This is a genomic window from Corallococcus sp. Z5C101001 (assembly GCF_007352635.1).
Taxonomy (GTDB): Bacteria; Myxococcota; Myxococcia; order Myxococcales; family Myxococcaceae; genus Corallococcus; species Corallococcus silvisoli.
In genome coordinates, this window is sequence record NZ_VKLU01000015.1 from 1 (window position 1) to 57,671 (window position 57,671).

A 57,671-nucleotide genomic window follows, 5' to 3' on the forward strand; every position below is an offset into this window, starting at 1 on the left:
CGCTCCTCGCGGTGCTCGCCGAGCACGGTCCGCGTCTGTCATCAAGCCTCCCGGCACGACGTCCACCGGACGGTTACCCCTCCTCGAAGAAGTGAAGGCAAAGCACTACGCGGCAAACGCGGCATTGCCCATACCTCCCAAAGGGGATTGACGGCATGCCTCACGTATGGGCGGTGCTCCGTCGAATCCATAAGCCGCCCCTCGCAGAACTCGCCCCCATTGAATAGGGGTGAGTCCAGCCCCCGAAACACCGGAGTCCCACGCCGTTGAAGACGGCGTCCTCCGCCACCTGTCCGTCTCGCAGTTGCGGCGGTTCGCCCTCTGCGAGCGCGCGTGGTTCTTCTCCAAGGTGCTCCGACTTCCCGAGCGGCCCTCCAAGGCTCGGGAAGTCGGCACCGCCACGCACGCGCAACTGGAGCACTACCTGCGCACGGGCGCGGACGTGCTGGGGCCCATCGCGGCGGCGGGCAAGCACCTGTTGCCCGCGCCAGGGGCGGACCTGCTGGTGGAGGAGCACTTCGGCGAACCCTCGCCCCTCTTCGCGGATGGCGTCCCGCTCACCGGATTCATCGACCTCGTCAACCCACGGCAGCTCGCCGAGGGCGTGCTGCGCGTCACGGACCACAAGACGACGTCGTCCATCACCCGCTACGCCGCGACGCCCGAGCAGCTCGCCTCAGCTGGGCATGACGCCGGCATCCAGATGGTCGGCTACGGGTACTGGGCCGTGCTCGCCGCCGAGCGCTTCCCGGGGCTGAAGTGGCTGGAGCTGGAGCACCTCTACTTCCAGACGCGCGGCACACGGGAGGCCCGCTCCGTCGTCACCACGGTCAGCGCCGAGCACGTCCGCGACGAGTGGCGCGCCCGAATCGACCCGATGGCGCGCCGCATGCGCGACGTCGCGCGGGCCACGTCCCCCAACCAGGTGAAGCCCAGTTGGAGCGCCTGCCAGAAGTACGGCGGGTGCCCCTTCCAGACGCAGTGTCTCAACGCGCAGTCCCAAGGAAAGCCGCCCATGTCCCTCGTCAACCGCATTACGAAGTCCGCCACGTCCACCATGGCGCCCACGCCGGCCCCGGCCGCCCCCGAGCAAGAGCTGGCCGCCGTGCTGCCGCCCGATGCGCCCCAGAGCGACCCGGCGCTCGCGTCCGCGCCGGCCAGCGACGAGGCCCCGCGCCGCAAGCGCCGGACGAAGGCGGAGATGGAGGCTGCGCACGGCCTGTCCCTGTTCGTGGACTGCGTGCCCAACTGCCCCGCCGAGCCGCTGGCGGGCTACGTCGGCCGCATGGTGGCGAAGATTGAGCAGGAGTGCGGCGTCGTGGACATCCGCGTCGCCCCCAACGACTCGCCCCTGGCCTACGGGAAGTGGAAGGGCGTCCTGGCCGCCACCATCCGCGCCGAGCCTCCCGAGCCCGGCACCTACGCCGCGCTGGGCGTGGCGGGCAGCGAGTTGATGCAGGTGGCCGTGGAAGCCCTGGAGCCTCTCTGCGGCGCGGGACACTTCGTCCGGGGCGTGCGGTAGCCGTGGGCCTCCTCCAGCGCTTCGGCGTCACGCCACGTCCGTCCACGCCCCAGGACGGCGCATCCGTCGCGGTGGACTTCTCGCGCACTGGCCGCTCGCCCGTGGGTTGGTCGTCGGACCTCTCGCGCATTCTAGCGCTGCCGCGCCGCGACCTCGCCACGTCCTACGCGGCGGCGGACCTCGAAGCGCTGGAGTCCCAGTTGCGCGCGCCCCCGGGGCCGTGCAACTGCGCGCCGCGTCCGTGCCCCTCGCGGCTCCGGCGCGTCCAGGCCCTGGCCCTGCTGGAGGCTTCGCGAGTGGGCGGGCTGCTGGGCCCCATCGGCACCGACCACGGAAAGGAGCTGACCACCTTCCTCATGCCCATGGTGGTGCCGGCCTGCCGCGTGGCCTGCCTCTTCATCCCCGCCAGCCTCCTGCCGCAGTTCAACGCGGAATGGGACTACTACGGCGCGCACTGGCGCCTTCCCAACCTCGCGGGCGGGCGGTGGTTTAGGCCCGGCCTGCCGGTGCTGCACGTCATCACCTACAACAAGCTCTCCAGCCAGGAAGCCACGAACCTCCTGGAGCGCATCCGCCCGGACCTCGTCATTCTCAACGAGGCGCACAACCTCAAAGCCGTGAAGGCCTCGCGCACCGGCCGCTTCCTCCGCTACTTCGAGAAGCGCCCGGAGACGCGGCTCGTGGCCCTGTCCGGCACGTTCGCGTCCAAGAGCATCAAGGACTACGCGCACCTGTCGCGGCTGGCGCTGCGCGAGGGCTCGCCCCTACCGCTCGCGCACCACGTCGTGGAGGAGTGGGGCACGGCGCTGGACCCGGCCAAGGTGGTAGCCCCACCCGGCGCGCTGGAGCGACTGTGCGAGCCTGGGGAGCACGTCCGCGAGGGCTTCGGACGCCGCCGCAACGATACGCGCGGTGTGGTGGCGACGGAGGAGAGCGCCCTGGACAAGCCCCTCGTCATCCGCCCCCGCTACCCGGGCCCAGTGCCGGCCGAGGTGCTGGCCTTCATCGAGTTGGCGCACGCGGGCGAGCGTCCGGACGGCGAGCAATTCCAGGAGCAGCTCCAGGCCATGGCGTGCGCGCGGCAACTGTCGGCCGGCTTCTTCCACCGCTGGCGCTACCCGAGGGGCGAGCCACCGGAACTGGTGGAGAAGTGGTTCGCGCGGCGGAAGGCGTGGAACAAGGAAGTGTGGGAGGAGCTGAAGGGCAAGCGGCGCGAGCACCTGGACTCACCGGGGTTGCTCACGAAGGCTGCCATCCGTGCGCACCTATCCCCGCCCTACGAGGGAGACAAGCCCGTCTGGGAAGCGGAGACATGGCGGAACTGGGCGGAGATTCACGATGCGGTCCAGCCCGAGCCCGAGGCCGTCTGGGTGTCAGACTTCCTGGTGCAGGACGCGGGGGAGTGGGCGCGCTCGCGGGTGGGCATCGTCTGGGTGGAGTTCCCGGAACTGGGGGAGCGCATTGCCCGCGCTGCTGGAGTGCCGTACTACGGCGGAGGCCGGGCCGCGTCCGAGGCCATTCTCATGGAGAGCGGCCGGCGCTCCATCGTCGCCAGCATCAAGGCGCATGCGACAGGGAAGAACCTCCAGCAGTTCTCCCGAAACCTCGTGGTGACGCCGCCTTCGGATGGCGCCCTCTGGGAACAACTCCTCGCGCGCACGCATCGCCCTGGGCAGCAGGCGGGGTGCGTCGAAGTGGAGGTGTGCCTCCACACGGAGGACTACGCGGAGGCCTTCGCCACCGCTCGGGAGCGAGCGCTGTTCATCCAGCAGACGGATGGGCAGCCACAGAAGCTGATCGTATCGCCCGAGATGGCAGGAGAAAGACCGCTTCCCTAATCCATGACAGCTGTCAATAGCACTACAGGGCCCCATCTATTGAACACCAAGTTCGAATAGGCTGTAAGGGTCAGTGTTCATCCGGGAGGGGTCAGCCATGCATTTCAAACCGAGAGGTATTCTTATCCTCGCTGCATGCGCCATCTTCACAGTAAATTGCGCCAGCAAAAAAGAAAATGTAGTCATCACGGATCCAGACAAAATAGCCATCGCCGTCGATCCGCAACTGGCATGCATTCAGCAAATGAGTGCATTCCGATGTCCAGTCGGATCAGACCCCACCCTTGGCGCGGACGATGGTTTCAACTGCGCGGGAGAGCTGGGCGCATCCGTGAAAGATGAGGAAGGAAAAATCAAAGGCGCTTGCGGAACCAAAAACAACTGCAAGTACACATGTGCCGCCCGCTCAGACTACTGTAAATGCGGAATCCAGAGAGCAACGCTCGCGGAAATAACCTGCATGGCATGCCCTGAGACACCCAAGTCCGCCAGCACAACCATCAATGTCGACGCAGGCATGAATTACTCCGCCGTGGTGGGCGAAAATAGCGGCACAATTGTCAACAATAACAACGGAACAGTGGTCAACAACAATAGCGGAACCATAAACAACGCAAGCTACTATCCGCCATCTTGCCCGCCATGCCAACGGACTGTCGGTGGAAGCTGCGTTCAACCAGAGGCTTGCCAAGTCGGAACCAAGCGAAACACGGACAGCTGTGAGTGCGATCCCATCGTCTGTCCTCAAGGAGAAAGACTCAAAATCGAAACAAACCAAGCCACCTGTGTCCCACTGCCTTCCGTCACACTCAAGTCGGCTGTAATTAAATTTCAACAAACATCTAACGACAAAGACTGGAACACCCAGGTTTTCGCCTATCTGAAGTGCCCCAATACTGTCGCGAGTCTTGAGTGTTGCAGTTCTGATAAGCGCGGCGATTACTGGCCCGACCCTGGCGTTCAGACAAAAATGATGACTGTCTCCGAAGGCGCCATCCGAAAGGAGTCGATTGGAGCATGCACTCTTTCAGTTGGCTCCCGCGCAAGCGGCAATGACAAGTGGGAGTTTATCCCATCCCTTCATCTTGAGTTCTCTGACAACAGCACGCGCGACTTCACCTTCGGCCAAATGTCCCTCAATTCCCGTGGTGGCAATTACGCAGGAGGCGACCACAAACTCTAGCAGGGTGTTGAAAAAGGCCCGAGACCTCTCTGGACCTGCGACCTATGGGGCGGTCGCCCAAGGCCATATCCATCCGGTAGTGGGGCGCTGGAGCCGCTGAAGAATTTTTCAACAGCCTGCTAGGCCAAGCGTCTCCGCCTTTTGCTCCGCGCGTAGTCTACTCCTCAATGTTTTAGACGACCGCACCCAGAAATTGCCCCCATTGAAGCAGGTGAGGACGTCCTTCAGACGTCCCACCCCAATGGGAGCAACGGAACATGAACAACGCAGCCCTCGCACGCATCGTCAGCGCCCAGGCGCAGCTCGGCGCGCAATACCTCAAGGCCGGCCGCTACCGCCTGGAGGTGCAGTCCATCCGCACCAAGGACGGCTTCAAGGGCCTGTCCGCCATCGCCGAGCTGAAGGTGGTGTCCGCCGAGCGGACGCAGCCCGACACCGAGCCCAACCGCGTCGGGGCCGTCGTCTCCTACGTGGAGAACCTCTCCGACGTGAAGAAGAACGGTGGAGGGCGCTTCAAGGCCTTCGTCATGGCCCTGGCTGGCGCCGAGGAGGCGGAGCTTTCCTTGGAGCAGCTCGCCAAGTTCACGGGCGACTTGCAGGCCGGCGCCTTCCTGCCCATCGACTGCGAAGTCTTCCCCAAGGTGCTGCCCGAGAAGGACGGCAAGCCCGGGAAGGTCATCGAGGGCTACCGCTGGAGCACCGTCACGCCCACCGACGCGGAGCTGTCCGCCCTCGATGGCAAGCGCGCCGCCGCGAAGCTGCCGCCCCTCGCGAACGCCCTGGCGTAGTCCGCCGCTTTCCCTCCATCGCTGACACGTTTGGCGCGTCCCCCAACGCGCCACGGCTGGCCCACGACACGGGCCTTTCGGTGTTGTGCCCACCCTCCTCAGCTTCGACACCGAGACGCACCTGATTCAACCCGGCCTCCTCGCCCCGCCGCTCGTCTGCGCCTCCGTCGCGGACGCGGCCCCTGGGAGCGAGCGTCTCCTCTCCGCTGCCCAGGCTCGCGAGTGGTTCCGCGAGGCCATCGCCACGCCGGGCGTCCACCTCACGGGCGCGAACCTCGCCTACGACCTGGGCGTCATGTGCGCGGACGACGCGCGGCTCGTGGACGCCGTCTTCGACGCGGCCGACACCGGGCGCCTGCATGACGTCGCCATTCGCGAGGCCCTCATGGACATTGCCCGAGGCCTCCACGGCGTTGACCCCGAGACAGGCCGCCCCCTGGACGACGAAGAGGGAGCCCGCTACCCGCTGGCCCTCCTGGTGAAGCGCCACCTGGGCCTGGACATCAGCGCGGAGAAGAAGGCCCCGGACGCATGGCGCTTGCGGTACGCGCAGCTCGACGGCGTCCCCTTGGAGGAGTGGCCCACCGCCGCCGTGGACTACCCGAAGCGCGACGCCCGCTTCACGCTCGACGTCCACCACGCCCAGGAGCGCGCCGCCGCCAACGTGCCCAATGGCGGCAACCTCCACGCCGAGGGGCACCAGGTCCGCGCAGCCCTGGCGCTGCACTTCGCCTCCCTCTGGGGCCTGCGCACCCACGGTGGGCGCGTCGCCCAGCTGCGCCAGCGCGTGGAGGCGGAGTGGAGTGCCAACCGCGTCCGCTTCCTCGCGGCGGGCATCTTCCGGCCCGACGGCACCAAGGACTCGAAGCGCCTCTCCGCGCTCGTCTCCGCCGCCTACAACGGCCTGCCGCCCGTCACCTCGCCCACGGAGCGCTTCCCGGACGGGCAGGTGGCCACCGACAGGGACACGCTCATCGACTCGGGGGATCCGCTGCTGGAGGAGCTGGGCAAGGCAGGCAAGGTGGACAAGTACCGCTCCACCTACCTGGGCAAGCTTGAGGCCGGCGTCACGCGCCCCCTCAACCCGCGCTTCAACGTGCTGGTGTCCACGACGCGCGTCTCCAGCGACTACCAGCAGCTGCCCCAGCGCGGCGGCGTCCGGGAGTGCCACGAGGCCCGCCCTGGCTTCGTCTTCTGCTCCGTGGACTACGCCGGCCTGGAGCTGCGCACCATGGCCCAGCGCGCCCTCTGGGAGGTGGGGTGGTCGCGCATGGCCGAGGCACTGCTGGCGAAGGAGGACGTCCACACGTCTGCCGCCGCGACGTTCCTCGGGGAGAGCTACGCGGCCCTGCTGCCTCGCGTGAAGGCGAAGGAGGCCACGGCCACGTCCTTCCGCTCCCTCGCGAAAATCTTCAACTTCGGCAAGGGCGGCGGGCTGGGCGCGGGCGGCATGGCGTACCACGCGCGGGCGAAGGACGGCGTCCGCTTCTGCCAGTTGGCGAAGGCTGCGGAGGCATGCGGAGTCGAGCGCGTGCCCGTGCGAGTCCAGGGCAAGGTGAAGGTGGTCTGCGCCGCGTGCGTGAACGTCTCCCGGTACTACGGCGATAGGTGGATGCAGGCATGGCCCGAGCAGCGGGAGCTATTCTCCCGCGCCAGTCGTCTCACCCACGGCGGGCGGCTCGTGGACGTGGTGATTCCCGGGGCCAACATCCTCCGGGGCGGGTGTGGCTACACGCAGTGGCTCAACACCCCCTTCCAGGGCTTGGGCGCCGTGGGCGCGAAGCTGGCGACGTGGCGCGTGTCCCGGGAGATGTACACGGACAGGCGCTCGCCCCTCTGGGGCTCGCGACTCGTCCTCATGGTGCATGACGAGCTGGTGGCGGAGCTGCGCGCGGACTGCCCCAACCGCCTCCACGACGCGGCCGAGCGCATGGCGGAACTCATGCGGCAGGCCATGAGGGAGACAACACCGGACCTCTCGGACGCCATCGAGGCCGAGCCCGCCCTCTCGCGCGTGCTGTCGAAGGACGCGGCCACGGTGCGCGACACCTCGGGGCGCCTTCAGGTGTGGGAGCCGGCGGAGAAGGCAGCCGCGTAAGCCACGCCCGGAAAGTGCCCCCATTGGAAGGGAGTGAACCCAGCATCCGCCCCTACCAGCGGCGAGCCCTGCACGCGGCTCGTCTCCATCGACCCGGGGCTACGCCACTGCGGTGTGGCCCTCTTCGACGTCCCCTCTGGCGCGCTTCTCTGCGCCGGGCTGCCGAGGAACCCCGCGCCCGCCCACGGCGAGCTGTCCCTGTCCTCCTGGGCCTCAATGGCCAGCGCCGTCCAGGAGTGGCTCCGGCCCCGTGTCGGCGACATGGCCTTCCACCTCGTCATCGAGCTGCCGCGCGTCTACGCCGCCGCGCACCAGAAGGGCGATCAGAACGACCTCATCCAGCTTGCCGGCGTCGTCGGCACGCTGGGCGGGGCCCTGGCGCCCGTCGCGAGCCGCCGCAGCGTTTACCCGCGAGACTGGAAGGGCACCCTCGACGCGGACGCCTTCATCGAGCGCATCAAACAGCGCCTCGACGCGGGCGAGCACTTGCGCGTGGAACTGCCCGCCGCGCGTGACCTCCACCACAACGTCTGGGACGCCATCGGCATCGGACTGCACGCCCTTGGCCGGCTCGCCCCCCGTCGCGTCCTCCCGAGGTAATCATGTCCGAGCCCACTTCTTGTGCCCCGGAAGCCATGCCCGTCTTCCTCACGGTGGACGAGGCCGCAACGCTGCTGCGCGTGAACCGGAAGACGCTCTACGAGGCTATCCGCCTCGGGCAGGTGCCCGGCGTCGTTCGGCTCGGAAAGGCCCTCCGCATCCGCCGTGACGTCCTGGTAGGGTCGTCCGTGGGTAAGGGCCGTGATTCTGCGCTTGGGAGTCGACGATGAGCGTCAGGTTGCGGCAGTGGAAGAACAAGGCAGGGAAGGTCGAGGAGGCTTGGCAAGTGGACTTCGTGTTCCAGCACTCTGACGGGAGACGACAGCGAGTCGTGAAGTTCTCGCCCGTCCAGACCCGTCGCGGCGCTGAGCAATACGAACGCGAGCTGCGCAACGCCCTCCTGAATGGGACCTTCGGAAAGGAGAAGAAGAGCGAGGAACAAGCCCACACGCTGGCGAAGTTTGCCGAGCGATTCCTCACCTACAGCGAGAACAACAACAAACACTCTAGCGTCGACAGCAAGCGGCAGATTCTCAGGGACCATCTACTCCCATTCTTCGGGACGATGGCTCTTGCGAACATTTCCCCGGCTGAGATTGAGGACTTCAAGGCGCTCATGCGCAAGAAGAAGTCGGCAGCTCACAAGCGGAAGGAGTCTGCGTCAAGGCGCGCCATCCGGAAGAGGCAGAACAGCGAGCCCAAGCCCCTGAGCTTGAAGACCATCAACAACGTTCTGACCGTGCTTCAAAAGCTGCTGGCGCTCGCGGAAGAGCAAGGGGTCATCTCGCAGGCGACGCGCGTGAAGATCTTCAGGAAGCTACCGAAGCCTCCCTTCGACTTCCTGTCGTTTGAGGAAGCCGAACTTCTTCTAGCTGTCGCTGAGCCGGAATGGCGCGCCCTGCTGTTCGTCGCAATCAAGGCAGGGCTTCGGCAGGGAGAGCTGATTGGGCTCCAGTGGAACGACCTGGACTTGCCGCGCAGCACACTCCACGTCCGCCGAACCATCTGGCGAGGAGTGGAGGACTTGCCAAAGGGCGGGCGCGAGCGGTCGGTCGAGCTGCCTGCATCCGTGGTGGATGCGCTCAAGGCCCACCGGCACCTTCGGGGTCGATTCGTCTTCTGCCAAGAGGACGGACAACCACTCACCAAAGGCAAGATGTCAGCACCGCTTAGTCGTGCCCTCCGAGCGGCGGGGATCACTCGCGACGTGGGAATCATCGGCTGGCATGACCTGCGACACACCTACGGAAGCCACCTCGCGATGCGGGGTATTCCGTTGAAGGTCATCCAAGAACTGATGGGACACGCCACCATCGAAATGACGGAGCGGTATGCCCATCTCAGCCCCGACACCAGGAGGAATGCGGTCAACGTCCTCGACCGTCCTCTTGCTCCGACGTGCGACATACATGCAACACGGATGGAGGCCGATGCTAACCACGCGTAACGACTAAGCAGTTTTGTGCACGAGCCGGGGATCGAACCCGGACGACCCTTGCGAGTCAGCGGATTTTAAGTCCGCTGCGTCTGCCAGTTCCGCCACTCGTGCGCCTGCGAGGTGTGGACCTTAGTTCACCCGCGCAGGCTTTGCACTCATCGAGAGGCGGGGGGCCACCGCACGCGCTCCCAGCGAAGAAAGCGCTGTCAGAAGCAACAGCGCGTGAACCGAGGCCGACAGGTCCCGGCTGAAGGCAGACAGCACCCCGGAGGCCACGGCCCGCCCGCCGTCCGACATGGCTTGACTCGGCACGTCCTTCACAGGAGTCCGGTCTCCCGGGCATCTTCGCCTTCGCGTCAGGCCCCCGGAACGTGGCGGAGAGGGGGCCGACGGGGATGCCCCCCCGCCGAGCGCCCGGACCAAGGGGTGGCACGGTCGCGGCCGGCCTCCATGAAGGCGAACAACACATGATGGCGCCACTCCAGGGATTCGTCGTGTTGACCCTCCCGGCGCTCGCGCTGCTGTTGGCGCGATACTTCAAGCCGGTGGCCTGGGTGGGACCGGTGGTCGTGTGCTACCTGGCCGGCATCCTCCTGGGCAACCTGCCGGGGCTGGGACTCCAGCCAGCCGTGAGCCTGTCGGTGGGCGAGGCCGCCGTGCCCCTGGCGATCCCGCTGCTCCTCTTCGCCACGGACATGCCCCGGTGGATGCGTCTGGCGCGCTCCACCTTGCTCTCCTTCGTCCTGGCCTGCGTGGCTGCCATGGTGAGCGCCGCGCTGGTGGGGCTCGCCTTCGCGAGCCGTTCAGACGAGTGGTGGAAGATGGCTGGCATGCTGGTGGGCGTGTACACGGGCGGCACCGCCAACATGAATGCCGTGGGGCTTGCGCTCCAGGTGCGGGAGGAGACCTTCGTGCTCCTCAACACGGCGGACATCGTCGTCGGGACCGCGTATTTCCTCTTCCTCGTGACCGTGGCGCAGCGGCTGGTGCTCCTCTTCCTGCCGCGCTTCACGAACCCCACTCCGTGGAGTGAGCCGCAAGAGGGAGACGCGGTGCAGGCGGCCTTCTTCACCCGGGCCCGCGTGCGCGGCATGGGGCTGTCGCTCCTGCTGGCCGTCGCCATCTGCGCCCTCTCCGCCGGAGCGGCGTACGGGGTGCTGGGCCGGCTGGACGTGGCCGCGGCGCTGCTGCTCATCACCACGCTGTCGCTGGCCGCATCCCTCATCCGGGCCGTGCGCACGCTGCCAGGCAGCGCCGAGCTGGGAGACTACGCGCTGCTCGTCTTCTGCGTGGCCTTTGGCACGCTGGCGGATGTCCGTCAGCTCCAGCAGGCAGGCATCTCCGTCTTCGCCTTCTGCTTCTGCGTGCAGATGCTGGCGGTGGTCCTCCACTTCGGCCTCGCGGCCCTGTTCCGCATCGACGCGGACACCGTCCTCATCACCTCCACCGCCACCATCTTCGGCCCGGCCTTCATCGGCCCGGTGGCTCGCGCGCTGCGCAACCGTGAGCTGTTGGTCTCTGGCATGACCACCGGCCTCATGGGGATCGCGCTGGGGACCTACCTGGGGCTGGCCGTTTCCTGGCTCCTGCGCCCCTGACACCCGGAGAGACAAGCCCAGGGACTCGTGGAGGACTCCCCGCGCGACGGGCGGCGAGGGTTAAGGTGGAGGCGTGCGGCAGCGGACGCTTCTCATCGACAACCACGACTCGTTCACGTTCAACCTCTTCCATCTGCTAGCGAGGGTCAGCGGCACGGAGCCCCTCGTCGTGCGCAACGACGCGCTGGGCTGGCGGGAGCTGCGAGGGCTCGGGTTCGACAACATCGTCATCTCCCCCGGCCCCGGCCGGCCGGACCGTCCCGCGGACTTCGGCGTCTGCCACGACGCACTGCGGGAAGCGGAGGTCCCCATCCTGGGCGTGTGCCTGGGCCACCAGGGCCTGGGGTACTTCCACGGCGCCCGGCTCCAGCACGCCCCGGAGGTCATGCACGGGCGGATGGTTCGCGCGCACCACACGGAAACGGACCTCTTCCTGGGCATCCCGAACGACGTCCAGGTGATGCGCTACCACTCCCTCTGCCTCGCCCGGCCGCTACCGGAGGACTTGGAGGAGACGGCCTGGGCGCCCGACGGCGTCCTGATGGCGCTGCGTCACCGCCGCCTCCCACGGTGGGGCGTCCAGTTCCATCCGGAATCCATCGGCACGATGCACGGCGGCAGGCTGCTCACCAACTTCGTGCGGCTGAGCCAGGAACACCACGCCCGCGCGCCCCACTCACGCCCGGTTCCGCTCTCGGAGGCGCCGCGTCCAAGCCCCGCCCCTCCGCGCGCCGAGTTCCGTGTCCACCACCGGAAGCTGGCGCTCGACATCGACGCGGAGCAGGCCTTCATCGCGCTCCATGGAGGAAAGGACCACGCCTTCTGGCTGGACAGCAGCCGCGTCGAGCCCCGCCTGTCGCGCTTCTCTTTCATGGGGGACGCCACCGGTCCGCACAGCGCCGTCATCCGCTACCGCGTGAATCCAAGCCGCCTCTCCGTGACCCGGCAGGGCGTCACGGAGGAGCACTCCACGGAGCTGTTCGCGTTCCTCCAGTCCGAGCTGGCACGGCTGCGTCCAGCGCCCTCGGGACTGCCCTTCGACTTCCAGGGAGGGTTCGTGGGCTATCTCGGCTACGAGCTGAAGCATGACTGCGGCGCGAGCGCCCCCCACGCCTCACCGGCTCCGGACGCCGGACTGGTATTGGCGGACCGGCTGCTGGCATGGGACCACCTCGAGCACGCGGTGTACCTGGTGGCGCTCGCCCCCGAGCATGAAGCCGCGCAGGTCCAGGCGTGGTTCGACACCACCGAATCCACCCTGCGCACCCTGCCCCCGCTGGCGCCGCCCAGGACCGAGGCGAGAGGCCCCTTCCCGGTCCGCCTCGCGAGGGACCGCGCCACGTACCTGTCGGACATCGCCCACTGCATGGAGCAGCTCCACGAAGGCGAGACGTACGAGGTCTGCCTCACCAACAAGGTGGTGGCCCGGACCCAGGTGGATGCCCTGGAGCTGTACCGGGTCCTCCGGCGGCTGAACCCGGCTCCCCATGCGGCCTACCTCCGGATGGGAGCGCTGGGCATCGCGTGCTCGTCCCCCGAGCGCTTCCTCCGAGTGGACGCCAAGGGCCTGGCGGAATCCAAGCCCATCAAGGGCACCGTGCGGCGGGGCGCCACCCCCGAAGAGGACGACCGGCTGAGAGAGGAGCTGCGGTCAGGGGAGAAGGACCGCGCGGAGAACCTGATGATCGTGGACCTGGTGCGAAACGATCTCGGGAGGGTGTGTGACGTGGGCTCGGTCCACGTCCACCGGCTCATGGACGTGGAGACGTATGCCACGGTGCACCAACTGGTGAGCACCATCCGGGGCCAGCTGCGCGAGGGCTACACCGCCGTGGACGCGGTGCGCGCCGCCTTCCCGGGGGGCTCCATGACGGGAGCGCCCAAGGAGCGCACGATGGAGCTCATCGACCGGCTGGAGGGGGAGGCCCGCGGCGTCTATTCGGGGGCAATCGGCTTCTTCTCCACCACCGGCGCGGCGGACCTGAACGTCGTCATCCGGACCGCGGTGGTCCGCCCTGGAGAGGTGAGCATCGGCGCGGGAGGGGCCATCGTGGCCCTGTCGGACCCGGCGGCGGAGCTGGACGAGATGCGCCTCAAGTCACGGGTGCTCCTGGAGGCGCTGTGCACGGCGCTCGGGCGCCCGGGCGCGCTTCCGGACGTCGACGGTGCGGAGGGGGCCTCCTTGGGGCCGCCTCCAGCCATGGCGGACTGAGCCAGGAGGGGGGGAGGGCCTTCCGGGGTGGGGTCCCTGGGGCGGCGGCGTCCCGGGTGGCGAGCAAAGACCCTCGATTCCTCCACTGCTGGACGGCCAGGGCTTCCGAGGGCGTCGCATCCGGCGAGCCCCTGTTATAAAGCGCCCCCCATGCTTGAGACCGTCACCAAGGGCTTCCGAGCCGCCAAGAACCGCCTCGCCGGCAAGAGCGAACTCACCCCCGAGCTGGTGGACGAGTCGCTGCGAGACATTCGCGTTTCCCTGCTGGAGGCGGACGTCGCCTTCGACGTGGTGAAGAAGTTCGTCGCCCGCGTCCGCGAGAAGGCGGTGGGCGAGGTGGTGCAGACGACCGTCACGGACGCGGGGGGCCAGAAGCGCCGCGTGAGCGCGATGGACCACTTCATCAAGATCTGCCACGACGAGCTGGAGGCCCTGATGGGTCCGGTGGACACGAGCCTCCACCTGAAGCCCAAGGGCCAGCTGTCGGGCATCATGATGGTGGGCCTCCAGGGCTCCGGTAAGACGACGACCACGGGCAAGCTCGCCAGCCGGCTGCTCCAGGAGGGGCGCAAGCCGCTGCTGGTCGCGGCGGACATCTACCGTCCGGCCGCCGTGGATCAGCTCAAGGTGCTGGGGGAGCGGCTGAAGGTCCCCGTCTACCACGAGCCCGGCGTGCAGCCGCCGGAGCTGGCGAAGCGGGGCTACGCCGCCGCGCGCGAGCAGAAGTGCGACGTGGTGCTCATCGACACGGCGGGCCGGCTCGCCATCGACGAGACGCTGATGACGGAGCTGGAGTCCATCAAGGCCAACGTGCAGCCGGACACCATCCTCCTGGTGTGCGACGCGATGATTGGCCAGGACTCGGTGCGCACGGCGGCCGAGTTCGACCGGCGCCTGACGCTGGACGGCTTCATCCTGACGAAGCTGGACGGTGACGCGAGAGGTGGCGCGGCGCTGTCCATCAAGGAAGTGACGGGCAAGCCCATCAAGTTCCTCGGCATGGGCGAGTCGATGGACAAGCTGGAGGAGTTCCGTCCGGACGGCCTCGCGGGCCGCATCCTGGGCTTCGGCGACATCGTCGGCCTGATGAAGGACTTCGAGAAGGTCGTCGACGAGAAGAAGGCCGAGGACGACGCGCGCAAGCTGCTCTCCGGCCAGTTCTCGATGAAGGACTTCGTCGAGCAGATCCGCATGGTCCGCAAGATGGGGCCGCTGAAGGACCTGCTGGAGAAGTTCCCGCTCTTCGGCGACCTCACCGAGCACCTGAACCCGGACGAGAAGGAGCTCACGAAGATCGAGGCGATGTACGACTCGATGACGCAGAAGGAGCGCCTGCGTCCGGACATCATCAACGGCAGCCGCATCAACCGCATCTCGAAGGGCAGCGGACGCAAGCCGGAGGAGGTGCGGGAGCTGCTGCAGAAGTTCGGGATGATGCAGCAGGTGATGGGGACCATCGGCCAGAACCCGGGCCTGCTGGGGCGCATCCCGGGCTTCAAGCAGTTGGGGCAGCTGGGCCAGATGAAGAACATGGACCTGGGCAGCATGTTCGGGAAGGACCCGAAGGCGCTGGAGAAGGCCATGGCGGGGATGGGCGGAGGCATGGGGGGGATGCCCATGCAGCTGCCGCAGATCGCCCCGGGCTACACGCCGCCCATGGGCCAGGCCGCGATGGCCAAGGCCCGCCTGATGGGCTACGCGCCGCCGTCCGTGAGCAAGCCGGACGACCGCGACGCCATCAAGGAGCGGCGCAAGAAGGAGAAGGAGAACAAGAAGAAGAACCGCAAGAAGAAGTAGCCCCTCACCGCGTCACGCGGTGTCCAAGGCACCCTCCCCTGCCCGCGCGTCCCTCCTGAAGAAGGGGGGCGGCGGGCAGGCGTGTTTCAGGAGCCTCGATGTCCGGACGCAGGTCCCGTCTCGCGGACGCCCATGGCAATGTTCTTCCTCGGGACCGAACGGACCTGTCCTTGCAGAACGCGCCCCCATGACCAAGCTGAGACTCTTGCTGCTGTTGAGCTGCGTAGGCCTGAGCCCCGCATGCATCGAAGTTCCGCCTCTGGAGGGCCCGCCCGTGGAGAAGCCTCCGGCGGATCCCGACGCGGACTTCACCTTCACGGTGGTGCCCGCGCAGGAGCAGGTCCTTCCGGGGGGAAGTCTGGACTGCGGCGTCCGGCTCGCCTGGACCCAGGCCACAGGGGGCGACGTGACCTGGAACCTCGTGTCGCCACCCGCGGGAATCGAACTCCAGCCATTCACCCTGTCCGCCGGAGAGACACGCGGGACGCTGCGCATCCGGATCGGGGGAGGCACGGCCCCCGGGAGCTACTCGCTGACGCTGCAGGGCCGGAGCGGATCCGTCACGAAGCAGGTGACGCTGGCGGTGACGGTCGGGAAGCCGGGGGACCTGGTGGTGAACTGGGTCGTGCCGACGCCCGGCAAGGCCTACACCCGAGGTCCGCTCCTCCTCCAGTTCACGGTGGAAGGAGGCGCCGCGGACGCGGTGGAGATCCTGAAGGGCTCGAGTGTCCTGGTGAAGCCCACGGGCTCCCCGTACTCGTTCACCTGGGACACGACCCAAGAAGCGGAGGGCAGCTACGAGTTGTCCATTCGTGCGACCCGGGGTGGCGTGCTCTTCGCGAGTGCCCCCCGCACCGTCATTGTCGACAGGACGGCGCCCATCGTGACGACCTATCTCCCGGCCAGCAACGCCGCGACGGTCGGGGTCCACGACGCCATCCAGGTGACGTTCAGCGAGCCGATGAATCCGCACTCGGTGACAGAGGCGGCCGTGGGGCTCAAGACTGGCGCGGGTATCGCCATCTCCAAGTCAGTTGCGCTCTCCGTGGATGGGAAGACCCTCACGGTCACTCCGCGCAATCCGCTGGTGGCGCCTGACACCGTCTCCGTGGATCTCGCGGCCCTGGTGGGCACCCTCACGGACCTGGCCGGTAATGGAGTGCCTACCGCACCGGCATGGACATTCACGGTCCCTACCTGGCTACCGCTCGGAGGCGCCATCAGCGCCGTGGAAGGAAAGACGTCCGCGGAGGATGTTGTGCTGAAGATGGACCGCAATGACCAGCCAGTGATTGCCTGGACGGAATCGGATGGCGTGGCCAAGAACATCTATGTGGCGCGCTGGACGGGAACAACTTGGGTCATGCTTGGCGGAGGACTGAGTGGATCTTCCGGCTTGGGAACGGACGCCGCGAACCCCAGCATTGCCATCAACTCCAACAACCAGCCACTCGTCGCATGGGACGAAGCTACTGGCAACGGCATGGGGCGAATCATTTTCACCAGACAATGGACCGGGAGCACATGGGATACGCTACCTGCCCTTCCACTCGTCTCATCTCAAGAACAATATTCACAGCAGCCCCAAATCACCTTCGATCAAGAAAACAACATAATCATTCACGCCCTCGACAGCGACCCCAACAATTCGACTGTTCGCGGATTCAAATTTTCCCCACCCAACTCAACCTGGATTGACCTTCACCCGGCTCAACCGTCCAGTCACTTTCATGCTGGAAGTATCGCCACTGCGCGCTCGGGCCCCAGTATCTTCACTGCATACACAGCCTACGACGACGCTACCTCAAAGAGGTCTGTCGCAGTTCTCCCCAATGACGCCGCCCCACTTGGAGGAACGACTTTCGGAGTGTTCGCCGGCGCATTGTCAATGGATGTGGATGCAACACTCCGTCCATGGGTCTCATGGGTTCAATCTGAATCAATTGATGCCAACACCGATGGAGCGGTCTATTGGTCGCACTGGGAAGGGAGCAAGTGGACGTCACCAGCTATTATCAGTCCAACATCCACAGGAAACAACACACCCAGCATTGCCCTTGGGACTGGCACACCGCATATCCTCGCATGGAGTGGGGTGACAGGAACTGAGCGCAGCATTCTCATCAGCCAATGGCTGGGCTCTTCCTGGACGCCCTTGGGCTCCCCTCTGAGCGCACTGTCATCCGCAGGGACCCCCGCATACGGTCCTTCTGTTTCAATGGATGCCCATGGCCAACCTCTTGTTGCCTGGACGGAAGCAGACTCGACATCGGCAAGCGTCTATGTGTTCCACTTCAATTATTGACGCTTGACCAGTCTGCGGACGCCGGGAGACGTCAACCCTGCTTCTTGGGAACAACGAGCCCACGGCTCAACCGGTTGAGAACCCGTCGCTTCTGACGGCGCTTGTAGCTCTCGTGAGCATTGTCCCCAAGTTCGTTGCGCCGAGCTGTTTCTTCATCCGCGATCTGGAACTCAACAAGAGCAAAGGTAACCCGCCCCTTTCGAGGGCGGGTATCACTCTCAGGCGGAGGTAGATACGGGTCCATTCGCAAGGGGAGATCTACAACAAAGTTGAGGACCCGGTAGGAGCTGCCAGAAAAGGAATTTCCTGTCCGATCTTCGCGGGCTTCAAAATCCCGATCCAGATGGAGCTGCGGGATGAACTGTTCGAAGTGCGGGTTCTCCTCAAGGAGTCCCTTGAACGGCAGAAGTGTATTCTCCGTCTGCCCCGGAACGACGAAGTTGAACGGAAACAAGCGCTGAGCGAGGAAATAGAGGACGGGTAGCAAGTCTTCCCGCGTGCGAGTAATCACCCGAAACCGAGTTCGGTCATACACTTGGGCCGCGACGGTCTCTTTCTTCGCGATGAGCTTCGTCACCAGGGAATCGCGCGTCTTGATGGAGTGGGCGAATTCGACGATGGGCAGGCCCATCTCCTTCATTTCACGGGCAACCCCCAGCACCTTCTCCGTGACCATCTCCGCCAATTCAGCCTCAGATGCAGCCAAGCGGAAGAGCAGGTCTCGGCCCTCGATGTGCTGGATGACGTGCATCACCTTGAGCACGATGCAGGCAATGCGACGATAGCGGGCCAGCCCCTTCGCTCCAGAAGCGAAGAGAAACAGATCGTGGAGTTCCTCCGGCTCAGCCACCGCCTCCGCGACGCGGTAGTCGAAGGTCTTCCGTAGGTACTCCACTGCATCCGCCAGGACCGTGCGTCCCCACGCATCGTCGTAGGGCCGGGACACATCAAGCTGACACAGCCGCAGGAAACGGTCCACTTCGTCCCGCGTCTGAAAATGCATGCGGCGCCAATCAATGACGGACCCGCCACGCAGGATGAGCCGGATGCGTTCAAGCTCTCGGAGCCCCATCTGAGCAACGGTGCAGATGGGAACGAAGGGCAGTACGGGTGCGAGAGAAGGTGCCTTCACAGGCATCGTTCCTAGTCGGCCCAGGCGCGGAGGGAAAGAGCCTCATTGACCCTCAAGGCTCTCCCCATCTAGCCGCTGCTCGAGGCCACAGTCGGCAACCGCGTACCTGCAAGCCAAGCAGGCTGCTTGCCGGACGGAAGCTATCGCGAGGCGACTTCGTGCCCGTCCGTGAACTGCGCCTGGCGGACCACTTGCCCGTCCTCGCTCAGTTCCTGGACCGTGCCATTCCGGAATCCCTTCTGGTACTGCTCGATCATCTTCGGCTTACCGTTGGCGAAGAACTGTACGCGGGTACCGTGATAATCGCCTGAGGCGAATTCGGTTTCACCGGTCTTCACTCCATTGGCGTCCCAGAACGTCCAATGACCCGTGCGGAAGCCGTTCAGATACTGCCCTTCCGACTGCTTCTGCCCATTGGGCCAGTAGTCCACGTAGGTGCCGTGGATCACCGGCTCGCCCACCTTCTGGTTCGCCTTGACGCAGTAGACGGCCTCATCCTTGCCCGCCTTGCCCTTCAAAGAGGTACCTGCGGGGCAGGACAGTTGCACTTCCGCAGCGAGGCTCGTCGCGGAAAAGACCAGTACAGACGCGACGAGGAGTTGGGGAGCCTGCTTCAGAAACATGGATGCTTCCTTTCCTTGCGAGACAGCCAGAGGGCCCACTCAGGGCCACCACCGTCAAGAACGCACGAGCGCTCGGCAAATTCATCCACGGCTATCGGCGAGCGCCATCCTATTCAAACAGAAAGCCCCGTCCCAATCTGCTGGGACGAGGCCTGACAGCTCGAACGAGGCCTATACAGCGAGGCTCGCTAGGCCCTACTTCGACAGCTGGCTGCAGATCTCGTTGCCACCCGTGAAGTACAGGCCCAGCGAGATGGTGGAGATGCTGCCCGGGCAGAAGTTCATCGTGAACGTCGCGCTCTTGCCGTCCGCCGAAGCAGAGTAGCCAGAAGGACGAATCAGGGTCACGCCGTCCTGCTGGTTACCATTCACCGTCACATAGAAGAGGCCCTGGAGCGCGGACTTCTGCGGGGGGAAGGTCCCCGCCGTCTTCGCATAGGCCTTGACCTCGGCCCGAAGCGTGTCGCCGGTGCAGAAAGCCGGAGAAACGACATCCGCGCCCCAAGACAGCTTGGTGATGCTGTAGATGACCGGGCCCGTTGAGGACGACGCGCTCCACACCGGCGTCTTGCCACCCTTGGAAGGATTGAAGTTGTCGCACGAAGGGGCCGGCACGGCAGTGCAGGTGCTGGCGCTGCAGAAGCTGCCGTACGCGCAGGTCGCCTGGCCCTCACCCGTGCAGGTGGTCGCGGCCGGGCTGCACACGCCCGTGGAGATGTTGCAGGTGTTGCCGGTGGCGCAGTCCGTGTCCTTGGTGCAACCCGTGGTGGAGCCGGGCTCCTCGCAGATCTTGGACACGGTGCCGCAGACGAGGCTCGTGGAGCTGTCCTTGTTGCACAGCTGGTTCGTCTGGCACTGGCAGACCTTCTGCGGGCTCGTGGACCCGGCCAGCACGGCGCAGTTCTTCTCCGTGTCGGGGCAGTCCGACCCGCTGTCGCACGTGGTCATACAGACGCTCGCGGCCGTGTTGCAGTAGCCGGTGGAGCAGTCGGTGTCCGCCTTACAGGACTCGACGCCCGGCGTCGTGTCGTCGCCACAGGCCGTCAGCGCCAGGCTCATCGTGCTCAGTGCGGCGAGCATCACCATCATCTTGCGAAGCTGCATTCGGGACTTCCTCCTGGATGGGTTACGTCGCCCGGTGTCTCCGGCCACCTGACTCCAGACACCGGGGTTCAAGTCGAGCGGGCTTTAGTCCTCTCGCTCCAGACGTGTCAACGAGTGTCGACCCTCGTTCCAACGCCTCAAGCCCTGGGAAATTCACTGTTCACGAAAGCACACAGTCCAGACGCACGGCACAACGACATCGCCGTCATACGTGACGGCGATGTCGCTCCTGGCTCTCAGAACGTGAAAGGGAAATCGATGGGGTCGCCCTGCTTCTGGTGCTTCGGGAAGGCCCATCCCTTGATGAGGCCCGTGATGCACGTGGCCATGTAGCTCGTGCGGAACTCGTCCGTGCGGCACGACACGCCCGTCGTCTTGCCGCTCGTCTGGACCGTCCAGCGCATCACCAGCTTGCCGCTGAGCGACGGATCCTTCTGCTTCTGCTCGTTCACACACTTCACGATGGCGGGCTTGTTGTTCAGCACCACCTGCATGATGTCCGACTGCTGCAAGCGCTCCGGCGTGCCGCCTCCAGGCTCGGGCGGGATGTACGCCGTCGCCGTCGGCTTGCCCGCCGGCTTCGCGCTGGACGCGGCCTTCTTCGTGCCGAACAGCTCGTCGAAGTCATCGTCCCCGCCCCCCGAGTTCGACGCGGACGACGACGATGACGAACTCGAAGGCTTCGACACCGTGATCGCGTCGCCATCGTCCTCATCACGCTGGGAGCCACGGCTGCTGCCGGAACCCGTCTTGCGATGGTTGCGCGAGTCCACCCGCGCGACCGCCGTGCCCATGTTCGGCGCCACCGCGGGCTGCACCGCCGCGACGGGCGGAGGCGGAGTCGCGGCCGGAGCCACCGCCACGGCCGGTGCGGTCGCGGGAGGTGTGGCCGCGGCGACAGGGACGGTGCCAGCGGTAGCGGCAGCAGGTGTCACCGCCGCGGTCGCCGGAGCACCCTCGCCAGGCGCCGGGGCCGGAGGGGTCGCCTGCGCCGTGGGCTGCACCGCCGCGGGCGGAGGCTGTACGGCCGCGGGAGGAGGCGGCATGGGAGGCAGCTCCACCTTGGGAGTCGGTGCGGTCGCCACCTGGGCCGGCGGCTCCACGGGGCGCTCGGACGAGTTGCCGCGCGCCACGACGACGACCGCGGCACCGGCCATCACCAGCACCCCGGCGGTCACCGCGATCAGCATGACCGTGCGACCCTTACCACCCGTAGGTGCCGCCGCGGGCGGAGGATAGGCCGCGGGATACCCCTGAGGTGGGTAGCCCTGCGGCTGCTGTCCGTAGGGCATCTGCGCCTGCTGCGGGGGATAGGCCACCGGCTGCGGCTGCGCGTACGGCTGCACCGGCTGCGGTGCATACCCCTGCGGCGGCTGCGGTGCGTAGGCCGAGGGAGCGGCCATTCCCGGCGAGCCTCCCATCATGGCCCCGGCCATCGCGGGCGACGACACCGGCTCCGGCGGCGGCATGGGCACATCCAGCAGACGCGCCTGCGACACCGGCTCGCGCTCCAGCGAGGGCGCCGGACGCGGCGGCGGCTTGGTGAGGGCGTCGTTCTCCTCCTTCACCAGCGAGGCCAGCACGCTCGCGGCTGAGGGCTTCCAGCCGACCGGCTCCTCGGCCACGGCCGAACTGCCACCCAGGCCCGGACGGGAGCTGCCCGCGCTGAAGGCGGACTCCACCGGCCCCGCGGGAATCACCGGCGACGACGTGGAGACCGGCGCGGGCGCGACGATGACCGGCTTGGCCGGCCGCGGCGCCAGCACCGACGCCAGCTCCGCCGTCTCCGACAGCGGAATCCAGTCACTGAAGCCCGAACGCCAGCAGAGGTTGTCCGGGCCCACTTCGCCTCGGTCCCAGGCGTCCTTCACCTTCTCCACCGACCAGGGGCCCACCTGCTTCTCGTCGATGGCGACGTACCACTCATGCGACGAGGCGGCCTTCGCGTCCTCGGGCGACGGCTCCGCGGACTCGGCTTCGGCGAGCTTGCGCACCGCCTCCGCCTTCGCGGCCTTGGCCTCCGCCTCCGCTTCCGCGGCCTTGATCTTCTGCGAGCCGGTGCTCAGCACCTGGTCGAAGACCGCTCCAATCTCGTCCTCTTCCACGTCGGTGAAGAGGCCGCCCTCCGGCGGCGTGCCCAGCGTGGCGGGCAGCCCCGTGCCGGACGACTCCACGATGCGCGGAGCATTCGCATCCGCCCCGCCGCTCTTGGCCTCCGGCGACGCGGCAGCCTCCGCCCCTCCCTCCTTCGCCGCCGATGCTCCTGCGGGCCTCACCAGGATGGTGTGACCACACTTCTTGCAACGAAGCTTGACCCCCTTGGGGCCAACCTTGTCGTCGCTGATCATGTACTGGGCGCGGCAGCTGTCGCAGACGAAACGCATCGTTCCCGTAAGCCTCAGAAATGACGGGCGAAATCCCGTCGGAATCGTAGAAGTGGCCACCGGGTGAGATCAAGGACGCCGGCCTCGAACGCCCGCCTGCTTTCAACGCGTGAACCCTCGCCCCGGTCTGAGGGCCCTACTTTCGCACCTGGACTTCCACGTGTGTGCCAACGGCCACACGCAGCTCGTGGAGGTCCTCGGAGGTGGCGAACACCAGCAACTCCCGCAGCTTGGTGCGCGGGACGACCCGGAACGACGAGCCCGTCTCACCCTGCACCATGCGGCGCACGGGCTCCAGTTCGCCCGCGGCGAAGAGGCCCGCGCGCGACGCGGTGAGCTCCGCGCCCTCCAGCCACGTGCGCACATCCTGCGGCGTCGCCGTGGGCAGGTAGGCCCGCGCGACCTTCGCCAGGGCGGCCCGGTCCGGCTCGCTCAGGCTCTTCTGGAGCAGCTGCCGTTCGGCGTCCACCAGGCGCGGATCCACCGTGAAGCGCACGTTGCCCACCACCAGGCTGAGCGCCGCCTGCACCACGGCCTCCAGCCGCTCGGGCGCGACGCGCTGGCTGAACGCCAGCTCCGGACGGGCCAGGGCCAGCGTACGACCCAGGAGGTAGTACACCTCCTTCTGCCCCTGTTCCGCGAAGTACTTGCCGCCCACACGCACGCACGCGGGATGCGTCTGGAGCAAGTCCACGTTGACGAGCGGTTCGGGCGCCGGTTCGTTGGAGCGCTTCGCCAACCGCTCGCGCGTGGCCACGAGGAAGGGCGAGTACAGCTCCACCGCCTCCATGCCGAAGAGCCGCGCGACGTAGCGGTAGTGGTTGACGTGGTACTCCTGCGCCGTCGCCACGTCGATGCGGTGGCGCTTGGGGACCAGCTGGTACTGCGGGAAGGGCACCGCGTACAGGTGCCCCGCCTTCTCGAAGAGCAGGCCCAGGAGCTCCGACAGCGGCCCGCGCACCTTCGGGTGGAAGAGCGCGGTCTGCCACAGCCGGTCCGTCAGCGGGCGCTGCGCCAGTTCCTTCTTCTTCGCGTAGGGCCCCAGCTTGGTGAGGATCTCCTGCTCGTCCTCGCCTGCCTCGCCCAGCAGGCCTGACACCGCCTGCGCTGCGAGCCACGCGGCGTCGTAGTCCTTGCGCACCGCGGACAGCCGCACCAGGTGCCCCACCACCTTGCGAGCGTTCTCCGTGTGCGGCAGCGCGCGGCGCAGCGCCACGATGGCCTCTTCTTCACGGCCCGGCATCTGCCCCGCGACTTCCGCGAACAACTCCTGGATGGACGCGTCGTCCGGCAGCCCCTTCGCCGCGACGCCATAGGCGGCCACCGCGCCTTCCGGGTGCTTGAGCACCTGGAGGTACAGGTCGCCCAGCGCGCGCCACAGCGTCATGCGCGCCGGGTGCGTATCCGGCGTCTTGGGCAGGCGCGCGAGCATGCGCGTGTAGTTCTCCTCCAGCACCTTCCACTGGCGCGCGCCGCCGAGCATCGCCTCCAGCGCGCTGAAGGCCTCCACGAAGCGGTGGTCCAGGTCGAGCGCGGCGTTGAAGGCCTGCGTCGCGCCCTCCACGTCCTTCAGCTCGTCGCGGCGGATCTCACCGAGCGCGAACCACACGCGCTTGGCCTTGTGCGGTTCGGAGGTGAGTGCGGACAGGGACAGCATGCGGCCCAGCACGTCCGCGGCCTTCTGGCCCTGACGCGTCTCGCGCAGCAGGCGGTAGAGCGCGTCCATCACCTCCGGCGCTTCCGGCTGCACCTTGAGGGCGCCCGTGAACGCGTCGATGGCCATGTACGGGTCGTGCAGCTCGTCGCGCGCGATGCGGCCCAGCTCCAGGTAGACCTTGACCTTGGCCTCGCCCTCCAGGCTTTTGACGAGATCCTGGCGCAGCTCCGCGGACTTCTCGTAGCGGCCCGCCTTGTCCATCAGCGTCACCAACGCGCGCAGCGTCGGTTCGTGCTGCGGGTCGATGGCGAGCGCCTTCTCGAAGTGGTTCTGCGCGCGGTCCGTCTGGCCGAGCGCGGCGTGCACGTCCCCCAGCTGCCAGTAGACCTCCACCACCTCCAGGTCGGTCAGCTCCTCGCGGTGGTGGATGAGGATGGTCTGGAAGACCTTGAGCGCGTCCTCGTACCGCTTCGCCTGCACCAGCAGGTTGCCGTAGCCCTCCAGCGAGGGGAGGTAGGTGGCATCCAGGCCATAGGCCTTCTCATACGAGGCCAGGGCCTTGTCGCGCCGGCCCAGCTTCTCCGTCACGTAGCCCAGCCGGTAGAGCTGGCGGCAGAGGTCCTGCGCGATGGCGGCGTCCTTCTCCGCCATGGCCTTCTCCGCCATCTTGCGCGTGACGATGTCGAGCATCCGCTCCGCGGACGACCAGTCCTCGCGCGCGATGTAGACGTCCGCCAGCGGGCGCGCGGCCTCCAGGCTGTCCGGGACGTGCTTGAGCGTCTCCTCCCAGTAGGGCGTGGCCGTCTCGCGGTCCTCACGCGTCTCCGCGTGGTAGCGCGCGACATCCAGCAGCGCGCGCGCCTTGGCCGCCGGATCATCCGTCTGCTGCGCCTCCTGCAAGAGCGTCTGCTCGTAACCGCCCCAGTCCTTCTCCTGCTCCTGGATGCCCTTGAGGGCGCGGATGGTGGGCAGGTGGCCCGGGTCGATGGCGAGCGCCTGCTGGTACGCGTTCCGCGCGCTCGACATGTCCGACAGCATGTCCTCGTTGATCTTCCCCAGCCGGTGCCACAGCTCCACCGCCGCGGGGTTGCTGCCCACGACCTCCGCTTCCTTCTGGAGCATCTCCAGCGCGAAGGGCCAGTTGCCGCTGCGCTCGTAGAGGTTGCCCAGGGCGTGCAGCGCCTGACGGGACTCCGGGTCCGTGGCGAGCGCCGCGTGGTAGCTGTTCACCGCGCGGTCCACCACCTTGAGCTGCTGGTACTGGACGTTGCCGATCTCCACGTACAGCTCCGCCTGCTCCTGCGGGCTGGTGGCGAGCGCGAGCTGCCGCTCGTACGCGAGGATGAGGTCCTCCCACCGGGCCTGCGCGCGGCGCAGCCGGATGAGGGACTTGATGGCCGGCACGTTCTGCGGGTCGATGGAGAGCACGCCCTCCACGCATGCGTCCGCGTTGGCCGGGTTCTGGTACGTGTCCTCCCAGATGGTCGCGCTGCGGAAGAGGACGCGGACCTTCTCGCGGTAGTCCTGGCTCAGCTCCAGCATCCGCTCGTAGATGGCGAGCAGGTCCGCCGGCTGATCCAACCGCGTGTGCAGCCGCTCCAGTGACTCCAGCGCCTCACGGTTGACGGGGTCGAACTCCAAGGCCATGCGGAACGCGGAGACTGCGGACTCATCATCCTTGAGGTCGCGCTCGTAGACGGTCGCCACCTCCACCTGGATGCGCGCACGCTCTTCGTTGGAGGCCGCGAGATCGCGGGCCCGGAGCAGCGTGGTGGTCACGTCGCGGAACGCGTTTCCACGCCGGTACAGGCGCGTCAGGACGCCCAGCGTCTCCAGGTCCGGCTCCAGCTCCAGCGCGCGAAGCAGGGCGCTGGCCGCCTCGGTGGGATCCTCCAACGTCTCGTCCCAGACCCGGGCGATCTCCTTGAGGATGCCCTTGCGCGCCTCGATGGAGCCCGCGGCCTCCAGCTTCTGCTCCAGCGCGACGACGTACTCCCGGTCCCGCCCACGCCGCTGGAACACCGCGGCCAGACCATCCAGCGCGGTGGCGTTGGTGGGGTCGAACTCGAGGATCTTGCGGAACGCGGCCTCCGCGGCCTGCGGATCATCCAGGCGCGTGTCATGGATGCGCGCGAGCGTGGCGTACAGACGCTCCGCGAGCGGGCCCCTCGGCAGTTCGTCCGCGACCTCCTCGTAGACCGCCGCCAGCTCCTCGTGGCTGCCCGTCTCATCCGCGAGGCGCTCCACCTCTTCGCGAAGCGCGTCCTCCGTCGCGTCCAGCTGCAGCGCACGGCACAGCGCCAGGAAGGCCACGTCCTTCTGGCCCAGACGCTCCTCCTGCACCCGCGCGATTTCGCGCAGGGCCGCCAGCTTCTCCTCGTCGGTGACGAGGTTGGGCATGTAGCGGTCCATCACCGTGGCGTACGCGCGCCAGTCGTTGTGCGTCCGGTACAGCGTGCACACGCGCTCGTAGGCGGTGCGGTTGGCCGGGTCGAGCTCCAGCACCTTCTCCAGCGCGCCCGCGGACAGCTCGGGCTTGCCGCCCTGCCCTTCCCACAGCTCCGCGACGGTGAAGTACGCGGCGATGGCGGGGTCGCGCTCCTCTGTCGCCAGGTGCACCTGGACCTTGAGCTCCAGGGCCCGCACGGCGTCGTTCCACGCGCGCAGCGACACGGACAGCGCGTACACGCGCTCCAGGTCGGAGACGACGTGCGGCTCCACTTCCAGCGCGCGGCGGGCCGCGTCCAGCGACTCCTCGCGCCGGCCCATGCCCGCGAGCACCTCCGCCATCCGCAGGCGCAGCGCCTTCACCCCGTCGCTGTTCTCCTGCAGCGGGATGAGGCGACGCAGCACGCCCACCAACTCCTCGCGCTGGCCCGTCTCGTCGTACAGCTCGCGCAGCGTGTCCAGCACGCCGCGGTGTCGCGCGTCGCGGTCCAGCGCCGCCTTGAAGTACGGCACCGCCGCGTCCGGCTGCTTGAGCAGGCGGTACACCACGCGGCCCAGCCGCTCGTTGAGCCGCACCACCTCGCGCGGGTCCAACGTGTGGGCCAGACGGCCCTCGAGCAGTTCGCGCAATTCCTGCGGACGGTCGGCGCGCTCGTACAGCGACTCCAGCGCGGAGAAGACCTGCTCGTTGCGCGGGTTCTTCGCCAGCAGCTCGCGGTACAGCTCGATGGAGCGGCCCAGGTCGGACAGCCCCTCGGCGGACACCTGCGCCATCTTCCCGAGCACGCGGTCGCGCTCGCTGCCGGACACCTTGTCCGCCTGGAGCTTCAGGATGCCGTACAGCTTCTCAGAGGCACCCGCGCCCTCGTAGATGCCCTCCAGGAGCCGCGCCGAGGCGAGGTGCCCCGGATCCAGCGCGAGGATGGCCTCGTAGGCCCCCGCCGCGCGATCCGGGCTGTCCATCCGCTCCTGGTAGAGCTGCCCCAGGCGGAAGAGGAAGCCAATCTTGTCCACCGGGTTGGCCGCGCCGGTCGCCAGCGCCTCCATCACGCCGGCCAGCTCCGGCCACGCCTCCAGGTGCAGGTAGAGGCGATCCAACGCGACGAGCGACCGCTCCTGCACCGACGCGTGCAACGTGCGCGCACGCTCGAAGTAGGACACCGCGCGGTCCGGATCGCGGAGGCGCGTCTCCAGGACCTGCCCCAGCTTGAGGCACACCTGGGCCGCGTCGGCGGCCTCGGCGATGCGCGGGAGGGCTTCTTCGTAGAGCACCACCAGTTCGTCGTAGCTGCCCGCGACGTCGGTGGCGTTCTCCAGGCGGCGGCGGACCTCGCTGTCGTTCGGGTCCTCCTTGAAGCCGCGGTAGAGCGCGAGGAAGGCCAGCTCCCCCTCGCCCTGCGTCTCGCGCAGCGTGGCCAGCTCGCCGAGCAGCTGCTTGCGCTCGATGGCGTCCGGCGACACGCCCACGCGCGTTTCAATCAGCTGCGCCAGCCGCATGACGTCGCCGCTCGCGCGGAAGGCGCGCAGCAGCGTCTCCACCGCGAGCAGGTTCTGGGGCTCGCGCGCCACCAGCGCTTCCATGCGACCCACCGCGCCCGGGTGGTTGGGCTGCACGGCCAGCACCTCGCCGTACAGCGACAGCGCGCCCGTCTTGTCGAGCAGCTTGGACTCGCGCACCGTCGCGAGGCGGAACTTCAGCTCCAGGCCCTCCTCCGGCGGCATCAGCGCGATGCGCCGAGCGAGGACGTCCGCGAGCTCGGGCCAACGCTCCTGCTTCTGGCAGAGCCCGTCCATCCGCGACAGCGCCACCGCGTCGTCCGGCTGAAGCTCCAGCAGCCGCCGGAAGGTGGCCAGCGCGCCCAGCGGATCCTTGAGCTGCTCCTCCTGCAACGCGCCGATCTGGTGCAGCACCGCCGCGCGCCGCGACGGATCCTCCGACAGCGCGAGCTGACGGCGCAGCACCTCCAGCAGCTCCGACGGACGGCCCTGCGAGGCCACCAGCCGCGCGGTGCCATCCAGCGCCTCGTTGTCCGTGGGCTTGAGCTCCAGCACGCGCTTCCACGACTGCAGCGCCTCCGCCGGCTCGCCCAGGTCCACCTGCAGCCGCGCGAGCGCGCGGTACAGCTCCGCGCGGGCCGCGTCGCTGGCCTTGGGGGCCACCTCCGCCAGCACCGCGCACAGCTCCTCGGGCGCTTCCGCCTTGTCCACCAGCGACACGCAGAGCTCCAGCGAGCGCGGATCCTCCGGCAGCTCGCGCAGCGCGCGCGTGGCGGAGAGGAACGCCATCTCCGCGTTCTCCAGCGCGGAGGCGTAGATCTCCGCGATGCGGCGCAGGAGCGCGGCCCGCTCCTGGGGCACGGCCTCCGCGGAGGCGCGCGACTCCAGCATCTCCACCTGCTTCAGGTGGTTGCCCACCGACGCGAAGATCGGCTCCAGGGCGCTCGCCGCGGCGCCACGCAGCGGGCTGTCCGAGCGCGCCAGCTCCTCCAACGCCCCCACCGCGCCCGGGTGGCCCGCGCGCCGCGCGAGCACCGCCTGATACAGCTCCAGGGCGCCACGCGGATCATCCAGGCGAGACACCTTCAGGCGCCCCAGGCGCACCCGCAGGTCGGAGGCCTCTTCCTGCGCGTCGCGCGCATCCGCCATCTGGATTTCGCGCTCGACGTGCTGCGCGAGCTCCGCCCAGCGCTCCATGTCCGCGAGCACGCGGCCCAGCAGCTTCAGCGCGTTGGCGTTCTCCGGGCGGCGCTCCAGGACCTCACGGTACGCCTGCGCCGCGAGCGACTTGTCCGCCAGCGTCTCCTCGGCCAGATGCGCCAGCTCGAAGAGCAGGTTGATCTGCGAGGAGGGGTTCACTTCCGCGGCCACCTGCCGGCGCATGACGAGCGCCAGCTCCCGGTGCGCGCCCGTGCGACGGTGCACGCGGGCGATGGCCTCCAACACCGGCTTGTTCATCGGGTCGCGCCGGCTCACCTGCTCCAGCGCGCGCACGGCCAGGTCATAGCGCTTCAGGCGGTTGTCATAGATGGCCGCCAGACGCCGCCACAGGTCGCCCGCCAGGGGCTCCGCGGGGTCGCGCTCCAGCTGATCCTCGTAGGCCGCCGCCACTTCCTCGAAGGAGCCCGAGTCCGCAGCGAGCCGCTCCAGTTCGTCACGAACCCCCGCCTCCGACGGCTGCTCGTTGAACGCTCGCAGGCGCGCGACGAAGGCCAGCGACGTCTGGCCCAGTCCCTCGCGCAGGATGGCGATCTCCTGCAGCCGCTCCAGGCGCTTCTCCGGCGGGACACCCGGCAGGAGCACTTCCAGCACGTCCACCAGCTTCCGCGTGTCGTTGAGGCCGCGGTAGACGGGCTCCAGCAGCCGCGCCGCCTCCAGCCGGGGACTGTCGTGCGCGAGCAGGCGCTCCAGGCCCGCCACCACCTGATTGTCGCCCGGCGACAGCTCCAGCAGCCGGCGGTACACCGGCAGCGCTTCGGAGGGACCGACTTCCTTCTCCAGCAGCTGCGCGCGGCGAAGCAGGTACGCGCGCCGGCCGGGTTCATCCGGCGCGAGCTCCGCGAGCTGATCCAACACGTCCGCCTGCTCCACGAAGCGGCGCGTCTTCGCGTACAGCTTGTCGAGCGCCAGCAGCCCTTCCGGCACCTTGCTGAGAGCCAGCGCGGAGCGAAGGACTTCGATGGCCTTCGCGTCCTCCCCCGCGCTCGCGTAGGCCTCGCCCGCCTTGAGCAGCAGGCCCAGCCGTGTCTCCGGATCCGTGGCGAGCTGCGACTGGCGGGCGTACACCTCCGACAGGCTCTTCGCGTTCTGGCCCTTCTCGTACAGCCGGGACAGCGCCTCCAGCGCCTGACGGTCCTGCGGCGCGTCCGCCAACAGGTTCTTCCAGAGGCGCGTGGCCTCCTCGGGCTGATCCAGTCCCTCGCGCAGCTCCGCCGCGCGGCGCAGCAGATCCAACGCCACCGGGTCACCGGAGGTGAGGTCCACCGCGGCGCTCTCGTAGATCTCCGCCAGCACCTCGTGGCTGCCCGTCTCGCGCGCCAGCCGCTCCAGGTCCGGACGCACGCCCTCGCGGTCCAGGCCGTTGGCGAACGCCTTCACCGACGCCATGAACGCGAGCGACGGCTGCTGCATGTCGCGCTCGTAGATGCGGCGAATCTCCCCGGCGAGGATGATCTTCTCCACCGTGAGCGCGGACTCCATCCGCGTCTCGCGCAGCGCCACCCGGCGGGCATGGTCGCCCACCTGCGCCAGCACCTTGTCCAGCACCTCCAGCGCCGCGCCGCTGGTCGGCACCGCCGCCTTCACCCAAGCCTCCAGCGCGGCCCTCGCGCCCGGGTGGCCGGGGTCCTCGGTCAGGATGCGCTTGTAGAGCCCCAGCGCCGCGTTGGCGTCGTCCAGCACCGTGCGCAACAGCTCCGCCAGGCGGAAGGACACCTCACGCCCCTGCGGGCTCTGGCCCTCCTGGTTGCGCCGCAGCGCGAGCGTCCACGCCAGGTCCTTGGGACGGTTGAGGTCCGTGTAGAGACGGTCCAGCGCCGTCGCGGCCTCGCGCTGCGCGGGGTCGCGCTCCGCGATGGCACGCCACGCGGAAGCGGCGCTCTCCTTGTCGGTGAGCTTCGCCTCGTGCAGGAGCGCGGCCTCGCGCAGGCACACCAGCTGATCCGCAGGCTCTTGCGTGGCAGCGGCCAGCTTCTCCAGCACCTCCGCCAGCGCCGCCCACTCCTCACCCGCGCGGTGCAGCCGCTGCAGTGCCCGCAGGCTGTCGAGGTTGCCCGGCTCCAGCTCCAGCAACGCGCGCAGGGCCTTCACCGCCCCGGGCCGGTCATCGAGCTTCTTCTCCTGCACCTCCGCCAGCTCGCGCAGCAGCGCCGCGCGCGACTGACCGATGTCGCCCTCCTCCGTCAGCTCGACGAGGATCTCCGCGAAGCTGTCGACCGAATCCGCGTCCTCCGCGGCCTGTCGCGCGGCGGCCCGCAGGCCCGCGTCCGCCGGGGCCAGACGCATCGCCCGCGCGAGCGACGCGAAGGCCAGCTCCGGCTGCCGCAGGTGCGCCAGGTGCACCTGGGCCGCGTAGCGCAGCGCCTGCACCCGCCCCGCGTCATCGCGCGCCACTTCGGAGAGCACGTCCAGCGTCGCCACCAGCTTGCGGTGCTCCTTGGTGCGCTCGTACGCGGGAATCAGCGCGCGCGCCGCCGCCTCGCGCGACGGGCCCGAGGCCAGCATCGCCTCAAGCGCCGCGAGCGCGTCCGGATCCGACGGACGCTGCCGCAGCAGGTCCGCGTAGCTCTGCACCGCCTCCGCGCTGCCGTCCTGCGACCCCTGCAACAGCTGCGCGCGGCGCAGCTTCAGCCGCGACACGTGGTCCGCGTCCCCCGCCGTCTCCGCCAGGCCAATCATCCGCGCCAGGGTGTCCCCCAGCTCGCGGCTCATGCCCGCCTTCTCGTAGAGCTCCGCCAGGCGCGACAGGTGCCGGCCCTCCTCGCCACCGTGGGTGATGGCGGACTGGAGCGCTTCCGCGGCCTGCTGCGGCCGGCCCAGCTCGACGTTGAGGTCCACGAGGCGCAGGAGCAGCTCCAACCGCTCCGGGCCCCGCGTGGCGTGGATGCGCTTGCGCAGCAGCGTCTCCGCGTCCGCCGACCGGCCCGCGCGCCCATACAGCCGCACGAGGCGCTGGAGCACCTGCGGCGACTCGGGCGAGCGCGACAGCGCGGCCTCCAGCGCGGTGATGGCCTCCGCCGCCATCCCGCCCTCCTCCGCCAGCACCGACGCCTCGGAGAGCAGCTGCACGGCCAGGACCGGATCCTCGGACTCCGTGGCGAGCGTGCGCAGCACCCGGCCCAGCTCGGCGTGCGCGGACAGGTCGCGCGCGAGGCGCGCCGTCTCCGCGCGGCCCGACTCATCCTTGGGCTCCTCGCGCACCATGCGCAGCCGCGTATCGAACGCGGCGCGGCTGTCCGCGAGCTGCTTCTCGTGGATGCCGGCCAGCACGGTCAGCAAGCGCTTGCGCGTCGGCGCGTCCGTCGTGGAGTCCAGCTGCTGCTGGAGCGCGGCCACCTGCCGCTGATGATCACCCGTGCGACCGTAGTGGTTCGCCAGCGCCTCGGTCAGCTCGGGCGTGCGCACGCCGCCAGCCGCGAGCCGCTCCAGCCCCCCCACCACCACGCCGGTGGACACGTTCTCCGCCAGCAGCGCCAGGAACAGGTCCGCCGCGTCCTCCTGGCGGTTCAGGCGCTCCGCGTACAGCTTCGCCTGCCGCGCGGTCCACTCGTTGCGCTCCAGCTGCGACTCGGACAGCGTCGACAGCTTGCCCGCCAGGGTCGCCGCCTCGTCGAACTTCGACAGCGCCACGCACAGCGCCTGCAACCGCTGCAAGGCCTGGGTGTCCTCGGGGGCCAGCTGCACCCACTGGCGCACCAGCGGCTCCAGCTCCACGGGCGACGCACCGGACGCTTCACGCCGCGCGATGTCCGTCTCCAGCCGCGTCTTCGGATCATCCGCGAGCGCGGCGACCGCCTGCAGCGACTTCACCGCTTCGCTCGCCGCGGAGTCTCCCGGCACGCGCGAGAGCACCTCGCGCCACGCGGCCTCCGCGCGCACGGGATCCGCCAGCGGCCCCTGGAGCAGCTGCGCCAGGTGCCGCCACAGCGCCACCGCCACGGCCGGGGGCGTCGCCCCCTGCGCGGCACGCAGCAGCGCGTGCGCCAGCGCTGGCTGGGCGTTGGCCTTCTCCGCGTGCTCCACCACCGTGTTGAGCAGCAGCGGCCGTCCCGGCTCCAGCTCCAGCGCGCGCGCCAGCACCTCGAAGGCACCGCGCGCGTTCTCCTGCTCCTCGAACATCAGCGCCAGCGCCTCACAGAACGCCACGCGCTCGGCGCGCGGACGCGGCGCGAGCATGGCCAGCTCCAGGAGCGGCAGCACTTCGTCCAACTTCTCGTCCTCCGCCAGCAGGCGCGACAGTTGGAAGGCCGCGAGCGCGTTGGTGGGCTCCAGCTTCAGCGCCGCCTCCAGGTGCGCGCGCGACGCGTCCGCGTCCTGCAGCTGCTGCATGCACAGGTCCGCCAACCGCAGGCGCAGGCTCGCCTGCTGCGAGCGGTCCTTCACCGTTCCCAGGTAGCGCTCCAGCGTGGCCACCGCGTCCGCGTAGCGCTCCTGGCCCAGCATCAGCTCCGCGGCGAGGCTGGCCGCGTCCGCACGCGACGCGTCCGCCGCCACGGCCCTCTCGAAGGCGGCCAGCGCCCCGGCGGAGTCGTTCATCCGCCCCAGCTTCAGCGTGCCCACGCGCAGCCACAGGTCCACCTGCGCCGTGCGGTCCTTCGCCTCGCCCGCCATCGCCTCCAGCTGCGCGATGGCCGGCCCGTGGTCACCCGCGCGCGCCGCCATCCGCTCGATGAGCGTGAGCGCTTCGGGCATGCCCGGCCACAACAGGAAGCAGCGGTCCAACGCCTCCTTCACCTTCGCGGTGGACCCCGGGTCGTACCAGGCGAACAGCTTCGCCACGAGCAGCGACAGGCGCGCGGCGCTCTTGCGGTCGCGCTCCTCCAGCGACATGCCGCGCAGCATGCGCACCTTGTCGCGCCACACCTGCTCGAAGCGCTGCATCGCCCGCGTGGCCTTCTCCGCGCGCGCGTTCTGCGGGTCCAGCTCGCGCGCCACGTCCAGCACCTGCTGCGCCAGCGCGTGCTCGGTGGGGTCATCCACCAGCCGCTCCGCGAGCGCGGCGTACTCCTCCGCCATCCCCGCGTCGCCCAGCGCCGCGCGCTCGCGCTGCAGCGCCTCGAAGGCCGGCTGGAAGCGCTCCTCGGACAACAACAGCTGGCGCACCCGCCGGAACGTCGCGCGGTCCGGCTTCACCCGCGCCGCGCGCTGCAGGCACAGCACCGCGCGATCTCGACGGAAGAGCTTCTGCTCGTACAGGTCCGCGGCCTTCAGGTAGTGGCCCGCGCTCTCCTCCCCCTGCGTGGCGGCGCCCAGCCGCTCCAGCACGTCCACCAGCGACGACGAGTCCTGGCGGATCTCATGCAGTCGCTTGAGACCTCGCAACGCGGGCATCGGGTCCCTGGCCACCAGCAGCGCCCGCTTGAGCAGATCCTCCGCGCGCGGCGCGTTGCGCTGCCGCTCGTGAGCGAGCTCCGCCGCGCGGCAGAGCAGGCGAGTCGCCTCGTCCGTGGGCACGTCCCGCGAGCGCCCCTCGTACAGACGGATCAGCTCCTCGACCCGGCCCGTCTTCTCCAGGGCCGCTTCGGTCTCGACGAAGGAACGGTCATCGGTCACACGCAGCGTGGGACGCGCAGGGGTGGAAGGCTGTTCCATGATGCTCGTTGGCCAAGGGGGGGAATGAAACGAGGGCGCCAGCGGCCGGAGTGTACCGGCCGCGGGCGCCCCCGGGCAATCAAGCAAAACCCGTCAAACGGCGGGAATTATTGGCTTTCTTGCTCGCCAGCCGAGGAGGCATTTTCCGTCGGCGTCGCCGCGGAGTCCGCGTCGTCACCGGCGTCCGACTTGCTGTCCGCGGGGGGCGTGGCGGGGGCTTCCGGAAGGGCCTTGGCCCGCTCCAGGCCCGCGCTGTCGTTGAGCTGCGTGTACAGGGCGACGGCCTTGTCCCGCTGCTGCAGCTCCTCCGCGAGCTGCGCGGCGCGGGGCAGGTCCCCGAGCTTCTCGTACAGGGGAAGCGCCTTGTCCTTGCGGCCCGCCTGCGTCCACGTCTCCGCGGCGGCGGCGGTGTCGCCCAGCAGCTCCAGCCAGCGGGCGCGGCCAGCCGGCTTCTGCTCCTGTTCGGCGCGGGCCAGCTCGCGCTGCGCGAGCTCCTTGGCCTCGTCCTCCAGCGTGAGCCGCTGCATGAAGTGGAACGCCTTGGGCGGCGGCAGGGGGCTTAGCACCTCCACGGCCTCGCGCCGCTGGCCCACGGCCACCAGCAGGGTCGCCGCGCCCAGCCGGTCGCCACGCTCCACCAGGGCCTTCACCTCCATGCCCCGGATGCGGTTGGCGCTGGCCATGTCCCGGGCACGCTCGTACGCCTTGCGCGCCAGGGTCAGCTTGTTCGCGCGCTCGTACGCGAGCGCCGCCTGGTCGAACTGACGCGCGCGCTCGTACAGGCGGGCGACGTTCTCGAAGTCGGCCTTGGCGACGTAGTGCTCCATGAGCAGCTCGTACGCACCGGCCTTCTCCAGCGTGGGGCCGATCTGCTCCGCGGGCAGCGTGCCCACGAGCCGGCGGGCCGCGTCGTTGTCCTGGCCGGACAGCGCCGTGCGCAGCGCGCTCTTCAGGTCCCCGCCCGCCTCGAACAGGCGGGTGGCGTCGGCGAAGCCGTTGTTGCGCTCGTGCAGCCGCGCCGCGTCGCGCGTGCGGCCCATGGCCTCCAGCTGCGTCGCCTGCTCCTTCCAGTCGCCCGTCAGCTCCGGCATCGGCGCGCGCTCGGGGCGCTCACCGCGAGGAGGACGCTCGCCACGCTCCGGACGGTCGCCCCGGGGCGGACGCTCGCGCCGCTCACCGGCCGCGCCCGCTTCCGAGCGCTCGCCGCGAGGAGGACGCTCCCCGCGGGGAGGACGCTCGCCACGCTCCCGGCGCTCGCCAGGACCGCCGCGCTCCGGACGGTCGGAGCGCTCGCGGCGCTCCTCGCTCCGGGCAGGCGCCTCGGGCTCCGGCGACGGCTCGCGACCGCTCAGGGCGAAGGCCGACTGGGAACGCTCGGAGTCGCCAGCGGCGCGCCAGACGCGGCCCACCAGCGCCATCACGTCCACCCAGGCCGCGTGCTTCTCCTTCGCGGGATCCACGGCCGGAGCCGCGGGGGCGGCCTCGGCGGGCGCACCCCCTTCGGCCGGCGCGGCGCCCTCGCCAGCACCTTCCGCGGCCGGAGCCTCGGAGGGAGCGGCGGCTTCCGTCGATGCGGCGGCTTCCGGAGCCGCGGCCTCGGCGCCCGCTTCCGGCAGGGCCGGCTTCGGCTGGCGCTGCACGCGAAGGAGCGTGGTGATGAGGCGACCGCGCGTGTTGAGGTCCAGGTCGTCCAGCGACTTGAGGTTCATGGGCCGCAGCGAGCGGACGATGGCCTCCAGCGGACCCTTTTCGGCGGGGAAGTCGTTCTTGGAGAGCGCCTTCTCCAGCACGCTCAACTCGGCGATGACGCGCTGGCCGGGCCCCACCGGGCCCGCGTCGCGATCACGGCCACGGCCTTCTCCCCGGCCGCGTCCTTCACCCCGGCCACCGCCAGGGCCACCCCGGCCACCGAAGCCGCCCGGTCCATCACGGCGAGGCCCCTGGCCCGGCGCGCCCCCATTCGGACCGCGTCCACCCGGACGCGATCCACCGCTTCCATTCTCCTGAGCCACGTGAATCTCCCGCTAGAACGCGTAGCGAATGTTGGGCGCCACCGCGAACCCGAAGGCGCCCTTGGAGGCGAGGTAGTTCCCCGTGACCTCCAGCCCCACCGAGAAGTGGCGCAGCCGCGTGTAGTACTCCACTCCGGGCCCGGCAAACACAAGAATGTCGGAATCCGGAAGGAGCTTCTTGGGAGAGAACATCGCGTACCCCGCACCCACGCGGGCGTAGATCCAGGTGCGCTTGACCTCCTGGCTGTCGGCGAAGCCCACCAGGCGGGCGCGCAGCACGGCGCCAGGCACCAGCATGGAGAAGTCACCGGAGGCCGCACCCTGCGAATAACCGACATAGTCGGACCCCGCGCGGTTCACGGCCCCCATGAAGAAGACGCCCAGCGACAGGCGCTCCCCCAGGTCGACGCCCAGCTCCACCTGGGCCATCTGTCCGGAGGAGAAGGGCCGAGGCCCCTGGGAAGCAGGCGGGTTGGCGATCCACGACGGGCCGCCGTACACGCCGAAGTACACACCGCGCTCGACCTCGTTGAAGGTCACCGCGGGCCGGTCCTGTGTCGCATTGGAACCGGCACTGGGGGTGTCCTGCGCGCCCGCCATCGCGGGAAGGAGGAACGCGGCGCACAGGGCGAGAGGAGCAAGGACTTTCTGCATGGAAGGCGGCCTGGGGGATGGCGGGAATCCCGCGGGGACGGGAGGCTGAAGTGAAGAAGCGGGCAGCCCTGTCGCCAGGACCGCCCGCGAGAAACTCGGATGTGTTGATTCTAGGTCAGTCACCGGCCTGCTTGAAGATGAACGGATAGGTGACGATCACGGAGCCGCCACCCTTGGGCTCCGGGAACTTCCAGGTGCGCACGCGGCCCGCGACGCAGGTCTCCAGGTCCGAGTTGCCCGCCGTGGACTGCGCGACGTTGGACGTGGCCACCGAGCCGTTGGCGCTGATGATGAACTTCACGGACACCTTGCCGCCCAGCTTGGGGAAGCGGTTGAGCAGGCTCTCGTAGCAGTAGCGGATCTGCCCGCGGTTGCGCTGGATGACCTGGCGGATGAGCTCCTTGTCCAGCGAGCCCATGACCTCCGGATCCGAGGACGTGATGCCCACGTCCACGCTCTGCTTGCCGCCCAGCGTGCCCACGCCGGTGCCGTAGCTGCCGCTGCCGCCACCGCGGCCCTTGGTGCCGATGCCGCCGATGCCAATGCTGTCACCGGTGCCGCCACCGCCGCCGCCGCTGCCGCGCAGCCCCAGGCCGCCGAAGCCGCCCGCGTCGCCCGTCTTGGCGCCGAACATGTTGCCCATGGCGCTCTTGAGCTCGCCGCCCAGGCCCGCCTTGCCGAAGATGGTGGAGATGCCTCCCTTGCCGCCGCCGAAGATCTTGGCGGTCAGGGCGCGCGCCTCGTCCTTCTTGTTCGGGTCGCCCTTGGTCACGGTGCGGGTGTTCGCCTTGGCCGCGTCCTTCTTGCCCATCTGGCCTTCGTCGTTGCGCGACTTCTGGGCGATCTCGCCGGACTTCTTCTCCTTCTGCTGGTTCAGCTTCTCCAGGAACTTGTTCTTCTGGGTCTCGGGGGGCTTGATGATCAGCTTCGCGATGCGCGCGTCATTGCCCGCGAGTTCGTCCGCGTACTCGTCCCCTTCCCCGCTCCGGTTCATGGAGTGGATGACGAACGCGGTGGCGATGAAGAACATCACCAGGAAGATGTTGAGCGCCGTGTAGTCGATGTTCTCGCCCACCGGCACGACGACGCGCTTGGGCACCGGCTGGAACTGCGCCTCCAGCGTGAGGCCGCCCAGGTCCACCCAGAAGAAGTCGTCCGCCTCGAGCGTCAGCGCGTAGGCGTCCCCATCCTGCGAAGCCTTGCCGGACTCCATGACGGCTTCCAGGTCCAGCGTCTCGCCCTTGCGGGTGAGCTCGCCCTTCATCTTGCGCGCGAAGCGCACGCTGAAGCCCTGGCCGTCGGTGCGCAGCACTTCGAACGCGGGGCCGCCCAGCTTGGCGTCGCCCATCACGAAGTCCACGCCCTTGGCGCTGCCCACCGTGAAGCCCTTCTTCGCGCCGGGGGGCACGAAGAACTCGCCCACGCGCTGGTCGCCCCAGAGCAGGCGCAGCGACACGCCCTGCGGGCCGCTGGACTTGGTGCGGCGCACGGTGCGCACGCGCGGCGAGGCCTCCGCTTCCTCCGCGGGGGCCTCCGGCGCACGGGCGGTGGGCGCCACGGCGTTCTTCTGCGTGGGCGCGACGGACGCATCCATCGCCGCGGCGGGCGCGGGCGGCGCGGCGACGGGCGCCGTCACGGCGGGCGCGACCGGAGCGGCCACGGCCTGCGCGATGGCGGCGGCGGGGACCACGGGCGCGACGGTGGGGTTCTTGTCCGTGGGCGCGTCCGCCTGCGCGACGGCGGCGGCCAGGTTCACCGCGGCCACGGCGGCCGGGTTCTCCAGGCGGATGGTGGTGCCGCCCACGCGGATCTCGTCACCGAAGGAGACCTGCCCCTTGTTGACGCGCTTGCCGTTGACGTAGGTGCCTTCGACGCTGCCCATGTCGATGATGGACATGGAGCCGTCGGCCGCGACCTCGATGACGGAGTGGATGCGGCTGACCTTCTCATCCTCCAGGCACAGGTGCGCGGAGGACAGACGGCCAATCTTGATGATGTCGCGCTCGTAGTCCTTGGAGGCGACCAGCGTGTCGCCCTTGAAGACCTTGAGTGTCAGGGGTACGGCCATGGACGGCTCCCGGTAGGCTTTGGCGCTCTTGGACAACGGTGCCGGCGGGAGGTTCCCACCGTCAGTGCGTGGTGGCGGATTACAGCTCGCCCACGGACTGCATCACCTTGTCCTCGAAGTCTTCGCGGATGCGGATGAGGTTGGAGTGCTTCACGGTCTTGCGCGCCTCGACGTACTCGCCATCCGGCTTCGTGAGGTCACCCTCGATGGTGTCGTCCTCGAAGTCGACGTTGGTCGTCTTCTGCATCTTGGCGCCACCACCCGCACCACCGCCCTGCGCCTTGCCGCCCTCGTCCTGGGCGAAAGCCGGGGCCACCGACAGCGTCACGCACAGCATCAGCCACTTCCGCATCCTGCCTCCACGTGGGGCCACGTCCCGGGCCCACTGGTGTTTCCGCATGGCGGCCCCCGCATGACGCGCGAGGGGACCGCAAGGTTCGCATCTTCCCGAGCCGCACCGCCAGCGTGAAGCCACTGGCGGGCGTCTCCCACATCACAGCAGGTCGTCCGAAGGTTCCTCGGAGTCCGCCGGCGCTGCATTCTTCTGGGCAGGCGCCGTCTGGGTGCCGCCCGCGGGGGTGGCCTGCGGCTGCTTGCCGGTGGCGGCCGCCGGGGTGGCCTGCGGAGCGGTGCCGGTCCCCGTGCCGGAAGCGGGCGTCGCGGCGTTGGGCGCGGGCGCGCCCTTCTGCTTCGCCTCCTCGGCCTTCATCGCGGCCTGCTGCTGGGCCTGAAGCGCCTCCATCTGCTTGGCCTGGTCCTCCGCGGCCTTCGCCTCGCGCTTGGCCTGCACGATGCTGTCCGCCTCGCGCATCAGGCCAAAGACAGGGGCCTCCGCGTGGAGCGCGACCTCGCCGCCCGCCAGGGCGATGTACTTCTTGTACAGCTCCACCGCGCGCTCGGGGGCGTCCTTCACCTTGTGCAGGATGATGCCGCGGTTGAGGTACGTGGCGCCCAGGTCCGGGTTGAGCTTCTCCGCCTCGTCGTACTCCTGCATGGCCTTGTCGAACTGGCCCTGGCCCTTGAGCGCGATGCCCAGGTCCACGTGCGCGGCGGCGTTCTTGCCATCCGCCTGGAGGATGCGGCGCAGGTGCTCCTCCGCGCCGGGGAAGTCCTCCGCGTTGAGCGCCAGCTGGGCCAGCTCCACGTGCGACGGCACGTAGTCCGCCTTCGCCTCCAGCGCGCTCTTGAACTGCAGGCGCGCGCCCTCGGTGTCGCCCTCCTTCAGCAGGATGAGGCCCACGGCGTGGTGCAGCTCCGGATCCGCGCCGTCCAGCTTCACCGCGCGCAGCGCGACCAGCTTCGCCATCGCCAGCTGCTTGCGCTCCAGGTAGCTGCGGATCATCACCTTCAAGGCGTTGGTGTTCATCGGGTCGCGCATGAGCGCGGCGCGAGACAGCTCCATCGCCTTGTCGTGGTCGTTGTTCTGCCGGTAGATCTCCGCCAGGCGCGCGCGCGAGCCGGCGTCGTCCGGGTAGCGGGTGAGCACGTCCTGGTAGAGCGCCACCGCGCCGGCCACGTCGCCGCCGTTCTGGCGCATGATGGCCAGGTTGTCCGACGCCTGCCGCAGGGACGGCTTCTTGGTGAGCGCGGACGCGTAGCGCGCCTTCGCCTCGTCGGGCTTGCCCATGCGCTCGGCGATGACGCCCAGGTTGTACTCGGCCTCCGCGAGGTTCTGGTCCGCCTCCAGGGCGGCCTTGAACTTGCGCTCCAGCGACGGGTAGTCGAACGCCTTGGCCTTCTTCTGCGCGTCGAAGGACTTCACCGCGTCATCGAACAGCAGCATGGCGCGGTTGGAGATGGACACCGGGCCCGTGGGGGCGGCGACGGGCTTCGCCACCGGCGGCGGGGCCGCGGTCTGGGTGGTGGAGCAGCCGACGGCGGTCAGCGCCAACGTGGCCAGCAGGAGGGGGCGGAACGAGTGCGTGCGGTTCATTAGAGGAAGTCCTCCGGCTCCTGATCATCAACGGTCTTCTTGGGGGCGTTGCCGTCCTTGGCCGCGGCGGCGGGCTTGGCCAGCTCGGACTCGGTCTGCTGGCGCAGCTGATTGGTGAGCGCCGACAGGTCCTCGTTGAGCGCCTCGCTCTTGGCCAGCTTCTCCGGTTCGGCCTTGGCGACCGGGGGCGGGATGTCCTGCACGGCGGCCAGCACGTCCCCCCCCAGCACCAGCTGCTTGTTCTTCAGCGCCACCTTCTCCTCCAGCACCTCCGGGTACCGGTCCGGCGCGTAGGTGTTGCGGAGGATCTTCAGGCTCGCCGCGGCGCAGTCGTTGAACACGCCCAGCTCACGGCTCTTGGCCACCGCGCCGGAGAAGGCCTCCGTGGCCTTGTCCTTGAGCGGCTGCGCCTGGTTGCTGAACTCGTCGCGCAGCGCCTGCTGCGACTCCTCGTCCAGGCCGCGCGGCATGGGCGCGTTCACCACCAGGTCGGCCATGTGGTCGTACGCGAGGCCAATGCGCTGCAGCGCGCAGATGGCCGGATCCGGGGCGCCCAGGGCCACCGTCTGCACGTACTTCTTCTGCACGACCTCCAGCGCGCGGCCCTTGTCGGCCAGCGAGCCCTTGAAGCGCTCCGGCGACGGCGGCACGCCCCAGTACAGCTTCAGGCGCTTGAACTCGTTCCAGTCCGGCTCGATGGCCAGCAGGTTCGCCTGCGCGGCGGCGGCCAGCGCGGGCTTCTCCAGCGTGGTCTGCTGCCGGCGGGGCAGCTGGTCGAAGTAGTCGAAGATGCGCTTGTTCATGCGCCGCACGTCGTTCGTCTTCTTCATCTTCGCGTAGATGTCGACGATGCGGCCCTCCGCCATCAGGAACTTGCTGGAGGAGCGCATGTTGTCGCGCTCGTACTCCTCCAGCAGCTTGATGGCCTTCATGTAGACGCCCTGCTTCACGTGCAGGTCCACGATGGAGAGGAACACGTCCTCGGCGTCCTTCGACTTGGGCCACAGCTCCAGGTAGTGCTCGCGGTTCTTGAGCGCGGCCTTCAGCTGGCCCAGGCCCTCGCGGTAGGTGGCCGCGTTGAACAGGGCGATCTGCGCCTTGGACTCGTCCCACTTCTGCACCACGCCGGGCTTCGCGGGCGCGTCGTCGTTGGCGGCCTGCTTCGCCTTGGCGTGCTTGCCGCCCTTCGCCTTGGACTTCGCCGCGGGGGCGCCGCCCTTCTCGCTCAGGTTGCGCTCATAGCCGCGCACGTAGAGTTCGTAGGTGCCCGCCGCGTCCTCGAAGTCACCGATGGCCTCCAGCGCCTCCGCGTTCGCGTAGATGGAGTCCGGCACGTACTTGGACCGGGGGTACTCCGCGAACAGGCGCTTGCGGACCTCGATGGCCTTGTCCAGGCTCTTCGCCTTGTAATAGTCGACGGACGCGTTGTAGAGCGCCAGGTCCGCGATCTCCGTCTGCGGGAAGTCATGGACGAAGTTCAGGTATGCCTCGGCCGCCTTGGAGAACTCCTTCTTCTCCTCCAGTTGGCTGACCAGCTTGAACGACGACTGCTCGATGAGCTTCGCCAGGTCGTCGCGGAACTTGCCGGTGGCCAGCTTGTCGTTGGCGTAGAAGCGGCGGGCCCACTCGTTCACCTTCGCGAAGTCGCCCAGCAGGTTGTACGAGTCCAGGATGAGGTTGGCGGCGATCTCCCCGGCGCGCTGGCCGTCCTCGAACTTGTACTCGGGGTAGCCGAGCGCGATCTCGCTGAAGCGCAGCACCGCTTCGTCGAAGTGGTTGTGGCGGTAGTAGATGTTGGCCGCCTTGAAGGCGATCTCCACGCGCTTGTCGCCCTTGGGGACGTACTTGAGGTAGCGCTCGCACGCGTCGAGCAGCGACTTCTTCAGCGTGGGGATGGCGATCTTCTTGGTGATGTCCGTGCCCGCCGACTCGCTCTTGGCCTCGCCGCGCGCCTCGGCCGCCTTGACGACTTCGTCATAGGCGAGGACGGCGTTGTAGGAGGCGTTGGTCAGCCACTTGCCCGGCTTGCCCGGCTTGGGCTTGCCCTTGTCGTCCTTGGCCTCCAGCACCTTGGCGTCCTGGAGGACGACGAGCGTGTAGTTGGCGGCCGCCTTGTCGAAGTTCTGGAGGCTGTCGTTGAGGAGCTCCGCCCAGAAGAAGCGCAGGTCGTACGCCTTGGGGTTCTCCGGGAAGAGCGTGAGGTAGTCGCTGTACACGGCGTCCGCGTACTTGAACGTCTCCTCGTTGCGCGTCTTCTTGCCCTCGTTGTGCCAGGTGACGGCGAGGTTGGAGAGCGTGCGCTCGGACAGCTCCTTCGCCTCGTCGAGCGCCTTCTTGTCCTTGTCGTCCTTGATGACGCCAGAGGACTCCACGTCCTTCATGATCTTCACGAGCCGGCGCACCTGGGCCACGGTGCGCTCCTTGTTGCCCATGCGCAGGATGCAGTCGACGATCTTCCCCTGGAAGCCCGGGGCCTCCGGCGACAGCGGCTTCTCCTTGATCAGCGCGTTGAAGGTGATGGCCGCTTCGCGGTCCTTGCCGTCGCCGTAGTAGAGGTTCGCGAGCTGCTTCATCATCGCGAAGCGGTCCTCTGGATTGGTGGCGACCTTGCTGAAGTCCGCGCGGGCCTGCGTCACGTCACCCTCGCGGGCGAACGCGCGCACGTAGTCCGCGCGCGCTTCACGCACGAGCGACCCCTTCGCCTTGGACTTGCCGTCCTTCTCCACGGCGGCGGCGCCCGCCAGTTCGCCGTAGAGGACCACGGTCTTGTACTTGTCCTTCGCGGACTCGTACTCGCCCATGTTGAAGTAGCACCAGCCCTGCTTGTAGAGGGCGAAGGCGTAGACCTGATTCTCCGGGTACTCGGCCGCCTTCTTGTACGCGGCGAGCGCCTTCTCCAGCTCCGGGCGCTTGCCCTTGGAGTTGTTGAAGTAGTACTCGCCGAAGGCGAAGTACGCGTCCGGGAGGTACTTGGACTGCGGGTACTTCTCCACGAGGCGCTTGAACGCGACGAGCGCCTTCTTGTCCTGGCCGTCCTCCATCAGGTACTGGCCGAGGAAGAAGAGCACTTCGTCCGTGCGCTCGAACTTCGGGTACTCCTGGACGATCTTCGTGTACTGCTCCACGGCGTACTTGCCGTTCTCCTTCACCTTCGCCATCAACTCCGCCTTCTCCGCCTTGGCCTTCTGCTGGCCCGCGGCGTCGTTGCGGTTCATGGCGACGATGAGCTCGTCATCCTTCCGGTTGGCTTCGAAGAAGAAGAACTTCGACTCCTCCCAGTAGAGCTCGCCCAGGCGGAACAGCAGGCTGGGGGCTTCCTTCTGATCCGGAGACAGCGAGATGATCTTCTTCAGCGATTCGATCTGCTCGCGGCGCTTCGAGGCGACCTGCACCTCCACGCCCAGGCGGAACTGATCATACTGAAGCGCGGGAGCGGCCTGCTGGGCTTCCTTCGGGCGCGTGATGTCGCCAGCGAGGGACTTGTCCACGGTGGTGGTGGACTTCTTGCCCAGGTCAGCGTCGCGCAGTGCTTTCTTCTCCTGGGCCGAAGCCATGGAAGTCAGGAGAACGAGGCAAACGAGTAGCGAGCGGCGCATGGTCTTCCTAGGAGCGAGGAACCGGCGTCCACGGATGCCTGCTTGCTTGGCAAGTGTCCGGGAATCTTCGGGAATTTCCATGAGGGGACCCGCACTATGCGCGGTTTCCGCAAGGCGGGTCAACTTGGACGGACGGACGTTTGGTCCGTTGGAAAGCAAGCGGGAAAACTTCAATTTCGCTGTGCGCCCGAGGGCACTCCGGCCAGCGAGAGGAAGGTTGCACTGTTGGACCCAGGGGGTATGGGAGGCTGACGGCCGGATGTCTGGCCGCCCTGTCTGGAGCTTTCGCGGATCATGAGCCTTCTGCCGGAGAGCGCCAGCTTCGCGGAGCTGGTGCAGGACTACTTCCTCGCGGTGCGCGGCGCGGGGCTGATGCTGTCCGCGCTGGACACGGAGCTGGTCATCGCGTGGGCGCAGGAGGGCGTGCCCTTCGAGGTGGTGGCGCGGGGCATCTCGCGCTCGGCGGAGAAGGCGCTGTGGGACGCGCGTCCCGGTGAGCCGGTGCTGCGTTCGCTGCGTTCATGCCGGCGGCAGGTGGAGACGGAGATCCGCAAGTACCGCGACCTGTCCGCGGGCCAGGGTGAAGAGCCCCCCTCCACCGCCGCGAAGAAGCGCCCCGCGCGGTCGTGGGAGGAGGTCCGCCACGCGCGCCTGTGCTCGGCGCTCCGTGCCTTGACGGAGCGTGAGGCCGCCCTCGCGCCCCGGGTGCACCGGCTGCTGGACACGGTGCTCGGGAGCGTGCCGCGCGAGCCCGCGGCGATGGATCAGCAGGAGACCTGGGCGCTGCTGGCGCTCCTGCGCGCCCTGCCCTTCGCGGAGCGACGCACGGTGTGGCGCGATGCGCGCACCGGTGAACAGCAGCTGATGACGGCGCGGGCGCGGCGCGTGGCCCGGCGTTTCCGGCTGCAGGCGGCCGTCAGACGGCGGCTGGACATGAAGGAGACCTGAGGGGTTGGCCGAACCCCGGACGCCTGAACGAAAGAGCAGCATACTGACGGCCACGGGGCGCGGTGGTATGGCTGGGCTTGCGATGGCTGCCAAGGCGAACGGCGAGGCGTGTGGGCAGTGCGGCGGGCGGACGTACCTCATCGAGCGGCGCGGGGAGCTTGCGTCGGCGCGGGTGTGTACGTGCTCGGAGGACTGCCCGGTGTGCGGCGGGCGCGGCCACATCCTGGTGCAGAAGGAAGGGACCTTCAGCACGAAGGTGGGCGCCCGGACGTACGAAGTGCTGGAGCCGTGCGTGTGCACGCTGCGGCGCACGCGGGTCGCGCTCTACAACGACGTGCAGATGCCGGGGGTCATGGCGCACGCGTCGTTCGACAACTACCGCCCCTTCAACGAGGCCCAGGACCGGGGCCGGGGCGTGGCGATGCACTTCGCTCACCAGTACGTGAAGGGCGCCACCAACAAGGGCTACGTGCTGAGCGGGCCGGTGGGGACGGGCAAGACGCACCTGCTGGCGGCGACGCTCGCGCACCTGGTGCTGGAGATGGGCGTGCGGGCCCGGTACGTGGAGATCTCCCTCCTGTACGCGACCATCCGGCGCGGCTTCCAGGACGGCAAGAGCGGCGGAGAGATCATCGGGCCGCTGTCGGAGGTCGAGGTGCTGGCCATCGACGAGCTGGGCAAGGGGCGTGGCAGTCCGTTCGAGATGGAGACGCTCGATGAGCTGATCGCCCGGCGCTACAACGCGGGGCGCACGACGCTCTTCGCGACGAACTACTCGCTGGAGCCCGAGCGCAAGGGCACGCGGAGCAGCGCGCCCACGGGCTACCGCACCACGGATGACGCGAGGTCCGCGATGAAGGACGCGGAGCTGCTGCGCGAGCGCGTGGGCGAGCGCATCTACAGCCGGCTGTGCGAGATGTGCACCTTCGTGGAGCTGCCGCGCGACACCCCGGACCGGCGGCGCACGCGGCAGGAGATGGACGCCCCGCCGCCGCTGGGCGGGATGCGCAACCCGGGGCGTTGATCCGCGGCGTCCGCCGTGGAGCCGCGTCCTTTCGGGCGGACACCTCAGCGCTTGATGGCGCGGATCAGCGAGTTGCCGGCGTCCGCCACGTAGAGGGTGCCCTCCGGCCCCACCGCGAGCCCCGCGGGGAGCACCAGCTGGGCCTCCTTGCCTGCGCCATCCTCGGCGCCATAACGGCCGCTGCCCGCGAGCGTGGTCAGCTTCCGCGGCTCACCCGCCGCGTCGAAGACGAGCCGGCGCACGCGGTAGTTGCCGGGGTCGGAGATCGCGAGCGAACCATCCGTCAGCAGCGCCAGGCCCAGATACGGCATGAGCTGGGCGTCCCTCGCGTCTCCGTCGCTGAAGCCGGGCGTCGAGCCCGTCATCACGCGGGTGACGCCGTCGCGCACGCGCACCACCCGGGCCATCCCGCTCTCCACCACGTACGTGGTGCCATCCGCCGCCTGCGCCACCGCGGAGGGCCGGTAGAGCCAGTCGCCGGGGAGGGTCGTCACCGGATTGCCGGGCGTCACCATGTCGATGCGGCGGATGACGCCGTTGTTCAGGTCCGCCACGAGCAGCGCCGTGCCATCCGCGGTGAAGGACAGGCCCGCGGGCTGGTTGAAGGTCGCGTCGTGCGCGGGGCCATCCTGATAGCCAGGGGTGCTGCCCGCGAACACGTCCGCCCGGCCCTCGGGGGTGATGCGCCGGATGAGCGCATTCTCCGTGTCGGACACGTAGAGGTTGCCCAGCGCGTCCGCGGCGAGGCCCATGGGGCCGGAGAGCCCGGTGAGGATCGTGCGGACCTGTCCGCCCACAGCCACGCGCTTGACGGCGTTGCCCAGCGCGTCCGCCACCGCCCAGCCGCCGTCCGGCAACACGGCGACCGCGAGCGGTGCGCCCAGCGCATCCGGCGCCACCTTGCTGTCCGAGTAGCAGCGCTTGCCAGGGGTCCCCGCCACCGTCTGCACGGACTGCGCGAAGGGCCCCTGGGCCGCGGAGGCCGCGGGGGGCTGGAACCGCACCAGGTCCGCCGGCACCTTCTGGCCCAGCGCCTTGTAGAGCACGTTGGCCACGATACGGGCCGCGCGTGGATCCGCCTCGCGCTCCGTCACCCCGGCCAGCTTCTGCACGAAGTCGATGCCGCCCGCCGAGAACACGTACGCGTCCCCCTGCTTGCGCACGACCATGTGAGAGAAGCCAAAGCCACCCTGGAGCGAGAGCGCCGGGGACTCGGCGAGCACGTCCACGCCAGCGGGCTGGCGGCCGTTGTCCACCAGTTGGTCCATCTCGTAGCCGTTCGCCATCCACAGCGTGTCCCCTGCCTTGAGGCCCGTGCCCGCGAGGGCCCAGTGGTCCGGGCGGGTGATGACGGAGGGAAAGGGCCACTGGTGCCAGCGCGCCGCGAACTGCACGCCCAGCAGCGCGTTCTCCGGACGGGGCGCGGGCAGGTCGCGGAACTTCACCGTCCTGCGCTGGTCCTTGTAGGGGTCCTCGGGCGCGCCCTTGTAGCAGGTGACGATCCGGCGCGGCCGTCCGTCCGCCGAGGGCTCGAAGCGCACCTGCCAGTAGGCGTTGTTCGCGCCCAGATTGAGGACGGACCGGCCCTCGGAGAGCGCGCGGTCCGCGAAGTCGCGCTGTCGGGATGACCAGTACTCATCGTGGCCGGACATCACGAACACCTTCGCGCCCCGCAGGACATCGTAGGTTTCGTCCAGGTCCTCGTCGGTGAAGTAGCCCACGTCCAGGTCCTGGGACTCCAGCCACGTCACGAGGCTGAGGTCGTCCGTCATCAGGTGCCCTGCCCCCTGCCCCCGGTAGAAGGGCCGGTCATACGAGGACTGGAAGGCGCGCGAGACACCATGCGCCTTCATCACGCCCTGCTGATCATCGTAGAGGCTGGTGCCGCCCCAGGTGTTGTAGGCCGCCCAGGTGGCGGTGGGGATGAGCACCGCCACTTCCGAGCGAGGGTTGGCGTCGCGAACGAAGAAGGGCACGTAGCGTGAGGGCCGGTCGTCACGCACGAGCTTCACCACGTACACGCCGCGGACCCAGTCCTCCCGGATGGGGATGTCGAGCGTGGGCGACCAGCCACAGGCGATGATGCCCGTCGTCGGATCCACCGGACAGTCCGGCTGCCGGGTGCCTTGCACCGGGCCGCCGCGCGCGACCTCGCGGGCTCCCGTGCCGCCGTAGTAGCCCATGCGGTAGACGAACCAGGAGAACTTCCGCGCCTCCGACAAGGAAACCGCCACCCGCAGCGACTCACCCGGCTTCACGGTGGACTGGAGGGCGTAGCCTTCAATCTCCCGGCTGTTGGCGTTCTTGTCGATGCGCCAGCTGGGGGTGCCCTTCCTCTGGTTCTCCCGGCGCACCGCGTCCGCGTCACGCGCGGGCAGCGCCAAGCCCCCGTCCGGCAGCGTGCCAGCATCCGGTTCGTCTTCCGGCATGCCCGCGTCGTATTCGGGAACGACGACGCCACCGTCAGAGCCGGCCCACACACCCCCGCCGTCATGGCTGAGGGGTGGCTCATCGTGGCGGTCGCCGGGCGGAGGCGTTCCAGGCGCCGGGCCGGAGTCCTTGCATCCGGTGGCGCCCGTCGCCAGGAGCGCCAACACCACCCCCAGCCCCATCCACCCATGCCCGTGTCGCATGCCCGACCCTCCCCGGTGTTCAGGAACGGAGGGTAGGCATCGACTTCAGGGAGGGAAGCGCCCTCCCCTGATAGGGAACCGGCGTTCGACAGTTGATGGCCGCCTGCCCCCCAGTGCGGCGCGCAAGTCACCGGATCAACGAAGGTCCGGCGGCGCCGCGGATGTCAGCTGCCCAGCAGTTCGCGGTGCAGGCGGGCCGTCAACGTCTTGAGGTGGGTCTTGTCGACCAGGAGCGTCACCTGGAGCGGCGAGGTGCTCACGGCGTGCACCTGGGCGGACAGGTCCTCGGCCGCGGACAGGGCCTTGCGCAGCGGCACCCAGTCCGCGTTGAGCCCCACGCCCACGCAGGTGACGGTGCCCCATGTGTCCCGCCACTCCACCGCCGCGCCGAACCGCGTGGCCAGCTCGCGCTGGAGCGCCTCCGGGCCGTGCACATCCGCGAGCGGCACCGCGAGGAACGCGCGCCCCTGCGCACCCGGCAGGGCGTCATGGGCCAGCGTGCGGCCGCGCACCGCGCGCGCGTCCAGGAACTCCAGCAGCTCTTGCAAGGGCACGCTGGCGTGGGCGACGAGCACGGCCATCTCCGCGTCGGCCGTCACGCCCTTGACGCGGCTGTCGGTGGGCACGGCCAGCTCCTGCACGCGGGTGCCGGTGCCCTGGCCGTGCGCGGTGCGCGCGAGGATGGTGATGCCGCGCGACTTGGCCCACTCCACGGCCTGGGCGTTGAGCACCTTGGCTCCGGCGCTCGCCAGCTCCTGCATCTCGTCGTAGCTCAGCGACTCCAGCTTGCGCGCGTCCGGCACGACGCGCGGATCCGCGCTGAAGACGCCGTCCACGTCCGAGTAGATTTCACAGGCCTCCGCCTCCAGCGCCGCCGCCAGCGCGACCGCGGTGGTGTCCGAGCCGCCGCGTCCCAGCGTCGTCACCTCCTTCTTGTAGGAGACGCCCTGGTAGCCCGCGACGATGACGACCTTGCCGTTGGCCAGCTCGTCCTGGATGCGGTACGGCCGCACCTCCACGATGCGCGCCTGCGCGTGCGCGTCGTTGGTGATGATGCCGCTCTGGCTGCCGGTGAAGCTGATGGCCGGCACGCCCTGCTCCTGGAGCGCCATGGACAGGAGCGCCATGGAGATGCGCTCGCCGCAGGTCAGGAGCATGTCCAGTTCACGCCGGGGCGGATCCTGGGACACGCCCTTGGCCAGCGCCAGCAGGTCGTCCGTGGTGTCGCCCATGGCGCTGACCACGACCACGACCTGGTACCCCGCGTCCCGCTTCTGCTTCACGCGACGGGCGACCTTGCCCAGCTTCTCCGCATCAGCGACCGATGAGCCGCCGTACTTCTGCACCACGATTGGCATCCACGCCTCGCTTCCCGGGCAGTGTAGAGTTCACCCCCGCGCATGCCAATCACCGAGAAGCCCATCATCGAGGTGCGCAACCTCACCCGGCGCTACCGCGATCGCGTGGCCATCGAGGACCTGTCCTTCACCGTGGGTGAGGGGGAGCTGCTGGGCTTCCTCGGGCCCAACGGCGCGGGCAAGTCCACCACGATGAAGATCCTCACCGGCTTCCTGCCGCCCTCCGAGGGCAGCGCGAAGGTGGCGGGCTTCGACGTGTCCACGCACCCGATGGAGGTCAAACGGCGCATCGGGTACCTGCCAGAGACACCCCCGCTGTATCCGGAGCTGACGGTGCACGGCTACCTGGCGTTCGTGGCCGCGCTCAAGCAGCTGCCCGGCCGCGCCGTGAAGGCGGAGGTGGAGCGGGTGGCGGGGCTCACCGGCGTGAGCGACGTGCTGGGCCGCGTGCTCCAGAACCTGTCCAAGGGCTTCCAGCAGCGCGTGGGCATCGCGCAGGCGCTCATCGGGTCACCGCCGGTGCTCATCCTCGACGAGCCCACAGAGGGCCTGGATCCCGCGCAGCGCGCGGACCTGCGGGCACTGATTCGCGGCCTGTCGGGGAAGCACACGGTGCTGCTCTCCACGCACATCCTCCCGGAGGTGACCGTGACGTGCGAGAAGGTGCTCATCCTCCACCAGGGCCGCGTGGTGGCCCATGACGCCATCGACCGGCTGGCGAAGTCCCATGGCCAGGCGGAGCACGCGTCGCTGGAAGAAGTCTTCATCAAGCTGACCGCCGCCTGACGGCCGCGCCCTCCCCTTCCCCAAGGAACCTCCGCGCATGCGCACCGCCCTGGCCATTGCCCGCAAGGAACTGGCCGTCGCCTTCACCACCCCGTGGGCCTATGCCGTGTTCACGGCCATGGCGGCGCTGTCGTCGTTCTTCTTCGTCAGCCTGCTGGAGCAGTTCCAGCAGGTGCAGTCCCTGGCGCGCGAGCACGGCTGGAGCCGGCTGCCTCCGGACTCCATCGTCTATCGCAACCTCACCGACGGCGTGGTGGTGCAGCTGTGGGGCGTGGTGCTGATCATCACGCTCTTCGTCGCGCCCTTCCTGTCCATGCGCCTGTTCGCGGAGGAGAAGCGCCAGAAGACGTTCGCGCTGCTCCTGACGACGCCGGTGCGGCCGGTGGACATCGTGCTGGGCAAGTACCTGGGCGGGCTGGGGCTCATCTTCGTGACGCTGGGGCTGACGCTGGTGTTCCCGGTGCTCCTGTCCGTGGTGGGCTCGGGCGTATCCGGGCCCGCGCTCGAGTGGCCCACGGTGCTCCTGGGCTACGGCGCGGTGTTGCTCTGGGGCGCCACCTGCATGGCGGTGGGGCTGTTCATCTCCGCGCTCACGGAGAGCCAGATGCTGGCGGCCTTCCTCACCTTCACCGTGCTGCTGCCGTGGATGCTCCTGCGGGGCGTGGCCCAGTCCACCGCGGAGCCCCTGCGCTCGTTCCTGAGCTACCTGTCCTTCGATACCCAGTTGCAGGGCATGATCCAGGGCGTCCTGGAAGTGCAGGCGCTGGTGTTCTTCGCGTCCGTCATCCTGTTCTCGCTGCTGCTCACCCACCGCGCGGTGGAAGCGCAGCGCTACGCGTGACCATGAGAGCGACCCACGTCACCCGGGTGCTGGGGGCCTTTGGCCTGCTGCTCCTGCTGTCCAGCCCGTTCACGCTGTTCCTCACCTCCGGCAGCGTGGCGCTCGCGGGTGGCAAGGCCGTGCTGGGCGCGGCGATGCTCGCGGCGTACGTCGTCACGCACCGCCAGGAGCTGAGGCGCGCGGGCTCGCGCCGCACGGGCCGGTTCCTCGCGTCCACGGTGCTCACCACGCTGGGCGTGCTGGGCGTGCTGGTGGCGCTCAACGTCATCGCCTTCCAGAAGAACCGGCGGTGGGACCTGACGCGGGAGCGCATCTTCTCGCTCGCGCCCCAGACGCTCCAGACGCTCGCGGGCCTGAAGGAGCGGGCGCACGCGCTGGCGCTCATCCCGCCCACGCACCCGTCCTATGGCGAGTTGGAGGAGCTGTTCCGGCGCTACCACGAGGCGGCACCGGACACGTTCGACTTCGCCTTCGTGGATCCGCGCCGCGAGCCGTCCCTGGCCGCGAAGTACCAGCTCAAGGAAGGCCAGACGCTGGTCGTCGTGTCCCGCGGCGAGGGTGACGCCGCGCCGCACACCCCGCTGCCGATTCCTTCCGAGCAGGAGCTGACCAACGCCCTGATCCAGCTGGGCGCGGCGGGCACGCAGAAGGTGTACTTCGTCGAGGGGCACGGCGAGTGGCCCCTGGAGACACCGCAGGGCCCCCAGGGTCCTGGCGACGGACTGTCGGAGCTCCGGCGCCAGTTGCTGCGTGAAGGCTATCGCCCCGAACCCCTCAACCTCCTGGGCCTGAAGGAGGTGCCTCGCGACGCGGGGCTGCTGGTCATCGCGGGAGCGAAGGAGGACTACACGGCGCCGGAGGTGGCGGCCCTCCGCACCTACCTGGGAGAGGGCGGCCGGCTGCTGTACTTCACCGACGTGAACACGGCGGACGGCCTGGGCCTGTTCCTCGCGGACTACGGCATCCAGGTGGACGAAGGCGTGGCGGCGGACTCGCAGTTCAACTCGGGCAACCCGTTCGTCCTCGTGTCCAACTTCTACGGCAAGCACGTCATCACCCGCCCCCTCCAGGAGCGCGGGTTCAACGTGCAGCTGCCCACCGTGCGCAGCTTCACGCTGTTCCGCGAGGGCTTCCTGCCCGGGGTGGCGGTGGAGCCCGTGCTCCTGAGCTCGCCCTACGCCTGGGTGGAGACGAAGCCCCAGGAGGACACCACGCCGTCCGACGGCGAGAAGATGGGGCAGCTCACGCTCGTGGCCGCCGCGACCCGGGACACGCGCGGCGCGGAAGCCCGACGCTTCGACGAGGCACGGCTGGTGGCGGTGGGGGATTCGGAGCTGCTGCTGGATCCGAACTGGGGCCATGAGGCCAACCGCAACCTGGTGATGAATGCCCTGGGCTGGGCCTCCCATCAGGTGGAGAAGATCACCCTGCGCCCGCCCGACCGGGAGACCTCCACCCTGGAGCTGAGCGAGGACCAGATGCGGACGCTGCGCTTCGTCTCCACCGACCTGCTCCCGCTGTCGCTGCTGGGGGTGGGGCTGGCCGTCTGGCTGTCGCGGAGGAACCGGTGAGGCCCTTCGCCGGGGTGCTGCTGGGCTTCGTGGCCGTGTGGCCCCTGGCGTGTTCACGCGAAGCGGAGAAGCCCCCACCACCGCCCAGGCTCTTCGCGACGGAGCCCGTGGAAGCAGTGCGCGGCCCGGCGCCTTCGGCGGCGCCCGTCTTCACCCACCTGACGGTGAAGGCCCGGGGCGCCACCACGGAGCTGGAACACACCCCGGAGGGCTGGCGGCTCGTGGCCCCCGTGGAGGCGAAGGCGGATCCGTACGCGGTGGAGGCCCTGGTTCAACAGCTCACCTCGGCGAAGTTCAAGGCCACGGTGAATGCCTCGCCGTCGGACGCGGACCTGAGGAAGTACGGCCTTGCGTCGCCGGCCTTCACCGTGACCGCGCGGGCCTACCTTCCGGACTCGAACGGCGAAGGCGCGGACACCCCAGCCCGGCAGCGCACGGTGACGTTGGCTGGCGGGGATGAGAACCCCTTCGATGGCTCCGTCTACGTGCGCCGTGAGGGAGATGCGACCGTCTACGCGGCGGACGGCGCCGTGCGGTACTCGCTCGACAAGGGCCCCTTCGAGCTGCGCGCCAAGGAGTTCCTGGGGCCGCTGGACGTCGCGTCGCTCCAGTCCATCGAGGTCACGGCGAAGGGCCACGCGTACGTGCTGACGCGCGAAGTGGACGGCAAGGCGTGGCGGATGGACAAGCCGGAGAAGACCCGCGCGAACGCCGGCCGCCTGGCGGAGCTGCTCAAGGAGTTCGCGGGCCAGCAGGCCCTGTCGTTCCCCGAGGACACCGCCGCCCAGCGCAAGGCCCTGGGCCTGGACACCCCGGTCGTGGATGCGCGCTTCGTCCCCTCTTCCGGCGAGCCCATCCGCGTGCGGCTGGCCCAGGGGACGCGAGAGGGAACTCCCACGGTCCATGCCCTGCGCGAGCAGGGCACGCAGGCCACGCTGGCGGAGGTGGATGCGCGCGCGCTGACGACGCTGGATGTTGGCGTGCAGGAGCTGAAGGACCGGCGCGTGCTCGCGTTCCCACGCGAGGCCGTGCGGCGCATGGAGTTCCACCCCGGGGGCAAGGCGGCCCCCGTGGTGGTGTCTCGCGGCGCGGAAGGCGGCGATGCGTGGAAGGTGGAGGGGCCTGACGGAGGCCGCGCCCTGCACTTCCGCGTGGTGAAGCTCCTGGGCCGGCTGGAGACCTTGAGAGCCGCCGCGTTTGGCGAAGCGAATGTGAAGCGCTGGGAGCGCTACGGCATCCGCGACGCGTTCCGGGGCGTCGTGCTCCGGGACGCGGAGGGGCGCGAGCTGGCGCGGCTGTGGCTGGGCGACGCGGTCCCCGGCGAGGAAGAACGGCTCTACGCGCGCGGCTCCGGCCCGGACCTGGTGGAGCTGTCCGCGAGCGCGGTCGAGGATCTGCCCACGCACGCCGCGGATCTTCAGGAGGCGCCGCCCGGGGGCCCCGACGCCGGAGCCCCCGCGCCCTGAAGGAGCGCTACACCTCCAACAGGGCGAAGCGCTGCTCGGGCGTGAACTTGGTGAGCAGCGGCATGGCCACGTTGAGCACCGGGATGCCGCTCTTCGTCTTGCCTTCGCGCGCGCCGTGGTGCGCGTGGCCGTGGAAGACGTAGGCCGCGCCATAGTGGTCGATGGGCATCGACAGGCGGCTCGTCCCCAGGAAGGGGCGGATCTCGATGTTCTCCCCCTCCAGCGTCTCCGGGATGGGGGCGTAGTGCATGATCACGACCTTCTTGGGCGTGTCCAGGTGGCTGAGCGCCGCCTCCAGCTTGAGCGACTCCGTGACGGCCTCCTGCACGAAGGACTTCGTCTGCCCCTCGCCGAACGCCTGCAACGTCGCGTTGCCGAAGCCACCGCCGAAGCCCTTCACGCCCGCGACGCCCAGCACCTTCTCGAAGATGAAGTGGTCGCCGTCGAGGATGTGCACACCGACCTTGGAGAGCTCCGAGCAGATGTCCTTCACCTGCCCGTGGTCGTAGTCGTGGTTGCCCAGCACCGCCGCGCACGGGACTCGCAGGGCCGACAGCTCCTCGGCCAGCACCTTCCCTTCTTCAATCATCCCGCGATCCGTCAGGTCCCCGCACAGCAACAGCAGGTCCGCCGAGGCGTTCACCTGCTTGATGAGCTGACGGAAGCGCCCGTGCTGGTCGTCCCGGCAATGCAGGTCACCGACCGCCGCCAGCCGTATCTTCGAGCTCGGATCTCGCGCCACGTGTTCCCCCCTCGGGTCTTTCCTGCTCGTCCCACGCCCGGCCGTCCCCAAATCCCCAGTGGTGGATGTCCACGTGGTAGTTCACCTTGGACACGAGGTTGCCGCGGCACAGGCGCTCATCCCAACCGCCGTCGCGCACGGTCTGGAGCGTGCGCCCCATCAGCTCCGTCATCACGAAGTTGGGCACGATGTCGCGCTCGCTGGGATAGGCGAAGCGGAACATCATCAGGTGGCTGAGGAGCACCTCCCAATAGCGGTCGAACCGCCGGAGGATGCGCTCCCAGTCCATCTCCCGCCCCGCCTTGAGGATGAGGTGGTTGATGTCCGCGCCGTCGTAGCGCTCCCGCTCGGTGACGAAGGCCTTGGACCAGATCATCTCCTCGGCCGGCGCGATGAGGCACTCGTAGCCGAAGATGGTGGCCTTCTTCGCGTGGGTGAACCACTCGTCGTCCACCGTCGCCACGCCGTTGCCGGAGGAGAAGATGAAGTCGACGAAGTAGTCGCCCTTGAAGGCCTTGTAGAGCCACACCTCGTCGGGGCGCTCGGTGCGCCACCCATCCTTCTCCAGCACGGCCAGGGCCCGGATGGCGTCCCGCTTGCGGGGGAACAGGTCCAGGTCCTTCGTGTCGCGATAGATGCCGGTATAGGTGGCGTAGGCATACGCCCCCCCCACCACGAACGGGATCCCGGCCTCATGGAGCAGGCCGACGGCTCTGGCCCGGGCGTTGATCTCGTCCGGAGCACGCTCCCGCTCGGCCAGCGTGGCGTCCGTACCCATCTCCCCGGGATGGTTCGGGTGTCGTTTTTCCATGGGCGAAAGGTAGGGACGGCCCATTTCGACCGTCGGGCAGGCGGCCGAGGGCGGCCGGAGAGCAGCCAGCCAGCCGCCAAGCCCCTGGTTTCATTGGGCGTTTCCAAGCCAAGCGAGCCCCTTTTCTGTTTTTCGGCGGGCCTGTGTCCATAGGAGCGAATTCCCTGCCGCACGGCCCGCATGACGGGCCCCGA

34 protein-coding genes and 1 tRNA gene are annotated in these 57,671 nt (G+C 68.9%); 18 read left to right on the top strand and 17 right to left on the bottom strand.

Annotated elements, in window-relative coordinates; all coding sequences use genetic code 11:
* The first annotated feature begins 229 nt into the window (after window positions 1-229).
* From FOF48_RS29670 to FOF48_RS29705, 8 genes are all read left to right on the top strand, one after another.
* Entirely contained in the window at window positions 230-1,522 is a 1,293-nt protein-coding gene (locus tag FOF48_RS29670; RefSeq protein WP_143907108.1) for a PD-(D/E)XK nuclease family protein, read from the top strand.
* A gap of 2 nt (window positions 1,523-1,524) precedes the next feature.
* Window positions 1,525-3,360: a helicase gene (locus FOF48_RS29675; protein WP_255442833.1), complete on the top strand. Its 1,836-nt coding sequence runs from the start codon at window positions 1,525-1,527 to the stop codon at window positions 3,358-3,360.
* A 97-nt stretch (window positions 3,361-3,457) separates the two neighbouring features.
* Complete coding sequence (locus FOF48_RS29680) at window positions 3,458-4,543, top strand: hypothetical protein (protein ID WP_143907110.1); 1,086 nt, start codon at window positions 3,458-3,460, stop codon at window positions 4,541-4,543.
* Window positions 4,544-4,800: 257 nt separating this feature from the next.
* Window positions 4,801-5,331, top strand: coding sequence for a hypothetical protein (locus FOF48_RS29685; RefSeq protein WP_143907112.1), 531 nt, complete (start codon window positions 4,801-4,803; stop codon window positions 5,329-5,331).
* Between the two features lie 85 nt (window positions 5,332-5,416).
* Window positions 5,417-7,429, top strand: coding sequence for a DNA polymerase (locus FOF48_RS29690; protein WP_143907114.1), 2,013 nt, complete (start codon window positions 5,417-5,419; stop codon window positions 7,427-7,429).
* Window positions 7,430-7,462: 33 nt separating this feature from the next.
* Window positions 7,463-8,029 carry a hypothetical protein gene (locus tag FOF48_RS29695; RefSeq protein WP_143907116.1) on the top strand — a complete coding sequence of 189 codons (567 nt, stop codon included), beginning with the start codon at window positions 7,463-7,465 and terminating at the stop codon, window positions 8,027-8,029.
* Window positions 8,030-8,064: 35 nt separating this feature from the next.
* Window positions 8,065-8,259, top strand: coding sequence for a helix-turn-helix domain-containing protein (locus tag FOF48_RS29700; RefSeq protein ID WP_370456611.1), 195 nt, complete (start codon window positions 8,065-8,067; stop codon window positions 8,257-8,259).
* Complete coding sequence (locus tag FOF48_RS29705) at window positions 8,256-9,476, top strand: site-specific integrase (protein ID WP_143907120.1); 1,221 nt, start codon at window positions 8,256-8,258, stop codon at window positions 9,474-9,476. The genes FOF48_RS29700 and FOF48_RS29705 overlap by 4 nt, the downstream gene beginning before the upstream one ends.
* 16 nt (window positions 9,477-9,492) lie before the next feature.
* Here the strand turns inward: FOF48_RS29705 and FOF48_RS29710 are convergent.
* Window positions 9,493-9,578 (bottom strand) — tRNA-Leu (locus tag FOF48_RS29710).
* Window positions 9,579-9,934: 356 nt separating this feature from the next.
* Between FOF48_RS29710 and FOF48_RS29715 the strand changes: the two genes are divergently transcribed.
* From FOF48_RS29715 to FOF48_RS29730, 4 genes are all read left to right on the top strand, one after another.
* Window positions 9,935-11,065, top strand: a complete 1,131-nt coding sequence (locus FOF48_RS29715; RefSeq protein ID WP_143907122.1) for a DUF819 family protein — start codon at window positions 9,935-9,937, stop codon at window positions 11,063-11,065.
* A 73-nt stretch (window positions 11,066-11,138) separates the two neighbouring features.
* Entirely contained in the window at window positions 11,139-13,277 is a 2,139-nt protein-coding gene (pabB, locus tag FOF48_RS29720) for an aminodeoxychorismate synthase component I (RefSeq protein WP_143907124.1), read from the top strand.
* 150 nt (window positions 13,278-13,427) lie between these two features.
* Window positions 13,428-15,074: a signal recognition particle protein gene (gene ffh, locus FOF48_RS29725; RefSeq protein ID WP_143907126.1), complete on the top strand. Its 1,647-nt coding sequence runs from the start codon at window positions 13,428-13,430 to the stop codon at window positions 15,072-15,074.
* A gap of 274 nt (window positions 15,075-15,348) precedes the next feature.
* A complete protein-coding gene (locus tag FOF48_RS29730; RefSeq protein ID WP_186002124.1) occupies window positions 15,349-17,379 on the top strand; it encodes an Ig-like domain-containing protein in 2,031 nt (676 codons plus the stop codon).
* A gap of 31 nt (window positions 17,380-17,410) precedes the next feature.
* Here FOF48_RS29730 and FOF48_RS29735 read toward each other — a convergent pair whose 3' ends face one another.
* The 12 genes from FOF48_RS29735 to FOF48_RS29785 all read right to left on the bottom strand — a co-directional run bounded on the left by FOF48_RS29735 (window position 17,411) and on the right by FOF48_RS29785 (window position 45,297).
* Window positions 17,411-18,517, bottom strand: a complete 1,107-nt coding sequence (locus FOF48_RS29735; RefSeq protein ID WP_255442835.1) for a TIGR04552 family protein — start codon at window positions 18,515-18,517, stop codon at window positions 17,411-17,413.
* A gap of 134 nt (window positions 18,518-18,651) precedes the next feature.
* A complete protein-coding gene (locus FOF48_RS29740) occupies window positions 18,652-19,134 on the bottom strand; it encodes a toxin-antitoxin system YwqK family antitoxin (RefSeq protein WP_143907131.1) in 483 nt (160 codons plus the stop codon).
* Between the two features lie 195 nt (window positions 19,135-19,329).
* On the bottom strand, window positions 19,330-20,238 hold the full coding sequence (locus tag FOF48_RS29745) for a hypothetical protein (RefSeq protein WP_143907133.1): 909 nt from the start codon (window positions 20,236-20,238) through the stop codon (window positions 19,330-19,332).
* Window positions 20,239-20,474: 236 nt separating this feature from the next.
* On the bottom strand, window positions 20,475-22,622 hold the full coding sequence (gene gltJ, locus FOF48_RS29750) for an adventurous gliding motility protein GltJ (RefSeq protein WP_143907135.1): 2,148 nt from the start codon (window positions 22,620-22,622) through the stop codon (window positions 20,475-20,477).
* Between the two features lie 136 nt (window positions 22,623-22,758).
* Window positions 22,759-35,034 carry a tetratricopeptide repeat protein gene (locus FOF48_RS29755; RefSeq protein ID WP_143907137.1) on the bottom strand — a complete coding sequence of 4,092 codons (12,276 nt, stop codon included), beginning with the start codon at window positions 35,032-35,034 and terminating at the stop codon, window positions 22,759-22,761.
* A 107-nt stretch (window positions 35,035-35,141) separates the two neighbouring features.
* Complete coding sequence (locus FOF48_RS29760; RefSeq protein WP_186002126.1) at window positions 35,142-36,860, bottom strand: DEAD/DEAH box helicase; 1,719 nt, start codon at window positions 36,858-36,860, stop codon at window positions 35,142-35,144.
* Complete coding sequence (locus FOF48_RS36615) at window positions 36,827-37,033, bottom strand: hypothetical protein (RefSeq protein WP_370456612.1); 207 nt, start codon at window positions 37,031-37,033, stop codon at window positions 36,827-36,829. Before FOF48_RS36615 ends, FOF48_RS29760 begins: the two co-directional genes overlap by 34 nt.
* Window positions 37,034-37,058: 25 nt before the next feature.
* Window positions 37,059-37,700: an adventurous gliding motility protein CglE gene (gene cglE, locus FOF48_RS29765; protein WP_143907140.1), complete on the bottom strand. Its 642-nt coding sequence runs from the start codon at window positions 37,698-37,700 to the stop codon at window positions 37,059-37,061.
* Window positions 37,701-37,815: 115 nt separating this feature from the next.
* Window positions 37,816-39,768, bottom strand: coding sequence for an adventurous gliding motility protein GltG (gene gltG / locus FOF48_RS29770; protein WP_143907142.1), 1,953 nt, complete (start codon window positions 39,766-39,768; stop codon window positions 37,816-37,818).
* A gap of 79 nt (window positions 39,769-39,847) precedes the next feature.
* On the bottom strand, window positions 39,848-40,120 hold the full coding sequence (gene cglF, locus FOF48_RS29775) for an adventurous gliding motility protein CglF (RefSeq protein WP_143907144.1): 273 nt from the start codon (window positions 40,118-40,120) through the stop codon (window positions 39,848-39,850).
* A 141-nt stretch (window positions 40,121-40,261) separates the two neighbouring features.
* Window positions 40,262-41,701, bottom strand: coding sequence for an adventurous gliding motility TPR repeat lipoprotein GltE (gene gltE / locus FOF48_RS29780; RefSeq protein WP_143907146.1), 1,440 nt, complete (start codon window positions 41,699-41,701; stop codon window positions 40,262-40,264).
* On the bottom strand, window positions 41,701-45,297 hold the full coding sequence (locus FOF48_RS29785; RefSeq protein ID WP_186002128.1) for a tetratricopeptide repeat protein: 3,597 nt from the start codon (window positions 45,295-45,297) through the stop codon (window positions 41,701-41,703). The genes gltE and FOF48_RS29785 overlap by 1 nt, the downstream gene beginning before the upstream one ends.
* A gap of 294 nt (window positions 45,298-45,591) precedes the next feature.
* Between FOF48_RS29785 and FOF48_RS29790 the strand changes: the two genes are divergently transcribed.
* Window positions 45,592-46,245 (top strand): hypothetical protein, encoded by a 654-nt coding sequence (locus FOF48_RS29790; RefSeq protein WP_143907150.1) that lies wholly within the window; start codon window positions 45,592-45,594, stop codon window positions 46,243-46,245.
* Between the two features lie 67 nt (window positions 46,246-46,312).
* A complete protein-coding gene (locus FOF48_RS29795; RefSeq protein WP_143907151.1) occupies window positions 46,313-47,269 on the top strand; it encodes an ATP-binding protein in 957 nt (318 codons plus the stop codon).
* Window positions 47,270-47,313: 44 nt separating this feature from the next.
* Here the strand turns inward: FOF48_RS29795 and FOF48_RS29800 are convergent, their stop codons facing one another.
* Together FOF48_RS29800 and FOF48_RS29805 are read right to left on the bottom strand one after the other, a co-directional pair.
* Window positions 47,314-49,902, bottom strand: a complete 2,589-nt coding sequence (locus tag FOF48_RS29800; RefSeq protein WP_143907153.1) for a N,N-dimethylformamidase beta subunit family domain-containing protein — start codon at window positions 49,900-49,902, stop codon at window positions 47,314-47,316.
* A 164-nt stretch (window positions 49,903-50,066) separates the two neighbouring features.
* Window positions 50,067-51,260 (bottom strand): aspartate kinase, encoded by a 1,194-nt coding sequence (locus FOF48_RS29805; RefSeq protein ID WP_143907156.1) that lies wholly within the window; start codon window positions 51,258-51,260, stop codon window positions 50,067-50,069.
* 42 nt (window positions 51,261-51,302) lie between these two features.
* Between FOF48_RS29805 and FOF48_RS29810 the strand changes: the two genes are divergently transcribed.
* From FOF48_RS29810 to FOF48_RS29825, 4 genes are read left to right on the top strand one after another with little or no spacing between them, the layout of a single operon-like run.
* Complete coding sequence (locus FOF48_RS29810; RefSeq protein ID WP_186002129.1) at window positions 51,303-52,046, top strand: ABC transporter ATP-binding protein; 744 nt, start codon at window positions 51,303-51,305, stop codon at window positions 52,044-52,046.
* 37 nt (window positions 52,047-52,083) lie between these two features.
* Window positions 52,084-52,887 (top strand): ABC transporter permease, encoded by an 804-nt coding sequence (locus FOF48_RS29815; RefSeq protein WP_143907158.1) that lies wholly within the window; start codon window positions 52,084-52,086, stop codon window positions 52,885-52,887.
* Window positions 52,888-52,889: 2 nt separating this feature from the next.
* Window positions 52,890-54,458 (top strand): GldG family protein, encoded by a 1,569-nt coding sequence (locus FOF48_RS29820; protein WP_143907160.1) that lies wholly within the window; start codon window positions 52,890-52,892, stop codon window positions 54,456-54,458.
* Complete coding sequence (locus FOF48_RS29825) at window positions 54,455-55,924, top strand: DUF4340 domain-containing protein (protein ID WP_143907162.1); 1,470 nt, start codon at window positions 54,455-54,457, stop codon at window positions 55,922-55,924. Before FOF48_RS29820 ends, FOF48_RS29825 begins: the two co-directional genes overlap by 4 nt.
* A gap of 7 nt (window positions 55,925-55,931) precedes the next feature.
* Here FOF48_RS29825 and FOF48_RS29830 read toward each other — a convergent pair whose 3' ends face one another.
* Both FOF48_RS29830 and FOF48_RS29835 read right to left on the bottom strand, forming a co-directional pair.
* Complete coding sequence (locus FOF48_RS29830; protein ID WP_143907447.1) at window positions 55,932-56,636, bottom strand: metallophosphoesterase; 705 nt, start codon at window positions 56,634-56,636, stop codon at window positions 55,932-55,934.
* The gene (locus tag FOF48_RS29835) at window positions 56,620-57,444 is read right to left on the bottom strand and encodes a nucleotidyltransferase (RefSeq protein ID WP_143907164.1); all 825 of its coding nucleotides are present in this window, start codon (window positions 57,442-57,444) and stop codon (window positions 56,620-56,622) included. The genes FOF48_RS29830 and FOF48_RS29835 overlap by 17 nt, the downstream gene beginning before the upstream one ends.
* Window positions 57,445-57,671: the final 227 nt, after the last annotated feature.

Excerpts from the sequence above, each read along its gene's own strand:
- FOF48_RS29815 (WP_143907158.1), top strand. The coding sequence starts at position 52,084 with ATGCGCACCGCCCTGGCCATTGCCCGCAAGGAACTGGCCGTCGCCTTC.
- FOF48_RS29800 (WP_143907153.1), bottom strand. The coding sequence starts at position 49,902 with ATGCGACACGGGCATGGGTGGATGGGGCTGGGGGTGGTGTTGGCGCTC.
- FOF48_RS29790 (WP_143907150.1), top strand. The coding sequence starts at position 45,592 with ATGAGCCTTCTGCCGGAGAGCGCCAGCTTCGCGGAGCTGGTGCAGGAC.
- FOF48_RS29735 (WP_255442835.1), bottom strand. The coding sequence starts at position 18,517 with ATGCCTGTGAAGGCACCTTCTCTCGCACCCGTACTGCCCTTCGTTCCC.
- FOF48_RS29745 (WP_143907133.1), bottom strand. The coding sequence starts at position 20,238 with ATGCAGCTTCGCAAGATGATGGTGATGCTCGCCGCACTGAGCACGATG.
- FOF48_RS29805 (WP_143907156.1), bottom strand. The coding sequence starts at position 51,260 with ATGCCAATCGTGGTGCAGAAGTACGGCGGCTCATCGGTCGCTGATGCG.
- cglF (WP_143907144.1), bottom strand. The coding sequence starts at position 40,120 with ATGCGGAAGTGGCTGATGCTGTGCGTGACGCTGTCGGTGGCCCCGGCT.
- FOF48_RS29795 (WP_143907151.1), top strand. The coding sequence starts at position 46,313 with ATGGCTGGGCTTGCGATGGCTGCCAAGGCGAACGGCGAGGCGTGTGGG.
- FOF48_RS29820 (WP_143907160.1), top strand. The coding sequence starts at position 52,890 with ATGAGAGCGACCCACGTCACCCGGGTGCTGGGGGCCTTTGGCCTGCTG.
- FOF48_RS29685 (WP_143907112.1), top strand. The coding sequence starts at position 4,801 with ATGAACAACGCAGCCCTCGCACGCATCGTCAGCGCCCAGGCGCAGCTC.
- FOF48_RS29740 (WP_143907131.1), bottom strand. The coding sequence starts at position 19,134 with ATGTTTCTGAAGCAGGCTCCCCAACTCCTCGTCGCGTCTGTACTGGTC.
- gltJ (WP_143907135.1), bottom strand. The coding sequence starts at position 22,622 with ATGCGTTTCGTCTGCGACAGCTGCCGCGCCCAGTACATGATCAGCGAC.
- FOF48_RS36615 (WP_370456612.1), bottom strand. The coding sequence starts at position 37,033 with ATGGAAGCGGTGGATCGCGTCCGGGTGGACGCGGTCCGAATGGGGGCG.
- FOF48_RS29680 (WP_143907110.1), top strand. The coding sequence starts at position 3,458 with ATGCATTTCAAACCGAGAGGTATTCTTATCCTCGCTGCATGCGCCATC.
- ffh (WP_143907126.1), top strand. The coding sequence starts at position 13,428 with ATGCTTGAGACCGTCACCAAGGGCTTCCGAGCCGCCAAGAACCGCCTC.
- FOF48_RS29810 (WP_186002129.1), top strand. The coding sequence starts at position 51,303 with ATGCCAATCACCGAGAAGCCCATCATCGAGGTGCGCAACCTCACCCGG.
- FOF48_RS29700 (WP_370456611.1), top strand. The coding sequence starts at position 8,065 with ATGCCCGTCTTCCTCACGGTGGACGAGGCCGCAACGCTGCTGCGCGTG.
- FOF48_RS29705 (WP_143907120.1), top strand. The coding sequence starts at position 8,256 with ATGAGCGTCAGGTTGCGGCAGTGGAAGAACAAGGCAGGGAAGGTCGAG.
- gltE (WP_143907146.1), bottom strand. The coding sequence starts at position 41,701 with ATGAACCGCACGCACTCGTTCCGCCCCCTCCTGCTGGCCACGTTGGCG.
- cglE (WP_143907140.1), bottom strand. The coding sequence starts at position 37,700 with ATGCAGAAAGTCCTTGCTCCTCTCGCCCTGTGCGCCGCGTTCCTCCTT.
- FOF48_RS29755 (WP_143907137.1), bottom strand. The coding sequence starts at position 35,034 with ATGGAACAGCCTTCCACCCCTGCGCGTCCCACGCTGCGTGTGACCGAT.
- FOF48_RS29715 (WP_143907122.1), top strand. The coding sequence starts at position 9,935 with ATGATGGCGCCACTCCAGGGATTCGTCGTGTTGACCCTCCCGGCGCTC.
- FOF48_RS29785 (WP_186002128.1), bottom strand. The coding sequence starts at position 45,297 with ATGCGCCGCTCGCTACTCGTTTGCCTCGTTCTCCTGACTTCCATGGCT.
- FOF48_RS29835 (WP_143907164.1), bottom strand. The coding sequence starts at position 57,444 with ATGGGTACGGACGCCACGCTGGCCGAGCGGGAGCGTGCTCCGGACGAG.
- gltG (WP_143907142.1), bottom strand. The coding sequence starts at position 39,768 with ATGGCCGTACCCCTGACACTCAAGGTCTTCAAGGGCGACACGCTGGTC.